The organism is Actinokineospora bangkokensis (genome assembly GCF_001940455.1).
Taxonomy (GTDB): Bacteria; Actinomycetota; Actinomycetes; order Mycobacteriales; family Pseudonocardiaceae; genus Actinokineospora; species Actinokineospora bangkokensis.
In genome coordinates, this window is sequence record NZ_MKQR01000009.1 from 240,097 (window position 1) to 297,767 (window position 57,671).

General features: G+C 75.2%; 38 protein-coding genes and 1 pseudogene (2 of these 39 only partly in view). 24 read left to right on the forward strand and 15 right to left on the reverse strand.

The features are described from left to right. From BJP25_RS35280 to BJP25_RS09465, 9 genes and pseudogenes are all read left to right on the forward strand, one after another. A protein-coding gene (locus tag BJP25_RS35280) for a type I polyketide synthase (protein WP_084793822.1) crosses the window boundary here: on the forward strand, positions 1–7,852 show its final stretch. The gene continues 15,206 nt to the left of window position 1, outside the view; 7,852 of the gene's 23,058 nt are visible here — the last part of the coding sequence; its start codon lies beyond the left edge, outside the window; it ends in the stop codon at positions 7,850–7,852. Between the two features lie 73 nt (positions 7,853–7,925). Then, positions 7,926–17,837 (forward strand): annotated as a pseudogene (locus BJP25_RS36105) (type I polyketide synthase); the annotation flags it as partial. Positions 17,838–17,978: 141 nt separating this feature from the next. Beyond that, a complete protein-coding gene (locus BJP25_RS09435; RefSeq protein ID WP_084793823.1) occupies positions 17,979–18,734 on the forward strand; it encodes an alcohol dehydrogenase catalytic domain-containing protein in 756 nt (251 codons plus the stop codon). Further along, positions 18,722–19,948: a cytochrome P450 gene (locus tag BJP25_RS09440; protein WP_075974455.1), complete on the forward strand. Its 1,227-nt coding sequence runs from the start codon at positions 18,722–18,724 to the stop codon at positions 19,946–19,948. The genes BJP25_RS09435 and BJP25_RS09440 overlap by 13 nt, the downstream gene beginning before the upstream one ends. Positions 19,949–20,033: 85 nt before the next feature. Beyond that, positions 20,034–20,921 carry a phosphatase PAP2 family protein gene (locus BJP25_RS09445; RefSeq protein ID WP_075974456.1) on the forward strand — a complete coding sequence of 296 codons (888 nt, stop codon included), beginning with the start codon at positions 20,034–20,036 and terminating at the stop codon, positions 20,919–20,921. A 128-nt stretch (positions 20,922–21,049) separates the two neighbouring features. Beyond that, entirely contained in the window at positions 21,050–21,943 is an 894-nt protein-coding gene (locus BJP25_RS09450; protein ID WP_075974457.1) for a 3'-5' exonuclease, read from the forward strand. Positions 21,944–22,075: 132 nt separating this feature from the next. Next, entirely contained in the window at positions 22,076–22,612 is a 537-nt protein-coding gene (locus BJP25_RS35305; RefSeq protein WP_075974458.1) for an Lsr2 family DNA-binding protein, read from the forward strand. Between the two features lie 163 nt (positions 22,613–22,775). Continuing rightward, positions 22,776–24,119 (forward strand): DUF4041 domain-containing protein, encoded by a 1,344-nt coding sequence (locus BJP25_RS09460; protein ID WP_075974459.1) that lies wholly within the window; start codon positions 22,776–22,778, stop codon positions 24,117–24,119. After that, a complete protein-coding gene (locus BJP25_RS09465) occupies positions 24,116–24,700 on the forward strand; it encodes a DUF2510 domain-containing protein (protein ID WP_075974460.1) in 585 nt (194 codons plus the stop codon). Before BJP25_RS09460 ends, BJP25_RS09465 begins: the two co-directional genes overlap by 4 nt. A gap of 4 nt (positions 24,701–24,704) precedes the next feature. On the opposite strand, the gene BJP25_RS09470 is transcribed toward BJP25_RS09465, so the two are convergent. Further along, a complete protein-coding gene (locus BJP25_RS09470) occupies positions 24,705–25,652 on the reverse strand; it encodes a prenyltransferase/squalene oxidase repeat-containing protein (RefSeq protein WP_075974783.1) in 948 nt (315 codons plus the stop codon). A 178-nt stretch (positions 25,653–25,830) separates the two neighbouring features. Then, a complete protein-coding gene (locus tag BJP25_RS09475; protein WP_198943405.1) occupies positions 25,831–26,685 on the reverse strand; it encodes an SDR family NAD(P)-dependent oxidoreductase in 855 nt (284 codons plus the stop codon). Positions 26,686–26,748: 63 nt separating this feature from the next. Here BJP25_RS09475 and BJP25_RS09480 point away from each other — a divergent pair, with 63 nt between their 5' ends. Next, entirely contained in the window at positions 26,749–27,669 is a 921-nt protein-coding gene (locus BJP25_RS09480; RefSeq protein ID WP_233158012.1) for a helix-turn-helix transcriptional regulator, read from the forward strand. A gap of 144 nt (positions 27,670–27,813) precedes the next feature. Further along, positions 27,814–28,716 carry a cutinase family protein gene (locus BJP25_RS09485; protein WP_075974463.1) on the forward strand — a complete coding sequence of 301 codons (903 nt, stop codon included), beginning with the start codon at positions 27,814–27,816 and terminating at the stop codon, positions 28,714–28,716. A 127-nt stretch (positions 28,717–28,843) separates the two neighbouring features. Here the strand turns inward: BJP25_RS09485 and BJP25_RS09490 are convergent, their stop codons facing one another. Beyond that, positions 28,844–30,433 (reverse strand): S8 family peptidase, encoded by a 1,590-nt coding sequence (locus BJP25_RS09490; protein WP_075974464.1) that lies wholly within the window; start codon positions 30,431–30,433, stop codon positions 28,844–28,846. Between the two features lie 341 nt (positions 30,434–30,774). On the opposite strand from BJP25_RS09490, the gene BJP25_RS09495 reads away from it, so the two are divergent. Further along, a complete protein-coding gene (locus tag BJP25_RS09495; RefSeq protein WP_233157979.1) occupies positions 30,775–33,702 on the forward strand; it encodes an ATP-binding protein in 2,928 nt (975 codons plus the stop codon). Between the two features lie 135 nt (positions 33,703–33,837). Here the strand turns inward: BJP25_RS09495 and BJP25_RS09500 are convergent, their stop codons facing one another. Continuing rightward, complete coding sequence (locus tag BJP25_RS09500) at positions 33,838–34,722, reverse strand: LysR family transcriptional regulator (protein WP_075974785.1); 885 nt, start codon at positions 34,720–34,722, stop codon at positions 33,838–33,840. A gap of 84 nt (positions 34,723–34,806) precedes the next feature. Here BJP25_RS09500 and BJP25_RS09505 point away from each other — a divergent pair, with 84 nt between their 5' ends. The 3 genes from BJP25_RS09505 to BJP25_RS09515 all read left to right on the forward strand — a co-directional run bounded on the left by BJP25_RS09505 (position 34,807) and on the right by BJP25_RS09515 (position 37,307). Next, the gene (locus BJP25_RS09505; RefSeq protein WP_075974786.1) at positions 34,807–36,024 is read left to right on the forward strand and encodes an MFS transporter; all 1,218 of its coding nucleotides are present in this window, start codon (positions 34,807–34,809) and stop codon (positions 36,022–36,024) included. Positions 36,025–36,096: 72 nt separating this feature from the next. Beyond that, positions 36,097–36,465 (forward strand): hypothetical protein, encoded by a 369-nt coding sequence (locus BJP25_RS09510; protein ID WP_075974465.1) that lies wholly within the window; start codon positions 36,097–36,099, stop codon positions 36,463–36,465. Continuing rightward, a complete protein-coding gene (locus tag BJP25_RS09515; RefSeq protein WP_075974466.1) occupies positions 36,462–37,307 on the forward strand; it encodes a hypothetical protein in 846 nt (281 codons plus the stop codon). Before BJP25_RS09510 ends, BJP25_RS09515 begins: the two co-directional genes overlap by 4 nt. Positions 37,308–37,391: 84 nt before the next feature. On the opposite strand, the gene BJP25_RS09520 is transcribed toward BJP25_RS09515, so the two are convergent. Then, a complete protein-coding gene (locus tag BJP25_RS09520) occupies positions 37,392–37,958 on the reverse strand; it encodes a DUF998 domain-containing protein (RefSeq protein WP_075974467.1) in 567 nt (188 codons plus the stop codon). A gap of 136 nt (positions 37,959–38,094) precedes the next feature. On the opposite strand from BJP25_RS09520, the gene BJP25_RS09525 reads away from it, so the two are divergent. The 3 genes from BJP25_RS09525 to BJP25_RS09535 are packed head-to-tail and all read left to right on the forward strand — an operon-like array spanning position 38,095 to position 41,526. Then, positions 38,095–38,415 (forward strand): YciI family protein, encoded by a 321-nt coding sequence (locus BJP25_RS09525; protein WP_075974468.1) that lies wholly within the window; start codon positions 38,095–38,097, stop codon positions 38,413–38,415. A gap of 13 nt (positions 38,416–38,428) precedes the next feature. Further along, on the forward strand, positions 38,429–40,378 hold the full coding sequence (locus BJP25_RS09530; RefSeq protein ID WP_075974469.1) for an RNA polymerase sigma factor: 1,950 nt from the start codon (positions 38,429–38,431) through the stop codon (positions 40,376–40,378). Then, positions 40,375–41,526, forward strand: a complete 1,152-nt coding sequence (locus tag BJP25_RS09535; protein ID WP_075974470.1) for an alpha/beta hydrolase family protein — start codon at positions 40,375–40,377, stop codon at positions 41,524–41,526. The genes BJP25_RS09530 and BJP25_RS09535 overlap by 4 nt, the downstream gene beginning before the upstream one ends. A gap of 12 nt (positions 41,527–41,538) precedes the next feature. Here the strand turns inward: BJP25_RS09535 and BJP25_RS09540 are convergent, their stop codons facing one another. Further along, a complete protein-coding gene (locus BJP25_RS09540) occupies positions 41,539–42,693 on the reverse strand; it encodes a hypothetical protein (RefSeq protein ID WP_075974471.1) in 1,155 nt (384 codons plus the stop codon). Positions 42,694–42,898: 205 nt separating this feature from the next. Here BJP25_RS09540 and BJP25_RS09545 point away from each other — a divergent pair, with 205 nt between their 5' ends. Further along, on the forward strand, positions 42,899–44,098 hold the full coding sequence (locus BJP25_RS09545) for a serine/threonine-protein kinase (protein WP_233157980.1): 1,200 nt from the start codon (positions 42,899–42,901) through the stop codon (positions 44,096–44,098). Here the strand turns inward: BJP25_RS09545 and BJP25_RS09550 are convergent, their stop codons facing one another. Further along, on the reverse strand, positions 44,099–44,917 hold the full coding sequence (locus BJP25_RS09550; protein ID WP_075974473.1) for a helix-turn-helix transcriptional regulator: 819 nt from the start codon (positions 44,915–44,917) through the stop codon (positions 44,099–44,101). A gap of 122 nt (positions 44,918–45,039) precedes the next feature. Here BJP25_RS09550 and BJP25_RS09555 point away from each other — a divergent pair, with 122 nt between their 5' ends. From BJP25_RS09555 to BJP25_RS09565, 3 genes are all read left to right on the forward strand, one after another. Further along, a complete protein-coding gene (locus BJP25_RS09555; RefSeq protein WP_075974474.1) occupies positions 45,040–46,101 on the forward strand; it encodes an NAD(P)-dependent alcohol dehydrogenase in 1,062 nt (353 codons plus the stop codon). Positions 46,102–46,142: 41 nt separating this feature from the next. After that, entirely contained in the window at positions 46,143–49,292 is a 3,150-nt protein-coding gene (locus BJP25_RS09560) for an acetyl-CoA carboxylase family protein (RefSeq protein ID WP_075974475.1), read from the forward strand. Between the two features lie 92 nt (positions 49,293–49,384). Then, positions 49,385–49,810 (forward strand): OsmC family peroxiredoxin, encoded by a 426-nt coding sequence (locus BJP25_RS09565; RefSeq protein ID WP_075974476.1) that lies wholly within the window; start codon positions 49,385–49,387, stop codon positions 49,808–49,810. A 43-nt stretch (positions 49,811–49,853) separates the two neighbouring features. Here BJP25_RS09565 and BJP25_RS09570 read toward each other — a convergent pair whose 3' ends face one another. After that, positions 49,854–50,777, reverse strand: coding sequence for an SDR family oxidoreductase (locus BJP25_RS09570; RefSeq protein ID WP_075974477.1), 924 nt, complete (start codon positions 50,775–50,777; stop codon positions 49,854–49,856). Between the two features lie 105 nt (positions 50,778–50,882). Here BJP25_RS09570 and BJP25_RS09575 point away from each other — a divergent pair, with 105 nt between their 5' ends. Next, complete coding sequence (locus BJP25_RS09575) at positions 50,883–51,554, forward strand: TetR/AcrR family transcriptional regulator (RefSeq protein ID WP_075974478.1); 672 nt, start codon at positions 50,883–50,885, stop codon at positions 51,552–51,554. A gap of 21 nt (positions 51,555–51,575) precedes the next feature. Here the strand turns inward: BJP25_RS09575 and BJP25_RS36110 are convergent, their stop codons facing one another. Beyond that, positions 51,576–52,202: a class I SAM-dependent methyltransferase gene (locus BJP25_RS36110; protein WP_075974479.1), complete on the reverse strand. Its 627-nt coding sequence runs from the start codon at positions 52,200–52,202 to the stop codon at positions 51,576–51,578. A 69-nt stretch (positions 52,203–52,271) separates the two neighbouring features. Then, entirely contained in the window at positions 52,272–53,258 is a 987-nt protein-coding gene (locus tag BJP25_RS09585) for a DUF4268 domain-containing protein (RefSeq protein ID WP_084793826.1), read from the reverse strand. Positions 53,259–53,421: 163 nt separating this feature from the next. Here BJP25_RS09585 and BJP25_RS09590 point away from each other — a divergent pair, with 163 nt between their 5' ends. After that, positions 53,422–53,853 carry a nitroreductase family deazaflavin-dependent oxidoreductase gene (locus BJP25_RS09590; protein WP_075974480.1) on the forward strand — a complete coding sequence of 144 codons (432 nt, stop codon included), beginning with the start codon at positions 53,422–53,424 and terminating at the stop codon, positions 53,851–53,853. A 74-nt stretch (positions 53,854–53,927) separates the two neighbouring features. On the opposite strand, the gene BJP25_RS09595 is transcribed toward BJP25_RS09590, so the two are convergent. From BJP25_RS09595 to BJP25_RS09615, 5 genes are all read right to left on the reverse strand, one after another. Next, positions 53,928–54,443: a pyridoxamine 5'-phosphate oxidase family protein gene (locus BJP25_RS09595; protein WP_084793889.1), complete on the reverse strand. Its 516-nt coding sequence runs from the start codon at positions 54,441–54,443 to the stop codon at positions 53,928–53,930. A 72-nt stretch (positions 54,444–54,515) separates the two neighbouring features. Then, the gene (locus BJP25_RS09600; protein WP_075974481.1) at positions 54,516–54,941 is read right to left on the reverse strand and encodes a PPOX class F420-dependent oxidoreductase; all 426 of its coding nucleotides are present in this window, start codon (positions 54,939–54,941) and stop codon (positions 54,516–54,518) included. Between the two features lie 80 nt (positions 54,942–55,021). Further along, on the reverse strand, positions 55,022–56,020 hold the full coding sequence (locus tag BJP25_RS09605) for an aspartyl/asparaginyl beta-hydroxylase domain-containing protein (RefSeq protein ID WP_084793827.1): 999 nt from the start codon (positions 56,018–56,020) through the stop codon (positions 55,022–55,024). Positions 56,021–56,050: 30 nt separating this feature from the next. Beyond that, positions 56,051–57,343 carry an ATP-grasp domain-containing protein gene (locus tag BJP25_RS09610; RefSeq protein WP_075974482.1) on the reverse strand — a complete coding sequence of 431 codons (1,293 nt, stop codon included), beginning with the start codon at positions 57,341–57,343 and terminating at the stop codon, positions 56,051–56,053. Beyond that, positions 57,340–57,671 carry the end of an ATP-grasp domain-containing protein gene (locus BJP25_RS09615; RefSeq protein ID WP_075974483.1) on the reverse strand. The gene runs 907 nt beyond the window's last position, so only the last 332 of its 1,239 coding nucleotides appear in the window; its start codon lies beyond the right edge, outside the window; the stop codon is at positions 57,340–57,342. Before BJP25_RS09615 ends, BJP25_RS09610 begins: the two co-directional genes overlap by 4 nt.

Genomic DNA, 57,671 nt, shown 5'->3' on the forward strand with positions numbered 1-57,671 from the left:
CGACCGGCCGCGCCGCGCGGGCATCTCCTCCTTCGGCGTGAGCGGCACCAACGCCCACGTCATCCTGGAGCAGCCGCCCGCCGCCACCGAGGCCGAGACCACCCCGGTGCCCGACGGCACGCCGCTGGTGTGGGCGCTGTCGGCCAAGACCCCGGCCGCGCTGCGCGACACCGCGGCGAACCTGCTCGACGTCACCGCCGAGCCCGCCGACCTCGCCCGCACCCTGGCGGTCGGCCGGACCACCCTGGCCCACCGCGCCGCCGTGGTCGGCAGCACCGCCGCCGACCTGCGCGCCGGGCTGGCCGCCATCGCCGCGGGCCGGGCGCCCTTGTCGGGCACGGGCGACCCGGGCGGTGTCGGGTTCCTGTTCTCCGGGCAGGGTTCGCAGCGGGCCGGGATGGGGCGCGAGCTGTACGCGGCGTTCCCGGTGTTCGCCGAGGCGTTCGACGCGGTGTGCGCCCACGCCGACGCGCACCTGGAGAAGCCGCTGCGGGAGGTGGTGTTCGACGTCGAGTCGGACCTGCTGACCCAGACCGGCTGGACCCAGCCCGCGCTGTTCGCCATCGAGGTCGCCCTCTACCGGCTGGTCGAGTCCTGGGGCATGACCCCGGACTTCGTGTCCGGGCACTCCATCGGTGAGATCGCCGCCGCGCACGTCGCCGGGGTCCTGTCCCTCGCGGACGCCACCACCCTGGTGTGCGAGCGGGCTCGGCTCATGCAGGCGCTCCCGACCGGTGGTGCCATGGTGGCGGTGCAGGCGACCGAGGATGAGGTGCTGCCGCTGCTGACCGAGACCGTGGGCATTGCGGCGATCAACGGGCCGCAGTCCATTGTGGTCGCGGGTGATGAGGTGGAGGCGGAGCGGATTGGTGCTCACTTCAAGGAGTTGGGTCGCAAGACCTCGCGGTTGAAGGTGTCGCACGCGTTCCACTCGCCGCTGATGGACCCGATGTTGGACGAGTTCCGCGCGGTGGTGGAGGCGCTGACCTTCGCCCAGCCGGCAACCCCGGTCGTCGCCGCGGGCGACGTCACCAGCCCCGACTACTGGGTCGAGCACGTCCGCGGTGCCGTGCGCTTCGCCGACACCGTGCGCTCCCTGCACGAGCGCGGGGTGCGGACCGTCGTGGAGATCGGCCCGGGCGGCACCCTGACCGCGCTGGCCCAGCAGAACGCCGACGACCTCACCGCCATCCCGGTGCTGCGCGCCGACCGGGCCGAGCCGGAGACCGCGCTCGCCGCCTTGGCCGCCGCGCACTGCGCCGGGGTCCCGGTCGACCGCGCGGCCTTCCACGCGGGCGGCGGGCGGCGGGTCCCCGTGCCCGCCTACCCCTTCCAGCACGAGCGGTTCTGGCTGGAGGGCGACCCCTACGCCCAGCACACCGCCGCCGCCGACCCGGTGGACGCGGAGTTCTGGGCCGCGGTCGACGGCGACGCGGCGGCCCTGGCGGCCACGCTGGGCCTCAGCGCCGACGAGGCGGGCGCGCTCCAGCCCAAGCTCGCCACCTGGCGGCGCTCGCGCCGCGAGGACACCACCGTGGACGGCTGGCGCTACCGGGCCACCTGGACCCCGGTGGCCACCGACCGCGCGGCCCTGGACGGCACCTGGCTCCTGCTCGGCGCCGCCGGGGAACTGGCCGCCGCCCTGACCGCCGCGGGCGCGGCGGTCGTCACCGACGACGCCGACGACCGCGCGGGCACCGCGGCGGCGATCGCGGCGGGCACCTTCGCCGGGGTCATCGCCGCCCCCGGCGACGGCGCCGCCGCGCTCGCCACCGCCCAGGGCTGGGCGGACGTGGACACCGACGCCCCGCTGTGGTTCGCCACCCGGGACGCGGTGACCACCGGCCGCTCGGACAACCCGGTCGTGCCCGAGCGCACCCAGGTCTGGGGTGTCGCCAGGGTCGCGGCCCTGGAGTACCCGCGCCGCTTCGGCGGCGTGCTCGACCTGCCCGCCACCCTCGACGAGCGCACCGGCACCCGCGTCGCCGCGGTGCTGTCCGGCGCCACCGGCGAGGACCAGGTGGCCGTGCGCGCCTCCGGCGTGCTGGGCCGCAGGCTCAGCCGGGTCCCCGCCAAGGCCGTCCCGCACCGCTGGGCGCCCTCCGGCACCGTGCTCGTCACCGGGGGCACCGGTGCCCTCGGTGGGCACGTGGCGCGCTGGGCCGCTGAGCAGGGTGCTGAGCACCTGGTGCTGACCAGTCGCCGGGGCATCGAGGCCCCGGGTGCCGCTGAGCTGAAGGCGGAGCTGGAATCGCTGGGTGCCCGGGTCACCGTCGCGGCCTGCGACGTGTCCGACCGGGCGGCCGTGGCCGACCTGCTGGCCGGGCTCGACGACCTGACCGGTGTCGTGCACACCGCGGGCGTCGACCAGCTCCAGCCGCTCGCGGACATGCCCGCCGAGGAGTTCGCCCGCGTCCTGTCGGCCAAGGTCGACGGCGCGGCGCACCTCGACGCGCTGCTCGGCGAGCGGGAGCTGGACGCGTTCGTGCTGTTCTCCTCCATCGCGGGCGTCTGGGGCTCCGGCCACCAGGCCGCCTACGCGGCGGGCAACGCCTACCTCGACGGGCTCGCGGAGTCCCGCCGGGCGCGCGGCCTGACCGCCACCGCGGTCGCCTGGGGCCCGTGGGCCGAGGGCGGCATGGCCGAGGGCGAGGCCGAGGACCAGCTGCGCCGCCGCGGCCTGACCAGGATGGCCCCGGCCCGCGCGCTGGCCGCGCTGCGCCGGGCGCTGGACGAGCGGGCCCCCGCCACCACCGTCGTCGATGTCGACTGGGCGCGCTTCGCCGCCCCGTTCACCGCGGCCAGGCCGAGCCCGCTGCTGTCCGAGCTGCCCGAGGTCGTCGCCGCCCGGCAGGTCGACCCGGCCGCCGACGAGGGCGGGTCGGCGCTGGTCGCCCGGCTGACCGCGCTGCCCGCAGGCGAGCGCTCCGCCGCGCTCGTCGACCTCGTGCGCGGTGCCGCCGCCGCCGTCCTCGGCCACGCCGGGGGCGACGCGGTGGACCCGGCGCGGGCGTTCTCCGAGCTGGGCTTCGACTCGCTGACCGCGGTCGAGCTGCGCAACGCGCTGGGCGCGGAGACGGGGCTGGCGCTGCCCGCCACCCTCGTGTTCGACCACCCCAACGCCCTCGCCCTGGCCGAGTTCCTGCGCGCCGGGCTGCTCGGCGCCGAGACCGCCGCCGAGGCGGGCCCGGCCGCGGTGGCGGGCACCGCCGAGGACGACCCGATCGTCATCGTCGGCATGAACTGCCGCTACCCCGGCGGGATCGCCTCGCCGGAGGACCTGTGGCGGCTGGTGTCGGAGGGCCGCGACGCGGTGGGCGGCTTCCCCGCCGACCGCGGCTGGGACCTCGACGCGCTCTACCACCCGGACCCCGACCACACCGGCACCACCTACACGCGCTCCGGCGGGTTCCTCTACGAGGCGGGCCGGTTCGACCCGGCCTTCTTCGGGATCTCCCCGCGCGAGGCGGTGGCGATGGACCCCCAGCAGCGGCTGCTGCTGGAGACCTCGTGGGAGCTGTTCGAGCGCTCGGGCATCGACGCCGATTCCCTGCGCGGCAGCCGCACCGGCGTGTTCATCGGCTCCGGCTACCAGGACTACGCCGCGCAGCTGCTCAACGCCGCCGACGACGGCGAGGGCTACCTGGGCACGGGCAACTCGGCCAGCGTCATCTCCGGGCGCCTGTCCTACACCTACGGGCTGGAGGGGCCGTCGGTCACCGTCGACACTGCGTGCTCGTCCTCCCTGGTCGCCCTGCACTGGGCGGCGAGCGCGCTGCGGGCGGGGGAGTGCTCCCTGGCCGTGGTCGGCGGCGTGATGGTGATGTCCACCCCGACCGCGTTCGTCGAGTTCTCCCGGCAGCGCGGCCTGGCCACCGACGGGCGCTGCAAGGCCTACGCCGACGCCGCGGACGGCACCGGCTGGGCCGAGGGCGTGGGCCTGCTGCTGGTCGAGCGCCTGTCCGACGCCCGCCGCAACGGCCACGACGTGCTCGCCGTGGTGCGCGGCTCGGCGGTGAACTCCGACGGCGCGTCCAACGGTCTCACCGCCCCGAACGGCCCGGCGCAGCAGCGGGTGATCCGGCAGGCGCTGGCCGCCGCGGGCCTGACCACGTCCGAGGTTGACGCGGTCGAGGGCCACGGCACCGGCACCACGCTGGGCGACCCGATCGAGGCCCAGGCGCTGCTGGCGACCTACGGCCAGGACCGGGAGACCCCGCTGTGGCTCGGGTCGTTCAAGTCCAACATCGGCCACTCGCAGGCCGCGGCGGGTGTCGGCGGGGTCATCAAGATGGTCATGGCGATGCGCCACGGCGTGCTGCCCAAGACCCTGCACGTCGACCAGCCGAGCACGCACGTGGACTGGACCGCGGGCGCGGTGCGGCTGCTCACCGAGCAGGTCGAGTGGCCGGGGACCGGCCGCCCGCGCCGGGCTGGCGTGTCCTCCTTCGGCGTGAGCGGCACCAACGCCCACGCCGTCATCGAGGAGCCGCCCGCACCGGTCGGCGCCGAGGCGCCCGAGCGCACCGACGCGCCCGTGCTCACCTGGGCGCTGTCGGCCAAGTCGGCCAAGGCCCTGCGCGAGCAGGCCGCCGCGCTGGCCGAGGCGGCCCCGGGCACCGACGCCCGGGACGTCGCGCACACCCTGGCCACCGCCAGGGCGGGCCACGAGCACCGCGCCGCGGTCGTCGCCACCGACGTCGACGACCTCATCGCGGGGCTGCGCGCCGTGGCCGAGGGCACCCCGGCCGCCCAGGCGGTCACCGGCCGCACCGGCGCGGCGGGCAAGCTGGCCCTGCTGTTCTCGGGCCAGGGTTCGCAGCGGGCCGGGATGGGGCGCGAGCTGTACGCGGCGTTCCCGGTGTTCGCCGAGGCGTTCGACGCGGTCTGCGCCCACGTGGACGCGTTCGTCGAGCGGCCGCTGCGGGGCGTGGTCTTCGACGTCGAGTCGGACCTGCTGACCCAGACCGGCTGGACCCAGCCCGCGCTGTTCGCGATCGAGGTCGCCCTCTACCGGCTGGTCGAGTCGTGGGGCGTGCGGCCGGAGGCGGTCGCGGGCCACTCCATCGGTGAGATCGCGGCGGCGCACGTGGCCGGTGTGCTCTCGCTGGCGGACGCGGCGAAGCTCGTGTCCGAGCGGGCTCGCCTGATGCAGGCGCTCCCGACCGGCGGGGCGATGGTGGCGGTGCAGGCGACCGAGGACGAGGTGCTGCCGCTGCTGACCGGCACCGTGGGCATCGCGGCGATCAACGGCCCTGAGTCCATTGTGGTCGCCGGTGATGAGGTGGAGGCGGAGCGGATCGGTGCGCACTTCAAGGAGTTGGGTCGCAAGACTTCGCGGTTGAAGGTGTCGCACGCGTTCCACTCGCCGCTGATGGAGCCGATGCTGGCCGAGTTCCGGACCGTGGTCGCGGCGCTGGACTTCGCCCAGCCCACGATCCCGGTCGTGTCGGCGGGCGACGTGACGAGCCCGGACTACTGGGTGGAGCACGTCCGCCAGGCGGTCCGCTTCGCCGAGGTGGTCGGGGCCCTGCACGAGCGGGGCGTGCGCACGGTCCTGGAGATCGGGCCCGGCGGCACCCTGACCGCGCTCGCGCAGCAGAACGCCGACGACCTCACCGCCGTCCCGGTGCTGCGCGCCGACCGGCCCGAGCCGGTGGCCGCCGCCACCGCCCTGGCCCGCCTGCACGTCACCGGCGTGCGCGTGGACAAGGGCGCCTTCGCGGGCGACCCGGGCGCGCGGCGGGTGGACCTGCCCACCTACGCCTTCCAGCGCAAGCACTACTGGCTCACCCCCGCCCCGGTGGAGCGCATCGCCGCCGACGCGGTGGAGGCCGAGTTCTGGCGCACCGTCGAGCGCGAGGACCTGGACTCGCTGGCCCTGCAGCTCGACATCGACGCTGGCGACAGCTTCGGCGACGTCCTGCCCCGCCTGTCGGCGTGGCGCCGGGCCCGCCGCGAGCAGTCCGCGCTCGACGAGCTGCGCTACCGGGAGAAGTGGGTGCCCTGCACCGGCGCCCCCGAGGGCACCCCGGCGGGCGACTGGCTCGCCGTGCTGCCCGAGGGCGACGCGGGCGCGCTGGCCTGGGCCGACGCGCTCGGCGTCACCCGCAGGGTGGTCGTGGACGCGGCCGCCGACCGGGCCGGGCTCACCGCCGACCTGGTCGCCGCCGGGCCCGCCGACGGCGTGGTGTCCTTCCTGCCGCTGGCCCAGGGCGCGACCGCCTCGGTGCAGCTGGTGCAGGCGCTCGGCGACGCCGGGCTCGACGCCCCGCTGTGGGTGGTCACCTCCGGCGCGGTCAGCACCGGCGGCGGCGACCCGCTGACCCACCCCGAGCAGGCCCAGACCTGGGGCCTGGGCCGGGTGGCCGCGCTGGAGCACTCGGCGCGCTGGGGCGGGCTCGTCGACGTGCCCGCCACCCCGGACGCCGCGGCCGCCGCCCGCCTGGGCGGGCTGCTGGCGGGCACCACGGGCGAGGACCAGCTGGCGGTGCGGGGCAACGGCGCCTTCGCCCGCAGGCTCGACCACGCCCCGGCCGGGCCGTCGACGGCGACGGCCTGGACCCCGCGCGGCACCGTGCTCATCACCGGGGGCACCGGCGCCCTCGGTGGGCACGTGGCCCGTTGGGCCGCTGAGCAGGGTGCTGAGCACCTGGTGCTGACCAGTCGCCGGGGCATTGACGCTCCGGGTGCCGCTGAGCTGAAGGCGGAGCTGGAATCGCTGGGGGCCCGGGTCACCGTCGCCGCCTGCGACGTGGGCGACCGGGACGCGCTGGCCGCGCTGCTGGCCACCGCCGACGTGGACGCCGTGGTCCACGCCGCGGGCACGGCGGAGGCGGCCATGCTCGGGGACACCACCGACGCCGAGTTCAGCGCCACCCTGCACGCCAAGGCCGCGGGCGCCGCGCACCTGCACGAGCTGCTCGGTGACCGGGAGCTGGACGCGTTCGTGCTGTTCTCCTCCATCGCGGGCGTCTGGGGCTCGGGCGGGCAGGCCGCGTACGCGGCGGGCAACGCCTACCTCGACGCGCTCGCCCGGCACCGGCGCGGCGCGGGCCTCGCGGCCACCGCCGTGTCCTGGGGCCCGTGGGGCGGCGGCGGCATGGTCGCCGACAGCGACGACCCCGAGCGGCTGCGCAAGCGCGGCCTGACCGTGCTGGACCCGGCGACCGCGGTCGCGGCGCTGGCCAGGGTCGTCGGGGAGGGCGCGGTGGCCGACACCGTCGCGGACGTGGACTGGGCGCTGTTCGCGGCCCCGTTCACCGCCGTGCGGCCCAGCCCGCTGCTGGGCGAGCTGCCGGAGCTGGCGGCGCCGCAGGCCGACGAGCAGGCGGCGGTCACCGACGCGGGCTTCGCCGCCGCGCTGGCGGCGCTGCCCGGGCACGAGCGCGAGGCCGCGGCCGTGGACCTGGTCCGCGAGCGGGCCGCGGCCGTGCTCGGCCACGACGCCGAGTCGGTGGAGGCCGACCGCGCGTTCCGGGAGCTGGGCTTCGACTCGCTCACCGCGGTGGAGCTGCGCAACGCCCTCACCGCCGAGACGGGCCTGGCCCTGCCCGCCACGCTGGTCTTCGACCACCCCAGCCCGGCCGTGCTGGGCCGGTTCCTGGTGGCCGAGCTGACCGGCGCGGCCACCGACGCCGACGGGTCGGTGTTCGGGGACCTGGAGCGGCTGGAGGCCTCGGTCTCCGGGGCCGCCGACGGCGCCGTGCGCGACCGGGTGCGGGCCCGGCTGCGGGAGCTGTTGACCCGACTGGACGAATCCCTGGACAGCGGGGTCGACGCCTCCTCCGGGGACCTGGAGTCGGCGACGATGGACACCATCTTCGACCTGATCGACAACGACCTCGCCTGACCCGCCGGTCCACAGGGGACGGTGGCGGCCTACCGCGGACGGGTGAATCGCCTTGACCAAGCCAGCCGAGAACAACGAGCAGAAGCTCCTGGAGTACCTCAAGCGCGTCACCGGTGACCTGCGCCAGACCAAGGCGCGGCTCGCCGAGCACGAGGAGCGCGCCGCGGAGCCCATCGCCATCGTGGGGATGAGCTGCCGGTTCCCCGGTGGGGTGTCCTCGCCGGAGGAGCTGTGGGAGCTGGTCGCGGCCGGGCGCGACGCGGTCGGGGACTTCCCCGCCGACCGCGGCTGGGACACCGAGGCGCTCTACGACCCCGACCCCGACCACCAGGGCACCTCCACCACCCGCTCGGGCGGCTTCCTCTACCAGGCCGCGGAGTTCGACCCGAGCCCGTTCGGGATCTCCCCGCGGGAGGCCACCGCGATGGACCCCCAGCAGCGGCTGCTGCTGGAGGCCACCTGGGAGGTCTTCGAGCGGGCCGGGCTCGACCCCCGCTCGACCGCCGGGTCCGACACCGCGGTGTTCATGGGCTCGGGCTACCAGGACTACGCCACCCGCATCTTCAGCGCGGGCGGGGAGTCAGACGGGCACCTGGGCACCGGCAACGCCGCCAGCGTCATCTCCGGCAGGCTCTCCTACGCCTTCGGGTTGCAGGGGCCCGCGGTGACGGTCGACACCGCGTGCTCGTCCTCGCTGGTGGCCCTGCACCTGGCCGCCCAGTCGCTGCGCCGGGGCGAGTGCTCGCTCGCCCTGGCGGGCGGGGTGATGGTCATGTCGACGCCGACGGCGTTCGTGGAGTTCTCCCGGCAGCGCGGCCTGGCCGCCGACGGCCGGTGCAAGGCCTACTCCGACGACGCCGACGGCACCGGCTGGGGCGAGGGCATCGGCGTGCTGCTCGTGGAGCGGCTGTCGGACGCGCGGCGCAATGGGCACCGGGTGCTCGCGGTGGTGCGCGGCACGGCGGTCAACCAGGACGGCGCGTCCAACGGCCTGACCGCCCCCAACGGCCCGGCCCAGCGCCGGGTCATCCGCCAGGCCCTGCTCGACGCGGGCATCTCCGCCGCCCAGGTCGACGCCGTGGAGGGCCACGGCACCGGCACCACCCTCGGTGACCCCATCGAGGCGCAGGCCCTGCTCGCGACCTACGGCCAGGAGCGGGACACCCCCCTCTGGCTCGGGTCGTTCAAGTCCAACGTCGGCCACACCCAGGCCGCCGCGGGCGTGGGCGGGGTCATCAAGATGGTGATGGCGCTGCGCAACGAACTGCTGCCGCGCACACTGCACGCGGGCACCCCGTCGTCCAAGGTGGACTGGACGGCGGGGGCCGTGCGGCTGCTCACCGAGCCGGTCGCCTGGCCCGCGGGGCAGCGCCCGCGCCGGGCGGGCGTGTCGTCCTTCGGCGTGAGCGGCACCAACGCGCACGTGATCGTCGAGGAGGCGCCCCCGGCGGAGCCGGAGCCCGCCGAGCAGGCCACCCCGGCCACCCCGCCCGCGCACGTGTGGGTGGTCTCGGGCACCAGCGCCGAGGCCGTGCGCGGCCAGGCCGCCCGCCTGCTCCCGCTGGCCGCGGCGGGCACCGACCTCGCGGGCGTCGGCCGCGCGCTGCTCACCACCCGCGCCGCCCTCGACCACCGCGCCGCCGTCGTCGCCACCGACGCCGAGGGCCTGCGCGCCGGGCTCGCCGCCGCGGCCGACGGCTTCGCCGCGATCGCGGGCGAGGGCAAGCCCGGCAAGCTGGCGTTCCTGTTCTCCGGCCAGGGCTCGCAGAAGGCGGGCATGGGCCGCGAGCTGTACGGTGCCTTCCCGGTGTTCGCGGAGGCGTTCGACGCCGCGTGCGCCGTGCTCCCCGCGGGCATCAAGGACGTCGTCTTCGACCCCGAGTCGGACCTGCTGACCCAGACCGGCTGGACCCAGCCCGCCCTGTTCGCCGTCGAGGTGGCCCTGTTCCGGCTGCTGGAGTCCTGGGGCGCCACCCCGGACTTCGTCGCGGGCCACTCGATCGGTGAGGTCGCCGCCGCGCACGTGGCAGGCGTCCTGTCGCTGGCGGACGCGGGCACGCTCATCAGCGAGCGCGCCCGGCTGATGCAGGCGCTGCCCACCGGCGGGGCCATGGTGGCGGTGCAGGCGTCCGAGGAGGAGGTGCTGCCGCTGCTGTCGGACACCGTCGGCATCGCCGCCCTCAACGGCCCCGAGTCCACTGTGGTCGCCGGGGCCGAGGACGAGGCGCTGCGTGTCGGCGCCCACTTCGCGGCGCTGGGCCGCAAGACCACCCGGCTCACGGTCAGCCACGCCTTCCACTCCCCGCTGATGGAGCCGGTGCTTGAGGAGTTCCGCGCGGTCGCGCGGTCGCTGACCTACCACCAGCCCAGCATCCCGGTCATCTCCGCCGGGGACATCACCTCCGCCGACCACTGGGTCGAGCACGTCCGCTCGGCCGTCCGGTTCACCGACCAGCTCGCCGCCCTGCGCGAGCGCGGTGTCCGCACCGCCGTGGAGGTCGGCCCCGGCGCGGTGCTCACCGCGCTCGCCGGGCACGACGCCTACGGCATCAACGCCGTCCCCGCCCTGCGCACCGACCGCCCCGAGGTGGTGGCCGCCGTCAGCGCGCTCGCGGGCCTGCACGTCGCGGGCGTGGCCGTCGACCTGACCGGCTACCTGGGCGAGCAGCACCCGGTCGAGCTGCCCACCTACGCCTTCCAGCGCAAGCGGTTCTGGTACGAGCTGCCCGAGCGCGACACGACCGCCGACCCGGTGGACGCGGAGTTCTGGGCCGCGGTCGAGGCCGAGGACCTGGGCTCGCTGGGCCTGTCGGCCGACCCGGCCCTGGCCGCGGTGCTGCCGCGGCTGTCGGCGTGGCGCCGCGCCCGCCGCGAGCGCGCCGAGTCCCGCGACTGGCGCTACGACACCACCTGGACCCCGGTGCCCACCGGCGGCGCCCCCGACGGCACCTGGCTGGTGCTCGGCGGCGACGAGCGCGCCGGGGTGCTGGCGAGCCTGGCCGCCGTCGGCGTGGACGCCGTGGCCGCCGAGGTCGACACCCTCGACCGGCACCCCGGTGCCGCGGGCGTGCTGGCCGTGCAGCCCGCGGCCGCCGAGCTGGTCACCCTGCTGGCGCGGATGGCCGAGGCGCTGCCCGACGCCCGGCTGTGGGCGCTGACCTCCGGCGCGGTCTCCACCGGCGCCGACGACCCGCTGACCCACCCCGAGCGCGCCCAGGTCTGGGGCCTGGGCCGGGTCGCCGGGCTGGAGCTGCCGCGCCGCTGGGGCGGTCTGGCCGACCTGCCCGAGGGGTTCCCGGCCGAGGCCGTCGCCCGGCTGGCCGGGGCCCTGACCGGCGGCGAGGACCAGCTGGCGATCCGCGACACCGCGTTCGCCCGCCGCCTGACGCCCGTCACCGCGCCCGGCGCCGCCACGCCGTGGACCGCGCGCGGCACCGTCCTGGTCACCGGCGGCACCGGCGCCCTGGGCGGGCACGTGGCACGCTGGCTGGCGGGCGCGGGCGCCGAGCACCTGGTGCTCACCAGCCGCCGCGGGCCCGACGCGCCCGGCGCCGCCGCGCTGGTGGCCGAGCTGGCCGACCTGGGCGCCCGGGCGAGCGTCGTGGCCTGCGACGTCTCCGACCGCGACGCCGTCGCCGCCCTGCTCGACGGCCTCGACGACCTCACCGCCGTCGTGCACACCGCGGGCGTCGCGGACGCGGGGATGCTGGCCGACACCACCCCCGAGGAGTTCACCCGCGCCACCGCGGGCAAGGCCGCGGGCGCCACCCACCTGCACGAGCTGCTCGGCGACCGGGAGCTGGACGCGTTCGTGCTGTTCTCCTCCATCGCGGGCGTCTGGGGCTCCGGTGGCCAGGCCGCCTACGCCGCGGGCAACGCCCACCTCGACGCCCTCGCCCTGCACCGCCGCGCCCGCGGCCTGGCCGCCACGGCGGTCGCGTGGGGCCCGTGGGGCGGTGGGGGCATGGTGGCCGACGGCGACGACGAGGAGCGCCTGCGCCGCCGCGGCCTGCGCCCGTTCACCCCCACCGCCGCCGTCGCCGCGCTGGCCGAGGCGCTGGCCGACGGCGCGACCACCCGGGTCGTGGCCGACGTCGACTGGCCGGTGTTCGCCCCGCCGTTCACCGCCGCCCGCCCCAGCCCGCTGCTGTCCGCGCTGCCCGCGCTCACCGAGGACGACCCCGCGCCCGCCGCGCACTCCTCGGAGCTGGCCAGGGAGCTGTACGCGCTGGCCCCCGACCGCAGGCACAAGCGCCTGGTCGACCTCGTCCGCGGCCACGCCGCCCGGGTGCTCGGCCACGACGACGTCTCCGGCGTCGCCGCGGGCAAGCCGTTCGCGGAGCTGGGCATCGACTCGCTCACCGCCGTGGAGCTGCGCAACGCCCTGGTCACCGAGACCGGCCTGGCGCTGCCCTCGACGCTGGTGTTCGACTACCCGACCGCCGACGCCATCGCGCTGCTGCTGGCCGCGGAGTTCACCGGCGCCACCGCCACCGCCGAGCAGGCCGAGGCGGGCACCGCCGACGACGACCCGATCGTCGTGGTGGGCATGGCCTGCCGCTACCCCGGCGGGGTGCGCTCGCCGCAGGAGCTGTGGGAGCTGGTCAGCACCGGCACCGACGCCATCACCGGCTTCCCCACCGACCGCGGCTGGGACCTCGAAGCCCTCTACGACCCCGACCCCGAGCGTTCCGGCACCTGCTACACCCGCGAGGGCGGCTTCCTGCACGACGCCGGGTACTTCGACGCGGCGTTCTTCGGCATCAGCCCGCGCGAGGCCATCGCCATGGACCCGCAGCAGCGCGTCCTGCTGGAGACCTCCTGGGAGCTGTTCGAGCGCGCGGGCCTCGACCCGGTCTCGCTGCGCGGCAGCCGCACCGGCGTCTACGTCGGCTCGGGCTACCAGGACTACATCGGCCGCCCGCTGGAGCTGCCCGAGGGCGTCGACACCTACCTGTCCACCGGCAACTCCGCCAGCGTCGTCTCCGGCAGGCTCTCCTACACCTTCGGCTTGCGCGGTCCGTCGGTCACCATCGACACCGCCTGCTCGTCCTCGCTGGTCGCCATGCACACCGCCGCCCGCGCCCTGCGCGCCGGGGAGTGCACGCTGGCGCTGGCGGGCGGTGTCATGGTCATGTCCGGCACCAACGCCTTCGTCCAGTCCGCCCGCAACCGCGCGCTGTCGGCCGACGCGCGCTGCAAGGCCTTCGGCGCGGGCGCGGACGGCACCGGCTTCGCCGAGGGCGTGGGCCTGGTGCTGCTGGAGCGGCTGTCGGCGGCACGGGCCAACGGGCACCGGGTGCTCGCCGTGCTGCGCGGGTCCGCGATCAACTCCGACGGTGCCTCCAACGGCCTGACCGCTCCCTCCGGCCCGGCCCAGCAGGAGGTCATCCGCGCCGCGCTGGCCGACGCCGGGCTCACCGGCGCCGACGTCGACGTGGTGGAGGCGCACGGCACCGGCACGCCGCTGGGCGACCCGATCGAGGCGCACGCCCTGCTCGCCACCTACGGCCGCGAGCGCACCCCCGAGCAGCCGCTGCACCTGGGCTCGCTCAAGTCCAACATCGGCCACGCCCAGGCCGCGGCGGGCGTCGGCGGTGTGATCAAGATGATCGAGGCGATGCACCGCGGCGTGCTGCCGGTGACGCTGCACGCCGACGAGCCGTCCCCGCACATCGACTGGTCGCCGGGCACGGTCAAGGTGCTCACCGAGAACACCCCGTGGCCCGAGCTCGACCGCCCCCGCCGGTTCGCGGTGTCGTCCTTCGGGCTCAGCGGCACGAACGCGCACGTGGTGTTCGAGATGCCCGAGGTGCCCGAGGAGTCCGAACAGTCCGAAGAGGACACTGTGGCCCCGGCGCCGTTCGACGGCCCGGTCGCATGGCCGCTGTCGGCGCGCTCGCAGGCCGCGCTGCGCGAGCAGGCCGCCCGCCTGCTGGCCGAGCTGCCCGCGGGCGCCGCGCCCGCCGAGGTCTCCCACGCCCTGCTCACCACCCGCACCCAGCACCCGCACCGGGCCGTCGTCGTCGGCACCACCACCGACGAGCTGACCGCCGCCCTGCGCGCGCTGGCCGACGGGCAGCCCGCCGACGCACTCGTCGAGGGCCACGCCGACGCCGAGGGCCGCACGGTGTTCGTCTTCCCCGGCGCGGGCTCGCACTGGCACGCCATGGCCCACGAGCTGCTCGCGACCTCGCCGGTGTTCGCCGAGGCGCTGCTGACCGCGGCCGAGGCGGTGCAGCGCCACGCCGACTTCGACGTGCTCGCCACCCTGCGCGGCGAGCCGGGCGGTCTCGACATCGACCGCCTCGACGTCAACCAGCCCGTCCTGTTCGTGGTGATGGTCGCCCTGGCCGCGCTGTGGCGCTCGCTGGGGGTGGAGCCCGACGCGGTCGTCGGCCACTCCCAGGGCGAGGTCGCCGCCGCCCACGTCGCCGGGGTGCTCACGCTCGACGACGCCGCCAGGGTGGTCGTGCACCGCGCCCGCGCCTGGGCCCGGTTGCAGGGCACCGGCGCCATGATGGCCGTCGCGCTGCCCGCCGACGACGTGCTCGCCCGGCTCGCCGCGTGGGGCGGGCGGATCTCGCTGGCGGGGGTCAACGCCCCCACCGCCGTCACCGTCTCCGGCGACACCGACGCCGTGCTGGAACTGCGCGACCAGCTCAAGGCCGAGGGCGTGCGGGTGCGGGTCCTGCCCGGCGCCGACGCCGCGGGCCACTCCGCCCAGGTCGAGAAGCTGCGCGACGACGTCCTGGCCGCCTTCGCCGCGGTGCGCCCGGTGGCCGGGTCCGTGCCGTTCTACTCCACCGTCACCGCCGGGCTGGTGCCCGGCGAGCAGCTGGACGCGGACTACTGGTACGCGAACATGCGCCAGACCGTGCGCTTCGAGCCCGCGCTGCGCGCGCTGGCCGAGGACGGCCACGGCGTGTTCGTCGAGGTCAGCCCGCACCCCATCCTCACCGGCGCCGTGGAGGGCACGCTGCCGGACGTCACCACCGGCGGCCTGCTGCGCCGCGACGACGGCGGCCTGGACCGCGTGCTGCTCTCCGCCGCCGCCTTCGCCGTGCGCGGGGTCGCGGTGGACCTGGGCGCGCTGCTGCCCGAGGGGGTCGGCCGCACCCCGGTCGACCTGCCCACCTACGCCTTCCAGCGCAAGCACTTCTGGCTGGCCAACGCCGCGGTGCCCACCGGCGCCACCGACGAGGCGTTCTGGCGCGTGGTCGAGGACGGCGACGCCGACGCCCTGGCCAAGGAGCTGGAGCTGGCCGACGGCAGCGCGCTGACCGGCCTGCTGCCCGCCCTGGCCGACTGGCACCGCGGCCGCCGCGAGCGCGACGCGCTCGACGCGCTGCGCTACCGCCTCGCCTGGCAGCCGGTGCCCGAGCCCGCCCAGGGCACCGCGCCCACTGGGCACTGGCTCGTCGTGCGGCCCGCCACCGACCGCCCGGCCTGGGCGGACGCGGCGCTGGCCGCCCTGGAGGCCGCCACCCCGGTGTCCGTCGTGGACGTCGCCGTCGGGGAGGACCGCGCGGTGCTGGCCGAGCGGCTGGCCGTCGCGGCGGGGGAGTCGGCCCCGGCGGGCGTGCTGTCGCTGCTAGCCGCCCTGCCGGGGACGCTGCCCGACGCCCCCGCGGTGTCGGCGTCGCTGCACGGCACCACCGTCCTCGTGCAGGCCATGGGCAACATCGAGCTGCGCACCCCCGTCTGGGCGGTCACCTCCGGCGCCGTCCCCGCCGGTGGCGCCCCCGTCACCGACGCCGACGCCGCGCAGGTGTGGGGCCTGGGCAAGGTCGTCGCCCTGGAGCGGCCGCACAGCTGGGGCGGCCTGGTCGACGTGCCGCCCGTCCTCGACGAGCGCGCCGCCGCCCGGCTGCTGGCCGTGCTCACCGGCCTCACCGGGCAGGACGGGCCGGAGGACCAGCTCGCCGTCCGCGACGGCGGGGTGCTCGCCGCCCGCCTGCGCCGCGCCCCCGCCTCGGCCACCCGCCCGATCCGCGAGTACCGCCCGCGCGGCACCGTCCTGGTCACCGGCGGCACCGGCGGCATCGGCGGTCACCTCGCCGCGGCGCTGGCCGAGCGCGGCGCCGAGCACCTGGTGCTCACCGGCCGCCGCGGCCTGGCCACGCCCGGCGCCGCGGAGCTGGCCGCGCGGCTGGGGGAGCGGGGCGTGCGGGTCACCGTCGCCGCCTGCGACGTCGCCGACCGCGACGCGGTGGCCGCGCTGCTGGCCGAGCACGGCACCGACCTCACCGCCGTCTTCCACGCCGCGGGCACCGCCGAGTCCTCCATGCTGGCCGACGTCACCACCGCCGAGCTGGCCGCGCTCGCCGGGGGCAAGGTCGACGGCGCCCGCCACCTCGACGCCCTGCTGGGCGACCGCGACCTGGACGCGTTCGTGCTGTTCTCCTCCGGCGCCGGGATCTGGGGCTCCGGCGGGCAGGCGGGCTACGCCGCCACCAACGCCGCCCTCGACGGCCTCGCCGAGCACCGCCGCACCCGCGGCCTGCGCGCCACCGCGGTCGCCTGGGGCGGCTGGGACGGCGGCGGCATGGCCGACGAGGCGGTCGCGCAGCGCTTCGCCGCGCGCGGCCTGCCGCTGATGCCCGTCGAGCGCGCGCTCGCCTGCCTGTGGAGCGCGCTGGACCGCGACGAGACCACCCTGGTCGCCGCCGACCTGGACTGGACGCGCTTCCTGCCCACCTTCACCATCGGCCGCCCCAGCCCGCTCATCTCCGCGATCCCGGAGGTGCGCGCGCTGGCCGCGGCGCCCAAGCGCGAGGCGGCCCCGGCCGACGGCGACGGCGCCCTGGCCGACCGGCTGCGCGCCCTGCCCCCGGCCGAGCGCGAGGCGGAGCTGGTGGAGTTCCTGCGCGCCCAGGCCGCGGCCGTGCTCGGCCACGACGGCACCGACGAGGTCGGGCCCCGCACGCCGTTCCTGGAGCTGGGCTTCGACTCGCTGTCCGCTGTGGACCTGCGCAACCGGGTCGGCTCGGCGGTGGGCATCAAGCTGCCCGCGGGCCTGGCGTTCGACCACCCCACCGCCGCGGCGCTGGCCGCCCACCTCAGCGGGCAGCTCGGCGGCGCCGCGGCCCCCGCCGAGCAGGCCGCCGCCCCCGCCGGCCTGTCCGACTCGCTGGTCGCGCTGTACGCCAACGCCACCCGCACCGGCCGGGTCACCGAGGCCATGTCCATGCTCGCCACCGCGTCGCAGTTCCGCGACGCGTTCACCGAGCCCGAGGCGGCCACCGGCCGCACCACCCCGGTGCGCCTCGGTGCCGCCGCCGCGCCCGCCGAGGGTGCCCCGCCCGCGCCCACCGTGGTGTGCTTCGCCCCCTACATCGCCCCGGCGGGCATCCAGCAGTACGCCCGCTTCGCCGCCCACCTGCGCGGCGAGCACGACGTGTGGGCGCTGCCCGCGCCCGGCTTCGGCGCGGGGGAGCGGCTGCCCGCCGACATCGCCGCGCTCGGCGCCGCGCACGCCGAGTCGGTGCGCGCGGTCCGCAGCGCGGGCCCGCTGGTGCTCGTCGGCTACTCCTCCGGCGGCTGGGTGGCGCACGCCGTCGCCGCCAGGATGGAGGCCGAGGGCTGCCCGCCCGACGCGGTGGTCATGGTCGACAGCTTCTCCCGGGTGGTGCCGTTCGACCCGGAGTTCCTGCGGTCCATGGGCCACCAGCAGGCCGAGCGGTTCGAGTTCATGACCGCCGCGGGCGACCAGCTCACCGCCATGGGCGGCTACCTGCGCCTGTTCGACTCCTGGGAGACCCCGGAGGTCAGCGTCCCGACCATGCTCGTCCGCGCCCTGGAGCCGATGCCGGGCACCACGCCCGGGGTCGACAGCAGGCCCGCCCCGCCCGAGCACATCAGCACCGTGTTCGAGGTCCCCGGCAACCACTACTCGATGATGGAGGACCACGCCGAGACCACCGCCGGTGCGCTGCGCGCCTGGCTCGCCACCGTCGCCCTGCCGGTCTCCGCCCGGTCCTGAAACCCCCGACGTCGGTCCCGGGGCTCGTCCCCGCCCCGGGACCGACCCTCCCCCCGGGCGCCGCGGCCACCCGCCGCGGCCCGCCCACCGCGCCCACTCGGCGCACCCACCCCGCCCAACCCGACCCTTGCAGGAGCCACCATGTCCAAGTCGCTCTACGAGATCGGTGAGATCCCCGCGCTGGGGGAGGTCCCCGACGAGATGTACGCCACCGTCATCCGCCCGGACCGGTTCGGCGAGCCGGTCAAGGCGATGCAGACCGAGGTCATCGGCATCCCCGAGGTCAAGCCGGGCCAGGTGCTGGTGATGGTGATGGCCGCGGGCATCAACTACAACAACGTCTGGGCTTCGCTGGGCAAGCCGGTCGACGTCATCGCCGCCCGCCAGCGCGCGGGCAGGCAGATGGAGGACTTCCACATCGGCGGCTCGGAGGGCTCCGGGGTGGTGTGGGCCGTCGGCGAGGGCGTCACGAGCGTCAAGGTCGGGGATCACATCGTGCTGTCGGGCTGCGTGTGGGACGAGCACGCCGAGGACATCCGCCTGGGCGCCGAGCCGATGACCTCGTCGTCGCAGTTCGTCTGGGGCTACGAGAACAACTGGGGCAGCTTCGCCCAGTTCACCGTGGTCGAGGACTACCAGTGCCACCCCAAGCCCGCCAACCTGACCTGGGAGGCGGCCGCCTGCTACATGCTCACCGGCGCCACCGCCTACCGGCAGCTGCGCGGGTGGATGCCGAACGTGGTCAACCCCGGCGACCCGGTGCTGATCTGGGGCGGCGCGGGCGGCCTGGGCTCGATGGCGATCCAGATCACCCGGCACTACGGCGGCCGCCCGATCGCGGTCGTCTCCAGCCTGACGCCCCGACCGAGAAGGAGAACCCGACCATGTCCACCCTGACGTCTGGAGGCGCTGTGGCCCCCGGCACCGAGGCGCCCGCCTACCCCACGGACCGGGGCGGCTGCCCGTTCCGCCAGCCCGCCGGGCTGGCCGAGTTCCGCGACCGGGCGCCGGTGGCCCGCGCGACGTTCGCCAGCGGCCGGGAGGGGTGGTTGGCCACCGGGCACGCGGAGGTGCGCGCGATCCTGCGCGACCCGCGGTTCAGCGTCCGCATCCCCGGGTCGCTGCACGAGTCCGCCGACGTGGTCAAGCACCTCCCCGGCCGCGGCAGCCTGCTCTGGCAGGACGGCGAGGAGCACGACAGCGACCGCCGCCTGCTCGCCCGCGAGTTCACCGTGCGCCGGATGAACCTGCTGCGCCCCAACATCCAGCGCATCGTCGACGAGCACATCGACCGGATGCTGGCCGCGCGGGCCCCGGTCGACCTGGTCAAGATGTTCGCCGTGCCGGTGCCCTCCGCGGTGATCTCCGACCTGTTCGGGGTCCCCGAGGACGTCCGCGAGGACTTCCAGTCCGGCGCCGAGGCGATGATGGCCCTCAACACCGACCCCGAGGCGCTGGCGGCGGCGGGCATGCGGGTCAGCATGATCGTCTACCAGGTCATCCAGCGCAAGCGCGCCGAACCGGGCGACGACCTCATCTCCGGCCTGCTCGCCCTGCCCGACCCCGAGGGCGTGCTGACCGACGAGTTCCTGGTCACCATGGCCTCCACGCTGCTCATCGCCGCGCACGACACCACCGCCTGCATGATCGGCCTGGGCACCGCCCTGCTGCTGGACAACCCCGACCAGCTCGCCCTGCTGCGCGAGCGCCCCGACCTCGTCCCCGGCGCGGTGGAGGAGATGCTGCGCTACCTCAGCATCGCCCAGCGCGGCGCCGAGCGCGTGGCCGTCGAGGACGTCGAGATCGCGGGCGTCACCATCAAGGCGGGCGACCAGGTGGCGGTGCACATCCCGGGCGCCAACCTCGACCCGGCCATCTCCGAGGGCGCCGAGGACTTCGACGTCACCCGCCGCCCCACCCCGCACGTGGCGTTCGGGTTCGGCTCGCACCAGTGCATCGGCCAGCAGCTGGCCCGCATCGAGCTCCAGGTGGTCTTCGAGACCCTGCTGCGCCGCCTGCCCGGACTGGCCCTGGCCAAGCCCATCGACCAGATCCCCTTCCGGGACGAGATGGTCTTCTACGGCGTGCACGAGCTGCCCGTGACGTTCTGACCCCGGCCTGCGCGGGGAGGTCGCCCGACCTCCCCGCGCACCGTCCTCTGTGGCGGGTTCGGCCCCGCCGTGGTGCAGTGGAGGGGTGCACCAGCTGACCACACCGGACACCTCCACCGTCGACCGCGCCGCCCGCCGCTGGCTGGGCGTCGCGGTGGGCAGCGCCCTCGCGCTCGTCGCGGTGTACCTGCTGGCGGTGTGGACCAGAGCGGGCCAGCGCTTCGAGAACGCCGCACTGCGCGGTGCCGACGAGGCCGGTTCCCCCGCCCTGACCCAGGCCGACGAGGGACTGGGCGACATCACGGTCACCTCGCTCGCGGTGGCCATCGCCCTGGTGCTGCTCATCGGGTTGCTGCGCAAGCGCGGTGACCTCGCCCTGGCCGCCGCGGGCGTGATCGTCGCGGGCCAGGTCGTCACCCAGGTCCTCAAGCGCTTCGTGCTGCCCCGCCCCGCGCTCGTCCCGGTCGACGGCGATTACGGTCACAACAGCCTCCCCAGCGGCCACACCACGATCGCCATGACGGTGCTCTTCGCCGTGCTGATCGTCGTCCCGCACCGGTGGCGCGGGGTGGCCCTGTTCTTCCTGCTGTCCTGGGCGGTGGCCATCGGCGCCTACACCGTGACGGCCAAGTGGCACCGCCTGTCCGACACCCTCGCCGCCGACGCCATCGCCCTCGGCCTCGCCTGCGCCGCGTCCTGGTGGCTGGCCCGCCGCGGCGCCGTCGCCCCGCACACCGGGCCGCGCCGGGTCCCGCGCGTGCTGATCATCGGCTTCACCGCGGGGGTCGGCGTGCTGTCCCTCGTCCTGGGCGTGCTGCTGTTCGCCCTGGCCGTCGCGAACGAGGGCGTGCGGGCGACCCTCGACGGCAACCCCTACGTCGTCTACCTCGCCGCCAACTCCTTCGCGTCCGCGGGCTCGATCGCCGCCGCCCTGGTGTTCCTGTGGACCTGGCGCCGCCTGGAAGTGCCCTGACCAGGCCCGACCCGATCACCGCCCAGCCCGGTCGGGTGAACCCTGAAACGATCTCCGGAGCCCGAGCGACGATGCCGGCGACCGGGCCGGGCACCGCCCGCGCCACCGAGCCGAACCGATGAGGGCGCATGGGCTTCTTCGACATCTTCCGGCGCAAGGCCACGCCCGCGCCCCCGCGGGCGCCGCACCGCGGACCCACCCCCGAGGGCCCCGGCTTCGCCGTGGTGGACGTCGAGACCACCGGCCTGTCCCCGAACACCCACCGCGTCGTTGAACTGGCCATCCTCCGCACCGACGCCGCGGGTCGCGTGGTGGACGAGTGGGTCAGCCGGTTCAACCCCGACGGCCCCGTGGGCGCCACGCACGTCCACGGCATCACCGCCGCCGACGTCGCGGGCGCCCCCCGCTTCGCCGAGGTGCTGCCGGAGATCACGACCCGGCTGTCCGGCGCGGCGGTCGCGGGCCACAACGTCCGCTTCGACCTCGGCTTCCTGCGCGCGGAGTTCGCGCGGGCCGGGTGGGCGCTGCCCCACCTGCCCGCCGCGTGCACGCTGGAGCACAGCTGGGACCACCTCCCGCACCTGGACCGCAGGCGCCTGGCGGACTGCTGCGCCGCCACCGGTGTCCGGCACGCGGGCGCGCACTCCGCCCTCGGGGACGCCCGCGCCACCGCCGCCCTGCTCGCCCACTACCTCGACCCGCGCTCGGGCAGGCCGCCGGCCCGGGAGCTGACCGACCTGCCCCAGCAGGGTGCGCTCATCACCTGGCCCACCAAGCCCCGCGGCCCCCGCCCGCAACCGTCCACCCAGGACCACGTCCAGCGCAGGATCGCCGCCGCCCAGGCCAAGCCGCCCGCCGAGCCGCTGATGGCCCTGCTCCGGAACGCGCCGCTGGCCGACGCGCTCGACGACGGCGCCCCGCCGGGATCCCTCCCGTACCTGGAACTGCTGGCCGACGTGCTCGAAGACGGCGTGATCACCGACGCCGAGCGCACCGCCCTGGCCGAACTCGCCGCGCTCTAGGACCTGGACGCGGACGGGCTCGCCGCCGCCCACCGCGGCTTCCTGCTCGCCCTCGCGCACCTCGCCCTCGACGACGGTCGCGTCACCAAGGCGGAGAAGGCCGAGCTGACCACCACCGCCGCCCTGCTCGACGTGCCCGCCACGGCGCTCACGGCCCTGCTCGACGCCGCCGAGACCGCCCGCACCGCCCGCCTTTCCGCAGGCCTGAAGCCCCTGCCCGCCCAGTGGGCGCACGGCGAACCACTGCGCGTCGGCGACAAGGTCGCCTTCACCGGCGACAGCGAGCTGCGCGACGAACTGGAGCAGCGCGCCGAACGGCTGGGCGTCCGGGTGATGGGCAACGTCTCCCGCCGCACCGCGCTGCTCGTCACCTGCGGCGACTTCACCGGCACCAAGGCCAAGAGCGCGGCCTCGCTCGGCACCCGGTGCGTGCCCCCGGAGGACTTCGCCGTCCTCTTGGAGCACCTGCAACCCGCCGCCCGCCCGACCCCCGCCCCGCAGCGCACCCCCAAGCTGGCCCCGACCCCGCCCGCGGTCAACGCCGTGGCGGTCCCCACCGTCTCGCCTGCGGAGATGCGCGCGTGGGCGCGCACCAACGGGTACGAGGTGAGCGACCGAGGCCGAGTACCCGCCGACGTTGTCGCGGCCTACAAGGAGGCGCACCCCTGACCGCGCCGCGATCGACGCCCTGGCAGGAGGATTGGGTTTGACTGGATTTGCCATCCTTCGGAGGGCGATGCACTCCTGTGATCGGTGTAACGCCGTACGGGATGCGGCGATGGTCCAGTCCGAGTGGCCCGCAGGCCACGCGGAGCGCTGGGGAGGACGTGCGGTGGGGTTGTTCGGGAACCGGGAGAACCCGGAGGTCGTGGCGCTGCGCCAGCAGGTCGGTTCGGCCGAGGCGACGATCGCCGAGCTGCGCGGGTGGGTGGGCCAGTTGCGCGGCGTGGACGCCTCGGCGCGGGAAGCGGAGCTGCGCGCGCTGCGCTCCGCGGTGGATGCGACGCGGCGGGAGCACGCCGAGGTCGAGCAGCGGACCAGAGACGCTCAGGCCGAGCTGGTCGCAGTGCGCTCCGAGGTCGTCGAGACGCGTGAACTGGCCTTGCTGCAGCAGGTCGGCGTCTACGACTACGCTCACCCGCTTGAGGACGCGCTGGCCTACAAGAACACCCTTGCGGCGCTGCGCAAGCGGGTCAAGGAGATGGCGCGCACCGACGCTGTGTCCTGCCACGTGGACTGGTCTGTCAACGGGTCCGCCAGGGAGGGGCAGAAGCTCGGACGTGACATGGCCAAGCTGATGCTGCGGGCCTACAACGCCGAGGCGGACAACGCCGTCCGCGCGGTCAAGCCGCACACCCGCGAGGCGGTCAAGGAACGCCTGTCCAAGACCCGGGAGACCATCGGCAAGCTCGGGAAGCTGATGTCCATCAGCGTCTCACCCGCCTATCACCGGCTCCGGTTGCAGGAGATCGACCTGACCGCCGACTACCTGGTCAAGGCCGACGAGGAGAAGGAACAGGCCAGGGCCGAGCGGGAGCGGCTGCGGGAGGAGGCCAAGGTGATGAAGGAGATCGAGCGCGAGCGCGCCAAGTTGGCCAAGGAGCGGGCGCACTTCGCCACCGTCGTCACCCGCTTGGAGGCCAGCGGTGACGCCGAGGCGCTGGTGAGGGCTCGTGAGCAGTTGGCGGCGGTGGACGACGCTCTCAGCGGGGTCGACCACCGGGCGGCCAACGTGCGAGCGGGCTACGTGTACGTCATCTCCAACATCGGGGCCTTCGGCCCGGACATGGTGAAGATCGGCATGACCCGTCGGCTGGAGCCGATGGACCGGGTGCGCGAACTCGGTGACGCCTCGGTGCCGTTCCGCTTCGACACGCACGCCCTGTTCTTCTCCGAGGACGCCGTCGCGCTGGAGAACGCGCTGCACCACCGCTTGGCCGACCGGCGCGTCAACGTGGTGAACCACCGGCGCGAGTTCTTCTACGCCACCCCGGCCGAGGTCCGCGACCTGCTGGTGACGCTGGGGGACGACCACGTGCTCGAGTACACCGAGACCGCTGAGGCCCTGGAGTGGCGAGCCTCGTCCCCGGACCGGCGCGCGGCAGGCGCCCCCGCGCTCGTCGGCGCGGGTGTCGATGCCGGTGGCGACGGCGACCTTTCGGACGACGGCGAATGACCGGGGCGGCAGCGGGGGGCAACGGCACGGTCGACCGACCCGCGGGCTGGCTACCCGATCCGCTGGATGACTCACTGATCCGCTATTGGGACGGTCATCGGTGGACCTTCGAGACTGCGGCGCGACACAGTCCCGCACCCCCGCCGCTGCCTGTTGCGCCAGCGGCCGCTGCGCCGGTCCTGCGGGCGGACATCGCCGGAGCGGTGGCTCGCGTGCGCGGTGGCCTGCTGGGCGCCATGAAGGAGGTCAAGCTCCTGGCTGAACACCTCATGCCTGATGAGCAGGTGCTCGCGCTCACGGGCGCGCACGGCGACGGCAGCGGGGTGCTGGTTTGCACCAACCGCAGGCTGCTCTTCTTGTTCATCGGCATAGTTCGGCGCCAGTTCCTCGCCGTCGAGTGGAACGCTGCGAAGGCTGTGGTCTACACCCGGTCGGCCAGGACGTTGCAGGTGTTCACCACGCGGCCGTCCAAGCGGGCTGTCCCCGCGCTGTCCGTGCGGGTCTACGACATCACCGATGCCGAGGCGATCATCAATGCGGCCCAGGCCGCCTCTGCCGCGCCCCGCTTGGACGTTGCCTGACCTGTCAGGTGTTGTCGTCCCACCAGTTCAGGACGCGCTGGGCGTGGAGGGTGAGCCACTTGGAGGGGTGGCCGTCCTCGACGTCGACGTCGAACCAGACGGCGCCGGGGAGCTTGCCCTTCTGCGCCCAGGTGCCGTCTGGTCGGCGCAGGGAGCGGACGTGGGCGATGGCCTCGGCGGCGCGCGGGTCGGGTGGCGTGCCGTCGAGCTGGGAGGCCTGGCGGAAGTAGTCGGTGGCGTTGAGGGTGGTGTAGAGCCAGCGCATGGGGTAGGGGCAGGCGAAGACCCAGTCCCCGACCGGTTCGCCGGTGGACCTGCGGTGGAGGAGGTGGCGCTCCAGCAGGTACTCCTCGCCCGCGTGGCGGGCGGCGCGGGTGTCCGGGGTGCCGCCGGTGGCCTGGTCGTGGGCGAGCAGGCCCTTGAGGGAGTTCAGCGTGGAGTGGAAGGACGAGCGGGTCGAGCCCTCCACCCACTCGCAGTTCCAGCCGCCGTCCGGCAGCCGGTGCTCCACCAGCCAGTCCACGACGCCCCGCACGTCCGCGCCCAGCCACAGCCCGTTGGCGACCGTCATCGCGTTGATGCAGCAGTCGACCTCACCGTCCCAGTAGGGCAGGTCGTCGTACTCCCAGCGGGCGTTCTCGGCCAGCAGGTCCGCGGTGCCGCGCAGCGCGGCCGGGTCCAGTCCCCACTCGCGCAGGGTCACCAGCGACCACGTGGTCGCCGTCCACGGCTGACCCTCCACCTCGGGCTTCTCGGCGGGGAAGTACGCACCGCCCGCCCACTGGCCGTCGGGGTCCTGGTGGGACAGCAGGCGCGCGCCGAAGCCGGTCGTCGCGACCTGGGCGCGCGTCGCCTGCCACACCTCGGGCGGCGCGCCCAGCAGGTCGCGCTGCACCTGCCAGCGCAGCGCGGGGTCGGAATCCAGCAGCCAGGCCGTCAGTCCCTCGTCCACCGGCCGCACACTAGGCGGTGCTCGACGGACCTGCCACCCGCTCCGTTCCCCTACCCGCCACCCGCCCCGGTCCCCCTACCCGCCCCCGCGTCCCCACCCGGCACCGTCCCCGACCTGACACCACGGCCGCCTGCCCCGCGAGGGGTGCCTCCGGCCGCGCGCCACGGTCGGGGGCGGGTCAGAGCGGCCGGTCCGCGGCCGGCTGCGGCGTGGTGAACTCGACGTCCTCGGTGGTGGCGGCCTCGACGCCCGCCTGGACGCGCGCGGACGGCAGCACCTTGGCCAGGAGCAGTTGCAGCGGCATGCGCGCGTGGGCCACGGCCACCGCCCAGCGCGGCGTCCAGATCCGGCTGGTGCGCCGGGCGATCCCGCGGTCGAGCGCGTCGATCGCCGTGGCCAGCTCCGTGGTCGGGGTGAGCGTGCCGCGCGGGCCGAAGAACCGGCGCGCGGCCTCGGTGTCGAAGCCGCGGCTGGTCATCTCGGTGCGCAGCTCCGCGAAGTAGGCCACGCCCACCCGGGCCCCGGTCGGGGCCAGCTCGATGCGCAGGGTGTCGCCCAGCGCCTCGACGGCGGCCTTGGACGTGCTGTAGGCGCCGAGCAGGGGCAGGTGGATAGCGGCCGCCATCGATGAGACGAGCAGGGCGTACCCGCCGGGGTGGGCGATGTGGGGGCCCGCCGCGCGCAGCGTGTGCACGGTGCCGAGCAGGTTCACCCGCAGGGTGGTCTCCAGCACCGATAGGTCGCCGTGCAGCACCGACCACTGCCGGGCGATGCCCGCGTTGGCGACCACGACGTCGAGCCCGCCCAGCTCCTCGACCAGTTCAGCGACGGCCGTGGAGACCGCCGCGGCGTCGGACACGTCGCACTCGCGCCAGGGCGCGGCGCAGTCGCGGGCCACCCCCGCCAGCAGCTCCGGCTCCAGGCCGAGCAGCGCGACCTGGTGGCCCGCGGCGTGCAGCCTGCGCGCCAGGGCCGCGCCGATGCCGCGGGCGGCGCCGGTGATGAGGGTTCGGGTTCCAGGTGACCTCCGCACGCCGACAACGCTAGCATCTACGTACACCAGTGTTCGCAAAGCGGGGGTGGGACGTTGTACGAGGTGTTGGAGCCGGACACCGCGCACGGGCGGGTGTACCGCGCCCTGGTCGCGGCCGGGTCGGCTGACCTCGACGAACTCGCGGGCTGCGCGCGGATGGACCCGGACGCCGTCCGCGCCGTGCTGGACGAGCTGTGCGCCGCCGACGTCGCCAGGGCCGCGGGCGGCACCTGGACGGCGACCTCGCCCGAGCGCACTGTCGCGGCCGTGCTGGTCGCCGAGGAGCGCAGGCGCTCGCGGATGTGGGAGCTGGCCGGGGCGCTCGACGCCCTGCACGGGCGCAGCGCCCGGTCCTGCGCGGCGGCGGTCGAGGTGGGCACCGACGCCGAGCTGGTCGAGTGGGTCGACCGGGTGCAGCGCCACGCCGAGCGGGAGGTGCGCTGGCTCGACCGGCCCCCGCACCCCGGCGGCGCGGCCCGGCTCGCTGACCAGGAGCGGTTGCAGGTGGCGCGGATGAGCGCGGGCGTGCGCTACCGGGTCGTGCACGACCAGCGGGTGACCACCGACCCGGACCGGCTCGCCGCCACCGGCAGGCTGGTGGACTGGGGCGAGCAGGCCAGGGTGCTCGCCGCGCTGCCGGTCGGGCTGCTGCTGGCCGACGACCGGATGGGCCTGCTGGTGCCCGAGCCGGGCCACGGCGGTGCGCTGCTGCTGCACCCGTCCAGCATGCTCACCGCGTTCACCGGGGTGTTCGAGTCGCTGTGGCGGCTGGCGGTGCCGCTCTCGCCAGCGGGCGCGGTCACCGCCGAGGACCGGTCGATCCTGTCGCTGATGGCCAGCGGCGTGCCCGACGAGGCGATCGCGCGGCGGCTGGCGCTGTCGCGGCGCACGGTGGTGCGCCGCGTCGCCGCGCTGTTCGAGCGCCTGGGCGCCACCTCCCGCTTCCAAGCAGGGGTCCAAGCGGCGCACCGGGGGTGGTTGTAGTGGCGCGTCCGGGCGCCCACCCGTGAAGCGGTGCCCACCCGTGAAGCAGTACTGAGCGCGCCACCCCTGGCGCACCTGTGACCGAGCACGACGACGCGGAGCACCCCGGGTGGATGGTGGTGCTCCGAGGACCACGGAGGACCCATGAAATTCACAGCACTGGCCGCGGTGGTGGTGGCGGTCGCGGCGACCGTCACCGCCACCGCGCAGGCGAGCGCCGCGGGCTGCGCGCAGGTCGCGGTCTTCGAGGCCGACGGCTACCGCGGCGGTGAGACCCTGCCGAACTGGCGGGCGTCGGCGTTCAACCGGAACCCGCCCGCGGGGTACCAGATCATCGAGGTGCCCTACTTCGCGGGCGTGTTCCCGGTCGTCGACCGCATGGCGCTCGACGAGTCGGTGGCCGGGGGCGCGGCGAAGATGGAGGCCGCGGTCCGCGCCCACCACGCCGCCTGCCCCGGCACGCACCTGCGGCTCGCAGGCTACTCCGAGGGCGCGCTGGTGGCCGGTGACGCGCTGGAGAAGTTCGCCAGGACCAACGACATCCCGCACAACCAGATCTCCGGCACCCTCTACGGCAACCCGCGCCGGTCCTTCGGCGACGGCGGCCTCGGCGGGGTCGCGGGCGGCATCGAGACCAACCTGCCGACCATCCTGCCGGGGGTGACCATGCGCGGCGGCCGCGACTTCCGCGACGTGGCGGTGCGCGACGTGTGCAACGAGAACGACGGCATCTGCAACTCCACCAACCTGATCACCAACTTCGCCGCGTTCGCCAACGGCCTCTACGGCTACGCCACCGGCGACCACGGCTACGACCTCAACCCCGCCCGCGACACCGGCTCAGGCCAGACGCTGAACCGGCAGGCGCCCAGGCTCCCCTACGGCCCGCCGCTGCCGCTGCCGATCGGCACCCCGTGGCAGATCCAGCAGCTGCTCGGCGTGGGGCCGCGCGCGGCGTCGCAGGGCCTGCTGCCGCCCGCGCTGCCCGCGCAGGTCACCCAGGCGCTCCAGGGCGACCCGTGGTTGCAGCTGATGCTCTCCGCCTGACCAACACCGCCTGATCGCGGACGAGCGCTGAGGGGGCTGCCCACGCGGCAGCCCCCTCAGCGCTTCCCTGGGCAGGGGCGAGACGCCCCACCCGTGCTCAGCGGTGCCAGGTCAGTCAGCGGTCAGGTCAGAACGCCAGCGACCAGCTGTCGATGGTGCCGGTGTCGTAGGTCCACACGTCGGTCACCCGCAGCTTCCACGCCCCGTTCCGGGCCTCGGACGAGGCGTCGACGGTGAACGTCTGGTGCACGCCGGTGCTGCTGTTGGCGCCCCCGGCCTGCTTCAGCGCGTACACCCGACCGGACGGGCCCACCAGGTCGATGGCGAGGTCGGCGGTGTAGGTGTGGCTGATGTCGACCTTCACCGCGGTGGCGGTGGAGGCGTTGCCGGTGCAGTTCGACAGGGTGATCGTCGAGGTGACCGGGGTGTTGTTGTCCGGGATGGACGTGGCGGTGGTGTTCGCGCCACCGGTGCAGGTGGGCGTCGGGGTGTCGCCGCCGCCACCGATGAAACCGGTGTAGAGCAGCTTGTTCGGCGAGCCGGAGCCCGGGTTCTTCACCACGCCGGAGGTCGCGCCGTTGACCAGGGCGTCGCGCACCTGCTGGGGGGTGGCCGACGGGTTGGCCGAAGCGTAGAGCGCGGCCGCGCCGGTCACGTGCGGGGTGGCCATGGACGTGCCGGACATCGACGTCGTGCCACCGCCGTTGCGGGTGGAGGTGATGCCGGTGCCGGGGGCGAAGATGTCCGTGCACGTCCCGTAGTTGGAGAACGACGAGCGGTTGTCCGAGGAGTCGGTGGCGTTCACCGTGATCGCCTCGGGCAGGCGCGCCGGGGAGGTGCCGCAGGCGTTGGTGTTGTCGTTGCCCGCGGCCACGGCGAAGGTGACGCCGGACTGGATGGCGGCCTTGACCGCGTTGTCCACCGAGGTGTCCGCGCCGCCGCCCAGGCTCATGTTCGCCACCGCGGGCTTGACGGCGTTGCGCGCCACCCAGTCGATGCCGCTGATGATCTGGGAGTACTGCCCGGAGCCCTGGCAGTTGAGCACCCGGACGCTGACCAGCTTGACCTTCTTGGCCACGCCGTAGGTGGCCGACCCGACCGTGCCCGCCACGTGCGTCCCGTGGCCCTGGCAGTCCGAGGCGTCGGCGTCGCCGTCGATGAAGTCGTAGCCGTCCTTGGCCCGGCCGCCGAACTCGGGGTGCGCCTTGTAGATGCCGGTGTCCAGGATGTACGCGGTCACGTTGGACGCCCCGGTGGTGGGGTAGGTGTACTTGCCGTCGAGCGGCAGGTTCTTCTGGTCCACCCGGTCCAGGCCCCAGGTCGCGCCGGTCTGGGTGTCGCTCGCCCTGGCGATGCCGTCCTGCTGGACGTAGGCCACGGCCGGGTCGGCGGCGAGCCTGCGCGCGCCCGCCTCGTCCAGCCGCACCGCGAAGCCGCGCAGCGTCGCGGTGTAGGTGGCGCGCACGGTGCCGCCGTACTTGCCCGCCAGCGCCTGCGCCGCCCCGGTCGTCGCCGCGGCGGTGGCCGCGCCGTCCTTGAGGACCACCACGTAGCTGCCCGCCACCGGGTTCGCCGCGGCCAGCACGGTCCCGGTCGGCGCGGGTGCGGTCGGCGCCGTCGGCTGCGCGGTCGCCGGGGCGGCCAGGCCCGCCACCGCGGCCAGCGCGCCGCAGACCACGGCGGTGGCCCTGGCGCGGGTGTCGCGATCGTGTCGCATCGTCGGTATCTCCACTTCGGCAGCGCCGGTGGTGCTCGACCCCGGCGGAGGGCCGCCGGGCAGGGAGGCGAAGGCTGGCGGCCACTCGGGATTCACCCTCCGTTGAGCGTCCGCGGCGGACAATCCGGGTTTCGGTAGGTAGGGCTACGCGACTTTCACCCCGCCCTGGTCAAGGGCCCGCCACCCACCCTGTGTCCTCTCCCGCCACCCACCCTGCGTCCTCTCCCGCCCCCGCGCCACGGCTGCCCGGCACGACGACGGACGAGCTGGCGCCACCCTCCGGGGGGGCTGGCCCTAGGATCGAATCCCTGGTTCGCCACCGCGCCGCGCCGGGAGGTGCCTTGACACGACCGCAGCGCCCGCTGCCCGCCCACGCCAGACCCGGTCCGCCGGTGCCCGCCCACCCCCGGGTCCGCACCAGCTCCCCGGTGCTGGTCGGCCGCGACGAGCAGTTCGGCGTGCTGCGCTCGGTCGCCGCCCTGCACCCGGCGGTGGTGCTGGTCGAGGGCGAGGCGGGCATCGGCAAGAGCAGGCTGCTGGCCGAGCTGCTGGCCGGTGACCTCGGGCCGGTGCTGCCGCTGGTCGGCACCTGCGCCCAGGTCGGGGAGCCGTTCCCGTACGGGGCGGTGCTGGAGGCGCTGCGCGGGGCCGGGCCGCGGCTGGCCAGGCTCTCGGCACCCAACCCGGTCACCGGCGCGCTCGCGCCGCTGCTGCCGGAGATCGCCGAGCACCTGCCGCCGCTGCCGGTGCCCATCGGCGACCCGCGCGCCGAGCGGCACCGGCTGTTCCGCGCGGTGCGCGAGCTGCTGCGGGCGGTGGGCCCGGTGCTGCTGGTCGTGGAGGACCTGCAGTGGGCCGACGACGGCACCCGCCAGCTGCTGCGGTTCCTCATGAGCGACCCGCCCCCCAGCCTGTCCACGGTGGTGACCTACCGCCGCGAGGACCTGCCCGGCGGGCTGCCGCTCGGTGCGGCGTACCGGCCGCCGACCGGGGTGGTCAGCGTGCTGCTGGAGGTCGCGCCGCTGGGCGTGGCGGACGTGCGGGCGCTGGCCGAGGCCATCCTGGGCGCGCAGACGGTGTCGGCGGACTTCGCCGCCCGCCTGCACGAGCGCACCGCGGGCATCCCGTTCGTCATCGAGGAGACGCTGCGGACCCTGCGCAACCCCACCGGCTCCGTGCGCGCCGACGGCGCCACCGCGCGCAGGCTGCTCGACTCGGTGGAGGCGCCGGTGCTGCTGCGCGACGCCATGGCCGAGCGGCTGGGCAGGCTGCCCGCCGACGCGACCAGGGTCGTGCACGCCGCGGCGGTGCTGGGCGCCCCGGCGACCGCCGAGCTGCTGCGGGAGGTCTCCGGCATCCCCGAGCAGCGGCTGCGCCCGGCGCTGACGCACGCGCTGAGCGGGCACGTGCTGCACGAGGTCGGCGCCGACCGCTACGGCTTCCGGCACACCCTGGCCCGCCAGGCGGTCTACGACACCCTGCCCGCCCCGGACCGCACGCACCTGCACGGCAGGGCGGTCGACGCGCTCGACGCGCTGCGCCCGCGGCCGCTGGTGCAGCTGGTGGAGCACAGCGAGCGGGCGGGCCGGTTCACCGAGTGGCTGCACTACGGCGAGTCCGCCGCCGACCGGTCCACCGAGATCGGGGACGCCGCCACCGCCACCTCGCTGCTGCAACGGCTGCTGCGCGCACCCGCCCTGCCCGCCGAGCACGTCGACCGGCTCGCCACGAAGCTCGGCGCCAACGCCTACACCGGCCTGGACCAGCGCGACCCGGCCGAGCTGCTCGAACGCCTGCTGGACGACCCGCGCCTGTCGCTGTCGGCGCGCGGGGAGGTGCGCCTCTACCGCGGGTTGTTGCTGCTGCGCTCGGCAGGGGAGCTGGGCTCGGCGCGCGCGGAGATCGAGCGGGCCGTCACCGACCTCATGCCCGACCGGCCCGACCTCGCCGCGCGCGGCACCGCCGTGCTCGCCCAGCCCTACATCGGCACGGTGCCGCTGTCGGAGGTCGAGCCGTGGCTGGACGAGGCGGACAAGTACCGGGCGGCCACCGACAACCGGGAGCTGTGGCTGTCGCTGATGGCCAACGAGCTCGGCTCCAAGCTGCACACCGGCGCCCCCGGGGTCACCGACCGGCTGGCCGAGCTGCCCGAGGTGGTCGACACCGTGGGCGAGCAGCGCCAGCTCGCCCGCTGCCGCTGCAACGTCGGCGACGCCGCCGCCTACACCGGGCACCTGCGCCTGGCCGACGAGCAGCTGCGCGCGGGCCTGCGGCTGGCCGCGGACTGCAAGGCCACCTTCGTCATGTCCACCGCCCGCGCCACCCGGGCCCGGCTGGACTGGCTGGTGGGGGAGTGGGACGGGCTGGCCGAGCGCACCGCCCGCAGGCTCGACGAGTACCGCGACCTCTACCCGGTGGCCAGCGAGCTGGCGCTGGTCCTGGGCTCGCTGGCGGTGGCGCGCGGGGAGTGGGCGGAGGCGACCAGCTGGTTCACCGAGACCGGCGCGTTCGCCCCGGAGGAGGCCATCACCCAGGTCGCCGTCGCAGGCTGCGCGGGGCTGGCGTGGAACGCGCTGCACCAGGACGACGCCGAGCGCGCCTGCGTGGACGCCGACCGCGGGCTGGCGGTGCTGCGGGTCAAGGGGATCTGGGCGTGGGCCGGGGAGATCGCGCCGGTCGGGGTCGCCGCGCTGCTGGCCGCGGGCCGGGTCGAGGACGCGGCGGCGGTCGTGGTGGAGGTGGCCGACGGCATCGCCGGGCGCGACACCCCGCTCGCCGCCGCCGCGCTCGCCCAGTGCCGGGGCCGGGTGGCCGAGCACGCGGGCGACCTGGTGGCCGCTGCCGCGCACTACGCCGACGCCATCGACCGCTACACCGCCCTGCCCGCCCCGCACCACGCCGCCACCGTCGCCGAGCGCCGCGCGGTCTGCCTGCTGCCCACCGACCCCGAGGAGGGCACGCGGCTGCTGTCGGCGCAGGTCGACGTGTTCGACGGCCTCGGCGCCACCCGGGACGCCGCCCGCTGCCGCCACCTGCTGCGCGAAGCGGGCGGCGGCAAGCCCTCCCGCCGCGGCAGGCGCGGGTATGGCAACGAGCTGTCGCCGCGGGAGTTGGAGGTCGCGCGGTTGCTGGCCGCGGGGCACACCAACCGGGAGATCGCGGAGGTGCTGTTCCTGTCCCCGCGCACGGTGGAGCAGCACGCCGCCCGCGTCCTGCGCAAGCTGGGCGTCGGCTCGCGCGCGCACTTGCAGGCGGAGGACCTGCGCTGACCCACCCCGCTCGTAGTGGTCACCCCACAACGGGGGATCGGCTGCTCACGGGGGGTAGGTCAACCGTCCGAAGAGGACGAACACCACGGCTGTGATTCCCTGCTCCACAGCGACGGCGTGAGGACGGCTTGGGCGTCAGCGGCTCAGCTCGTGGGGTGGCAGGGTGCGGACGAAGTCCAGGAAGCGCGCCGCCGCTGGTGTCAGGTCACCGCCGGTGCGCCACGTCAGGCCGACCGTGCGGCGCGCCGCCGCCGTGGTGAGGGGGATGCCGACCGTCCCGGACAGGCCCGCGAACGGCTCCGGCAGCAGGGCCACGCCCAGCCCGGCGGCCACCAGGCCCTCGATCGTGGCCAGGTCGGCGCTCTCGAACGAGATCGCGGGGGCGATGCCCGCCTCGGCGAACAGGCCCTCCAGCAGCGCCCGGAACCCGAAGCCCTGCGGGGTGGTGATGAACTCCTCCGCCGCCAGCTCCGCCAGCGCCACCCGATCGCGGTCGCGCAGCGGGTGCACCGGCGGCACCACCAGCAGCAGCCGCTCGTCCTGGAGCGGGATCCACCCGTGCCCACCCGGCGGGCGCGGGGAGGTGATGGCGAACTCCGCGGCCCCCGAGCGCAGGTCGTCGAGGATGACGTGGCCGGGCTCCTGGCGCAGCACCACCCGCAGCCGGGGCGCGTGGGCGTGGAAGGCCCGCAGCAGGGCGGGCACCAGCGAGGTCGCCATGGAGTCGAGGAAGGCCAGCCGCACCACACCGGTGTCCGGGTCGAGCCTGCCCGCCAGCTCGGTGCGCAGCTGCTCGTAGCGGGCGGTCAGCTCGCGGGCGGCGGTCACCACGAGCGCGCCGTGCGGGTTGGGCACGACGCCGGTGGGCAGCCGCTCGAACAGCCGGGTGCCCAGCTCCGCCTCGACCCGCGCCAGCGCCCGCGACAGCGTCGGCTGCGCCACACCCAGCGTGGCCGCGGTGTCGGTGAGGTGGCCGAGGTCGGCCAGCGCGGTGATCCAGGCCAGGTCGCGGAGCAGCACGCCGCGCATCATACGTGGCGTGCATGCAGATCCGCCGGTTCCCACATTGGACGCATGACCGCTGATGGGGGGAGGGTGTTCGGCGTGACAGCGCTCCTGGAGTCCCCCGCAGACCTCGGGCACAAGCCCGGCAGCCGCCCCTACCGCCGCGTGCTCGGCGCGCTGTTCGCCGCCGGGGTGGCCACCTTCGCCCTGATGTACAGCACGCAGGCGCTGCTGCCCGAGTTCGCCGCCGCGTTCGGCGTCTCCAGCGCGCAGAGCACCCTCGCCCAGTCGCTGACCACCGTCGGCCTCGGCGTCGCGCTGCTGGTCGCGGGCCCGGTGTCGGACGTCGTCGGCCGGACCCGGCTGATCCACCTGTCGCTGGCCGCCTCCGCCGCCGTGGCCGCCGCGTGCGCGATCGCCCCGAACTGGGGGACGCTGCTGGTGCTGCGGCTGCTGCAAGGGGTGGCGCTCGCGGGGCTGCCCGCGGTGGCCACCGCCTACCTGCGCGAGGAACTGCACCCGGACAGCCACGCCAGGGCGGCGGGGCTCTACGTCGGCGGCACCGCGCTCGGCGGCATGGCGGGCAGGCTCGTCACCGGCTACTTCGGCGAGGTCGCGGGCTGGCGGTGGGCGCTCGGCGCCGCGGCGGCCCTCGGGGTGGCGTGCGCGGTGGTGGTGGCCGTCCTGCTGCCCGCGTCGCGCCGCTTCGTCCCCGCTCCGACCGCGCCGCGCTCGCTGGCGCGGATGGCCCGCCTCGCCCTCACCGACCGGCGCCTGCTGGCCCTCTACGGCATCGGGATGGGCGCCTCGGGGGCGTTCGTCGGGGTGTTCAACGCGCTCGGCTTCCGGCTCACCAGCGCCCCCTTCGACCTCGGGCTGGGCGCGACCAGCCTGGTGTTCCTCGTCTACGTCCTGGGCAGCTTCGCCAGCACCGGCGCGGGCCGCCTCGCGGACGCCCTCGGCCGCCGCCGCGTCCTGCCGCCCGCCGCGCTGCTGGCCGTCGCTGGGGTGGCGCTGACGCTGAGCTCGTCGCTGCCGCTGACCATCGCGGGCGTCGCCGTGCTGACGGCGGGCTTCTTCGGCGTGCACTCGGTGGCGAGCGGCTGGGTGCCCGCCCGCGCGCACGCCGCGGGCACCACCACGGCGCAGGCCGCCTCGCTCTACCTGTTCGCCTACTACGCGGGCTCGTCGGTGTTCGGCAGCCTCGCGGGCCAGGTGTGGACGACCTGGGCGTGGCCCGGTGTGGTGGTCATGTCCGCGGCCCTGCTGCTCGTCGTCGGCGGCCTCGGCCTGGGGTTGCGCCGCCCGGCAAGGTGAAACGACCTCCCCTTCCCCGGTCGCGGCGGTATCTTCGCGATCGGCTTCTCGACCACCGGAGGAGGGGGACGGGTGGAGGCACCCAACGCCGAGCAGCGCGCCCTCGCGGCGTTCTGCGGATCGCTGCCGCGGCTGCGCGAGCAGGCCGCGGCCGGGTACTGGGCGGACCGGCTGGACATGCACGTCGAGGAGGTCGAGGCGGGTGGCTCCGCGCTGGCCGCCTGCGCCGAGCTGGGCCTGGTCACCGACGAGCGCGGCTACACCATGCGCGGCGACGGCAACCTCGCCGCCGCCTCCGTCGACTGGTTGCGCGCGGCCAGCGTCGTCGGCGACTACGGCTGCCCGCTGGGCCGCTGCGCCCGCCGCGCGACCCGCGACGACGCGGGCAGGCCGCCCCGCTGCGACCTCACCGGCGAGCGGATGCGGTTCCGCTCGGCATGACCACCCTGATCAGCGAGCTGACCAAGCGGCTGCCGGACCGCTGGCTCGCGGGCGCGCTGGGCCCCGGCCTGCTCTGGCTGGTGCTCGCCGTCGTCGCGGGCGCCCTCGGCCACGGCCGCCCCTTCGACACCCGGCGGGTGGCGGACCTGGCCCAGCGGGCGGGCGAGCTGATCAACCGCAGGCCCGCGGAGGCCGTCGTCCTCGGCGCGCTGGGGATCGCCGCGGCCCTGCTGATGAGCGCGCTCGCCCGGGTGTTCGGCTCGGCCGCCCGAGCCGTCTGGCACGGCCGGTGGCGCGGTCCGGCCGCCCCGGCCGGTCGGTGGTGGGCGGGGGTCCGGGCCCGGCGCGCGGCCCGGTCGCTGACCCGCGCGGGCACCACCCTGCCGAAGGCGTACCTGCCCACCACGCCGACGTGGATCGGTGACCGCCTCCAGCTCGCGGACACCCGGGTGGACGCCCAGTACGGGCTGTCCCTGGCCCTGGTGTGGCCGCGGCTGTGGCAGGTGCTCGACGCCGACACCCGCGCGCTGGTGCAGCAGGCCAGGGCCCGCGTCGACCTCGCGAGCACGCTCGCGGGCTGGTCGGTGTGCGTGCTGGCGCTGTCCGCGCTCTGGTGGCCCGCGGCCGTCGCCGGGGTGGTGCTGCTGGTGGCTTCCTGGCAGCGCGCCCGCACAGCCGCGGACGTGTTCGCCGCGACCGTGGAGTCCACTGTGGATGTCCATCACCGGGCGCTCGCCACCGCACTGGGCTTCTCCCTGGTCGAGGGAGAACCGCTGTCCCCGGAGGCCGCCGACGCCATCAACGACCAGTTGGACAAGGGTGCCACACCGCAGCCGCGCTAACGCGTGTTCCACAAGCCCGCCACCCAACAGGCACGAAGACGAACGAGCTGATCCCGTCCCCTCCGGTGGGGCAGGCCCCAGTGCTCAGACCCGCGCCGCGACGGTGGAAACCCACAGCATCGAGGCCGCCGCGCCGACGGCGATGGTGACCGACCCCCACGCGCCACCGGACATCGCCCACAGGTCACCCAACGCCATCGCCGCCCCGGCCACGACCGACAGCGCCGCGCTCCCACGCGCACCCGCCCGGCGGAACCGCCGCGCCAGGATGAAGCACGTGGCCGCCAGCGAGGCGAAAGACGCCGTCCCGGCCGCCATGTGCAGGTAGCTGTGCCAGGTCAGCACGGTGCCCGCGTCCATCGGGAACACCCCCGCGGCCGCCAACCCGACCCCGTTGACGCGCATCAGCCGCACCGGCCACACCCCGGGCAGGGCGGACGCTCCCAGGAACGTCAACACCCCCGCGACCAGGAAGTTCAGCACCTGCACCCACCCCGCGGGGCCGAGGCTGAGCATGCTCAGCGGTGCGGTGCCCAGGTCGAACCCGTCGCGCGTCGCCGCCTGGGCGAACGACACCGCCACCCAGAGCGGTCCCGCGGCCGTCAGCAGGTGGGCCGGGGTGAGGCGAGCGGGGGAGAGGGTGGCGGTCATCGTCTGCTCCTTCGGGGGTCTGGACTGCTTGCACCCCACGTCGGTGCCGAGCTGCGACAGGGAATCACTCCATTCCCTGTCGGATAGGCTGCGCGACGTCTGGGCGAGAGCAGTTCCGATCCACCGAGGAGCGACCATGCAGTTCCTGATGACGATGAAGCCCACCGACGCCGCCCCGGACGAGGACCTGATCGTCCGGATGGGCGAGTTCATCGCGGAGGTCACCGCGGCGGGCGTGCTCATCGCCACCGGTGGGCTGGAGCCCGGCGGCACGGTGGTCACCTCCGCGGGCGACGAGGTGACCGTCACCGACGGGCCGTTCACCGAGGCCAAGGAGGCCATCGCCGGGTTCGCGCTGGTCGAGTGCGCCGACCGGGAGCAGGCCATCGAGCTGACCACGCGGTTCCGCAGGATCGTGGGCGACGGCGAGAGCCGCGTCCAGCAGGTCTTCGCCTGAGCCGAGCCGACCGGTGACCGACCCCGCGCGCGTCCTCCAGGCGGTCTGGGCGCAGGAGTCCGCCCGGGTCGTCGGCGCGCTCGTGCGGGTGGTGCGCGACGTCGGGCTGGCCGAGGAGCTGGCCCAGGACGCGCTGGAGTCCGCCCTGCGCCAGTGGCCGGAGGGGGGCGTGCCGGACAACCCCGGCGCCTGGCTCGTCGCGGTGGCCAAGCGCCGGGCGGTCGACCACCTGCGCCGCGCAGGCCGCGACGAGCGGGCCGCCGCGCGCGTGGCCGAGCGGCCGGAGCACGTCGACACCTCCGACGACGTGCTCCGGCTGGTGTTCCTGACCTGCCACCCCGCCCTGCCCGCCGCCGCCCGCGTGGCGCTGACCCTGCGGCTGGTCGCGGGCTTGACCACCGCCGAGATCGCCCGCGCGCACCTGGTCCCCGAACCCCTGGTCACCCAGCGCGTCGCCGACGCCAAGCGCACCCTGGCGGGCGTCGGCGTCGAGCTGCCCGAGGGCGACGAGCTGCGCACCCGGCTGGCGTCGGTGCTGGAGGTCGTCTACCTCGTGTTCAACGAGGGCTACTCCGCCACGGCGGGCGACGACCTGCTGCGGCCTGCGCTCTGCGCCCAAGCCCTGCGCCTGGGCGGGCTGCTCGCGGAACTCGCGCCGCACGAGGCGGAGGTGCACGGCCTCGTCGCCCTCATGCACGTCCAGCAGTCCCGGGCCGCCGCCCGCACCGGCCCGCGCGGCGAACCCGTGCGCCTGCACGAGCAGGACCGGGCGCTGTGGGACCCGCTGTCGATCCGCGCGGGCTTCGCCGCGATGCTGCGGGCGCGCGCGGCGGGCGGCGCCCCCGGGCCGTACGTGCTGCAAGCGGCGATCGCGGTGTGCCACGCCCAGGCCGCGTCGGCCGAAACGACCGACTGGGCCCGCATCGCCGCCCTCTACGAGGCGTTGGCGGTGCTGCTGCCGACACCGGTGGTGCGGCTCAACCACGCGGTCGCGGTGAGCCGCGCGGTGGGGCCGGAGGCGGCGCTGGCCCTGGTCGACCCGCTCACCCGCGACCCGGGTCTGCGGGACTACCACCTGCTGCCCAGCGTGCGCGGCGACCTGCTGCTCTCGCTCGGGCGCGGAGCCGAGGCCAGGGTGGAGCTGGAGCGCGCGGCCGGTCTGACCCGCAACCAGGCGGAGCGCGCCTTCCTGCTGCGCCGCGCCGCCGACCTGCCCGCCTCCGGTGCCCGCACGTTCGGTGCGGCGTGCGCGGAGTTCCTGGCGCAGGCGGGCGTGCGGCCGTCCACTGTGCGCTCGTACCGGCAGACCTTGGACCGCCTCCGGCGCGCGCTCGGGGACGGGGTGGCTCTGTCCGATGTGGATGCCGCACGGGTCGCGGCGGCCTTCGCGGCGTGGGACTCGGCCGCTGCGAGGACGTGGAACCGCCACCGCGCGGCACTGCGCTCGTTCGCGGTGTGGGCCGGGGTGGACTGGCACGAGGTCGTGCCGTTCCGCGACGAGCCACCGGTGGTGGTCCGGGAGGTGGACCTCGCCGCGCTGTGGGCGCTGGACGTCCCGGTGCGGGAGAAGGCGTTGTGGCGCTTGCTGCACGAGTCGGGCGCACCCGTTTCCGCGGTGCTGGGGTTGAACGTGCAGGACCTGGACCAGGACGACCGCCGCGCCCACTCCGGCGACCGGTGGATCAGTTGGCGCGCAGGCACCGCCGCCCTGCTCCCCGAGCTGATCGGTGACCGCGTCCACGGCCCGCTGTTCCTGACCGATCGCCGCGCCACCCGTCCCGGGCCCCTTGAGGACGTGTGCCCGGTGTCCGGTCGCCACCGGTTGTCCTACGAACGCGCCGAATACCTGTTCAAGCAAGCCACGCGGCCCCTGGACCCGGATGGGCGCGGCTATACCCTGACAAACCTCAAACCGAAGTCTTACAGAAAAGCATCCGGACCCGTGGCACAGTCGAAGGCATGAACGTCTGCACCGAACGCCGGGTGGGGGCCGCGGTCGGGGCGTTGCTCGCCGCGCTCCTGCTCGTCTCCTGCGCCAACACCACGTCCGCCACATCCACCACGCCTGCCGCGTCCGCTACGTCCGCCACCGCGCCGACCAGCCACCCCAGCGGCGCGGAGGTGCTCATCAGCGCCGCGACGGTGCCGACCCCGGCAGGGCTCCCGGAGGGCACACGGGTCGACCGCATCACCTACCGCTCGACCTCGCCCACAGGCCAACCGATCACCGTCAGCGGCGTGACCCTCGTCCCCGCCCGACCCGCGCCGGGCAGGCCCGTCCTGGCCTGGGCGCACGGCACGACCGGCATCGGGGACGCCTGCGCCCCCTCCGCGGACCCGCGGCTCGCCGGGTACGAGGACCTGTTCAGCGCGTTCCTGGGGCAGGGCTACGCCATCACCGCCACCGACTACGAGGGCCTGGGCACCCCGGGCGACCACCCGTACCTGATCACCGCGTCGGCCGGGCGTTCCGTGGTGGACTCCGTGCAGGCCCTGCGGGACCTGCGCCCGGAGCTCGGTGACCGGTGGGTCGCCATCGGCCACTCCCAGGGCGGGCACGCCGCGCTGGCCGCCGCCGAGATCGGTGGTCCGGGGCTCGTCGGCGCCGTCGCTTACGCGCCCGCCCCGAACATGACCGACAACGTCGACTCCCTCGCGCAGGCGGTCCCCGCTGAGCAGGCGCTCTACACGATGATGCTGGTCGGCCTGCGCAGCCAGCACCCCGACCTCGACTACGGCGACTACCTGGGGTCGCGGGCGCAGCAGTTGGTCGAGCCCGCCCGGACGGAGTGCATCGACGCCTTGGTGGGGACGTTCAGCAAGGCCAACCTGCCCGGCAGCGAGTACCAGCCGCGCAGCGCGGAGGCGGCCGAGCGGTTGCGCGGCTGGTTCGCCGCCAACGAGCTCGCCCGCCGCCCCACCGCGGTGCCGGTCCTGGTCGCCCAGGGCGACGCGGACGAGGTGGTGCTGCCGGAGTACACCGACGCGCTGGTCAAGCAGGCCAGGGCCCAGGGCTCGGCGGTCGACCTGCGCACCTACCCCGGCGCCAGCCACGGCGGGGTGCTCCAGGCCTCGGCCCGGGACGTGGCGCAGTGGCTGGGCGAGCGGTGACCCCGGTGCCGGTCAGAGCCTGCCTGCGGGGAGTCGACCGGCCTCGAACGCGGCGACCTGCTCCGGGGTGAACGGCGGGGTGAACAGGGTCTCGGCCACCGCGTAGCAGCGGAACATGTCCGCGATGTAGTGCATCCGGTCCGGCAGGTCCGCCCAGTCGGCCGCCGCCGTGCCGACCAGGCTGTCCGGCGTGGGGTCGACCTGGCCGAGCAGGGCCAGCAGGTCGGGGTTGGTCAGCTCGCGCAGCTCCGCCGGGTAGGCGGCCGTGAGGTCGTCGCTGAGGTCCAGGGCGGAGTCGTCCGGCAGGGCCAGCGCCATCAGCACCGTGGTGATCGCGCGCCGGGTGACCAGCCTGGCGACCTCGGCCACGGCGCCGACCACCACGCCCAGCAGGGGCGTCCTGTCGAGCACCGGGCGCAGCAGCGGCAGGCGCTCCAGCAGGTCGCGCTCGACCTCGCGCGGGTCGAGCACGGGGGCGTTGAGGGCGTCGGCGATCTCCGGCTGCAAGCGGGTCTGCTCGTGCAGGCCGATCAGCACGTTGCCCAGCAGCAGGAGCTCGGCGCGGTCCTTCGGGTCGGCGGTGAAGCGGGCGCGGTAGTAGGCGGCGAACGCCCGGCGCAGGTACTCCTGCCCCGATGGCGGCGGGCCCGCCCGCAGGGTCGCGAGGAAGGCGCCGATCCGCTGCTCGTCGAACTCCTCCTCGTCGGTGAAGGCGTCGAGGAACTGGGCCACCTCGTGCGCGATCTCCGCGAAGACCTTCAGGTTGCCGCGCGCCCCCGCCTCGCTGGCCGCGTCGAGGCGGGCCAGCGTGGCGATGGAGCGGTGCACGAGCCGCTCGACGCCCGTGCGCGCCTCGGCGGGCAGCGCCCGCCGAGCCAGCCCCGCGACCGCCCTGGCCAGCGCGGGGGAGGTGGCGAGCACCCGCTCGACGAACCGGCGCGCGTCCTCCTGCCGGATCGTCTGGCCGACCTGCTTGGACGCCCACACCGCGAAGGTGCACCAGTTGGCCGCGGCCCCGGTGAACCGGGACAGCGCCGTGGACAGCTCGTGGTAGCAGTGCGTGATCGCGAGGTTGCGCAGCACCGGGTCCGCGACGGCCGCGATGCGCGCCACCTGGGCCGGGGACGGCACCGGGCGGGTGGTGACCTGCTCGGCCGTGAGCGCCATCGGGCGTGCTCCCTTCGATTCGGAAATCCGCTGGTGGAATCGTGGATTACCGGGCCGGTGTCAGGGGTAACCGCCGATTCGGCGGGCGCGCCCGGGCCCCGCTACCACCGAGGCAGGACGAGGACCCCTTGACATCCCCCACTGGGATGTCACCCGAGCGGGTACTGTGGACGGGCCTTGGCGACATCGCGAGGAGGCGGTGGGTGTGGAACTGGTGGCGGGGCGGTACCGGTTGGTCGAACCGCTGGGCGTCGGCTCGACCGCCGACGTCCACCTCGCGCACGACACCCTGCTGGACCGGCCGGTGGCGTTGAAGCTGCTCACCGGCACCGCGGAGATCGCCGACCCGCGCCGGTTCGCCAACGAGGTGCGGGCGCTGTCGGGGCTGTCGCACCCGAACCTGGTGCAGGTGCTCGACGCGGGCACCGACGGGCGCACCCCGTACGTCGTGCTCAGCCTGGTGCGCGGTCGCACCCTGTCCTCCCGCCTGGTCGAGGAGGGGCGGCTGGAGGTGGCCGAGGTCCGCCACCTCGGCGCGCTGCTGGCGGACGTGCTCGCCCACGTGCACGAGCGCGGGGTGGTCCACCGCGACGTCAAGCCGTCGAACATCCTGCTCGACCACGACGAGCAGCCGCACCTGGCCGACTTCGGGCTGGCCCTGCTCACCGGCGGCACCCGCTTCACGCGCAGTGACCGGATGGTGGGCACCGCCGCCTACCTCTCGCCCGAGCAGGTGCGCGGCGACCAGGTCGGGCCGGTCGCCGACGTCTACGCCCTGGGCCTGGTGCTGCTGGAGTGCCTGACCGGCAAGCGCGAGTACCCGGGCAGCGAGGTCGAGACCGCGGTCGCCCGCCTGCACCGCCCGCCCCAGGTGCCCGACGACCTCCCGCCCGACCTCGTCCGGCTGCTGACCCTGATGACCTCGCTGACCCCGCGCCGCCGGCCGTCGGCGGCCGACTGCGCCCGGGCCCTGCGCACCCCGACGGCCATCCTCGTCGTCCCGCAGCGCGAGCGCCGCAAGCGCACCCCCCTCGTCGCCGCGGGCCTCGGCCTCGTCGCGGCGGTCGCGACCACGGCCGCGGTCCTGGGCAGCACCACCTCCCAGGGCACCGCACCACCCGCCGCGGAGACCCCCGCCACCTCCGTCCCCGCGGGCACCGACTCCGCCGCCCCGACCGCGACGACGGGTCAGGTCGAGCAGGCCGCGGTCGTCCCCACCCAGACCACCACCGACGACCAGCGCGGCCGCGGTGGGCCCGGCGCCGACCCCAAGGTCAAGCAGGCGGGTCCGGGCCCCGCTGCGGCGGGCCCGGCCGCGGACAACCCCAACAAGGGCAAGGGCGTCAACAGCGGCAAGCCCGCCGAGAAGAAGCCCGAGAAGGTCCCCGCCCCCGGCAAGGGCTGATCAGCGCCTGCGGGCGGTGGTGGCCAGCAGGGCCAGGGACTGCTCGTCGCGGCTGCCCGGCTTGGCGTGCAGGACGGTCAGCACCTGGCCGTCGGCCAGCGGCATCGCGTGGAAGCGCAGGCTCAGCACGCCGACCTCCGGGTGGCGCATCCGCTTGGACCCGGCGGTGGTGGTGTGCACGTCGTGGCGCGCCCAGAGGTCGCGGAACTCCTGGCTGTGCAGGGACAGGTCCCCGATGAGGGTGGTCAACTCCGGGTCGTGGGTGTCGGTGCCGATGCGGGCCCGGAAGTTGGCGACCGTCTCCGCCGCCGCGTGCTCCCGGTCGACGTGGTGGTCCTCAGCGGCGCCGTCGAGGAACAGCGAGCGCAGCAGGTTGGTGCCCGGGGTGTAGCAGGGGGCCAGCTCGCAGGCCAGGGCGTTCGCCCCGACGACGGTCATCCGCCGGTTCGTCACCGTCGCGGGGGTCATCGTCCAGGCGTCCAGCATCTCCTGCACCAGGTCGGTGACGCGCTCGGTGGTGCGCGCCGCGCCGCCGGGGGCCGGGCGGGCGAGCGCGTACAGGTGCTCGACCAGCTCACCCTCCAGCCGCAGGGCGCGGGCCAGCGAGTCCAGCACGCTGTCGGAGGGCCGGTGGCCGCGCCCCTGCTCCAGGCGGACGTAGTAGTCGGCGCTGACCCCGGCGAGCATCGCCAGCTCCTCGCGGCGCAGGCCCTCCACCCGGCGGCGGGTGTCGGAGGTCGCCTCGGGCAGACCCACGTCCTGCGGCCGGACCAAGGCCCGGCGGGCGCGGAGGAACTCGGCGAGCGCGGCGTTGTCCACGTCCCGACCGTACGCGGGCGGTGCCGGGCGAGGGTGGCCCTGCGGTTCCCAGGCTCGCGCCACCGATGGTGCGCCATCCGGCCCGGCGGCAGGGTCGGTCGTGTTCGGACGGACCGACCGGGATGGAGTTGGACGTGCAGCAGGGCCGGATGACGACGGGGTGGGCGGCGCAGGCACCGGGTGAGCCGCTGCGGCCGTGGCGGTTCGCCCGCCGCGAGCTGCGGCCGACGGACGTGGCGGTACGGGTGACCCACGCGGGGGTGTGCTTCACCGACCTCGACCACGTGCGCCCCGAGCCGGGGCAGGAGCGCCCGGAGCTGTTCCCCCTGGTGCCGGGGCACGAGATCGTCGGGGAGGTCACCGAGGTGGGGTCCGCGGTGGACCGCTTCGCCGCGGGCGACGCCGTGTGCGTGGGCAACATCGTCGACTCCTGCGGGCGCTGTCCGGCCTGCCTCGGCGGTGACCAGGAGTTCTGCCGCGAGTTCCCCACCCTCACCTACGGCGGCCACGACCGGGTGGACGGGTCGATGACCCAGGGCGGGTTCGCCGACGAGTACGTCGTCGACCAGGCGTTCGCCTACCACCGCCCGGCCGCGCTCGACCCCGCCGCCGTGGCGCCGCTGATGTGCGCCGGGGTCACCTGCTGGGTGCCGCTGCGCACCTGGGGCGTCGAGGCGGGGCAGACCGTGGGCGTGATCGGCATCGGCGGCCTCGGCCACCTCGCTGTCAAGCTGGCCAAGGGGCTGGGCGCCGAGGTCGTGGCGTTCACGTCGTCGCCCGGCAAGGCCGCCGCGGCCCTGGAGCTGGGCGCGGACGAGGTGGTGGTGTCCTCCGACGAAGAGGCCGTGGCGGCCCAGCGGGAGCGGTTCGACCTCATCCTCGACACCGTGCCGCGCCCGCACGACCTCTCCCCGTACCTGACCGCGCTGCGCTTCGACCGCACGCTCTGCTCGCTGGGCATCCAGTCACCCATGCTGTTCGACCCGCAGGCGCTGCGGTTCGGCCGCAAGCGGCTCGCGGGCGCGGGGTCCGGCGGCATCGCCGCGACCCGGGAGCTGCTGGACTTCTGCGGTGAGCGGGGCATCGGCGCCGAGGTGGAGGTGCTGCCCGCGGCCGAGGTGGGCACCGCGCTCGACCGGCTCGCCGCCAACGACGTGCGGTACAGGTTCGTGCTGCGGATGTGAGCCGCGGCGCCCGGCGGGCGCGCTGTGCGACGATCGCCCGCATGGGTGAGAGCCGGGCGAGGGTGCTGGTGGCCAACCGCGGGGAGATCGCCGTCCGGGTCGCCCGGGCCGCCGCGTCGATCGGGGTGGGCAGCGTCGCGGTCTTCACCGGCGACGACCGCGACGCCCGGCACACCCGCGTCGCCGACGAGGCGCACCCGGTGCCCGACTACCTCGACGTGGACGCCCTGCTGGCGGTGGCCGAGCGGTCCGGGGCGGGGCTGGTCCACCCCGGGTACGGCTTCCTTAGCGAGAGCGCGGAGTTCGCCCAGCGCTGCGCCGACGCCGGGCTGGTGTTCGCGGGCCCGGCGCCGCGGGTGCTGCGGCTGCTCGGGGACAAGGCGCGGGCCCGGGAGCTGGCGGCCGGGCTCGGCGTCCCCGTCCTGCCCGCCACCCCGGGCGGTGTCGACCCGCGGGAGGCCGCCGGGTTCGCCGCGGGCGGCAGCGTCGTCGTCAAGGCCGTGGCCGGGGGCGGCGGGCGCGGGATGCGGGTCGTCCACCCCGGGGAGGACCTGGCCTTCGCCATGGACCGGTGCCGCTCGGAGGCCGAGCGGGCCTTCGGCGGCGGTGAGCTGTACCTGGAGCGCTACCTGCCCGACGCCCGACACGTCGAGGTGCAGGTGGTGGGCGACGGGCGCGACGTGGTGCACGTGGGGGACCGGGAGTGCTCGGTGCAGCGGCGGCACCAGAAGCTCATCGAGGTCGCGCCGTGCACCACCGTCCCCGACGACGTGCGCGAGCAGCTGTTCGACGCCGCCCTGCGCATCGCCGGCGAGACCGCCTACTCGGGCCTGGGCACGGTGGAGTTCCTGGTGGCGGGCCGGGAATGGTACTTCCTGGAGGTCAACCCGCGCGTGCAGGTCGAGCACACCGTGACCGAGGCGGTGACCGGGCTGGACCTGGTGGCCGCGCAGCTCGGGATCGCGCTCGGCGGCTCGCTCGCCGACGTCGGCGTCACCCCGGTGCCGCCGCCGCGGGGGCTGGCGGTGCAGTGCCGGGTGAACCTGGAGGAACCGCAGGCGGACGGCTCCGCGCGCGCCACCAGCGGCGTCCTGGACGAGTTCGAGGTGCCCACCGGCCCCGGGGTGCGGGTCGACACCGGTGCCCACCGCGGCGCCCGGACGACCGCGCGCTACGACTCCCTGCTGGCCAAGGTGGTCACGCACGTGCCGCACACCGACCTGGCGCGGGCGGCGGACGCGGCGGGCGCCGCGCTCGCGGACTTCCGCGTCGCCGGGCCGGGCACGAACCTGGGGTTCCTGCGCGCGGTGCTGCGCCACCCGGTCTTTTGCGCGGGGCAGTGGACCACCACCACGCTCGACGCGCTCGCCGCCGAGCTGGTGCCGCACGGTGCGAGCGCCGCCTCGGCGGACCTGGTGGCGCCGTTCGCGGGCAGCGTCGTGGACGTGCCCGCCCGGGTCGGCGCGCACGTGGCGGCGGGGCAACCGCTGGTGGTGGTCGAGGCGATGAAGATGGAGCACGTCCTAGTCGCCGGGGTGTCCGGCACGGTGGTGGAGGTGCGGCCCGCGGCGGGGACCGCGGTGGCCGACGGGGACCTGCTCGTCCGCCTCGACGCCGACGACGAGCAGGCCGAGGCCGTCGCCACCGAGGAGGCCGTGGACGTGGCCGCGGTGCGCGCCGACCTCGCGGAGGTGCTGGAGCGGCACCGGGTCGGGTTGGACGAGGCGCGCGGGGAGGCGGTGGCCAGGCGCCACGCCACCGGGCACCGCACGGCCCGGGAGAACGTCGCGGACCTGTGCGACGACGGCACGTTCGTCGAGTACGGGGCGCTGGCCGTCGCCGCGCAGCGGCAGCGCCGCACGGTCGAGGAGCTGATCGCCAAGAGCCCCGCGGACGGCATGGTGACCGGCGTCGGGGAGGTCGGGGGAGTGCGCTGCGCTGTCCTCGCCTACGACTACACCGTCTTCGCGGGCACGCAGGGCGTGATGAACCACCGCAAGACCGATCGGCTGCTCGACCTCGCCGCCGCGCAGCGCTTGCCGGTGGTGCTGTTCGCGGAGGGCGGTGGCGGGCGCCCCGGCGACACCGACACCACGTCGGTGTCCGCGTTGGACGTCCCCACGTTCGCCACGATGGCGCGCCTCAACGGCGTGGTGCCCTCGGTCGGCATCGCCTCCGGGCGCTGCTTCGCGGGCAACGCCGCCCTGCTCGGCTGCTGCGACGTGGTGGTCGCGACCGCCGACGCCACCATCGGCATGGGGGGACCCGCCATGATCGAGGGCGGTGGGCTGGGCGTGTTCGCCCCGGAGGAGGTCGGCCCGGTGGCGGTCCAGGTGCCGAACGGGGTGGTGGACGTGCTGGTCGAGGACGAGGCGGCGGCGGTCGCCGTCGCGAAGCGGTACCTGTCGTACTTCCGCGGCCCCGACCCCACCTGGGAGTGCGCCGACCAGCGCGAGCTGCGCCACGTCGTGCCGGAGAACCGGGTGCGGGCCTACGACGTGCGGCGCGTGCTGCACCTGCTCGCGGACACCGGTTCCGTGCTGGAGCTGCGCCCGTCCTACGGCGTGGGCGTCCTGACGGCGCTGGCCCGCGTGGAGGGGCGCCCGGTGGGGGTCATCGCCAACAACCCCGGGCACCTCGGTGGCGCCATCGACGCGCCCGCGGCGGACAAGGCGGCCCGCTTCCTCCAGCTCTGCGACGCCCACGGCCTGCCCGTGCTGTCGCTGTGCGACACCCCGGGGTTCATGGTCGGCCCCGACGCCGAGCGCACCGCGACCGTCCGGCGCTTCAGCCGCTTGTTCGTCACCGGCGCCAACCTGTCCGTGCCGGTGCTGGGGGTGGTGCTGCGCAAGGCCTACGGCTTGGGCGCGATGGCGATGCTGGGCGGCAGCGTCCACGTCCCCGTCGCGACCCTGGCCTGGCCCACCGGTGAGGTCGGCGGCATGGGCCTGGAAGGCGCGGTGCGCTTGGCGTTCCGGCGCGAGCTGGCGGCCATCGAGGACCCGGCGGCGCGCCAAGAGGCCTACGACGCGATCCTGGCCGAGGCCTACCGGCGCGGGAAGGCGGTGAACGCCGCCTCCGTGCTGGAGCTCGACGACGTCATCGACCCGGCGGACACCCGCCGCTGGATCACCCGGGCGCTCCCGCCCACCGACCGCCCGGCGGCGCCCCGGCGCGTCGACCCGTGGTGAGGTCACCCGATCAGCGCACGCGGCGCGCACCGGTCGCGGGATGACGGTCCACGGTGGATAGTGGCCGCACCCCGACCGAGAGGAGACCGAGCGTGGCCACGACCCGCACCGCGACGACCACCTGGCAGGGCGAGCTGCTCAAGGGCAGCGGGACGGTGACCTTCGACAGCAGCGGCACCGGGACCTTCCCCGTGTCCTGGCCCTCGCGCGCCGAGCAGGCCAACGGCAGGACCAGCCCCGAGGAGCTGATCGCCGCGGCCCACTCGTCCTGCTTCTCCATGGCGCTCGCCCACGGCCTGACCGGCGCCGGGACGCCGCCGACCGAGCTGCGGGTGAGCGCGGAGGTGGCGTTCCAGCCGGGGACCGGCATCACGGGGATCCACCTCACCGCGCGCGGGTCCGTCCCCGGGGTGGACGCGGACGGCTTCGCCAAGGCCGTGGACGAGGCGAAGGCCCACTGCCCGGTCAGCGTGGCGCTCGCCGGGACGACGATCACCGCCTCGGCCGAGCTGGTGTGACCACCGACCCCCGGCCTCCCCCCGGAGGGCCGGGGGGCGGTGGTCACACCAGCTCGCTGAGGCGGGTGCCCGTCAGGTCCTCCGACACCGCCCACAGCCGCGCGTTCGCCTCGGTGTCGCGGGCCTTGGGGGTGGGCTTCTCCAGGGTCGTCTCACCGACGAGGCGGAAGCGGCCGCCGGGGCCGTAGTACCCGCCCTGCACCACGCCGGGGTCCGCGGTGGCGAACAGCAGCGGCTCCGCGCCGGTCTCGACCTCCTGCGACGGGAGCAGCCCGACGCGGGTGAACCAGCTCTCGGTGGTCTTGTCGCGGCCGAGGCTCGCGCCCGCGGTCTGCAGGTTCGTCCTGGTGTAGCCGGGGTGGGCGGCGAGGCTGAGCAGGGACCAGCCGCGGGTCTCGGCGAGGGCGGCGAGGTGCTGGGCGAAGGCGAGGTTTGCCAGCTTGGACTGGGCGTAGGTGGCCATGCCGCGGTAGCGGCGGCGCTCGTGCTGGAGGTCGTCGAAGCGCAGCCTGCCGAAGGCGGCCATCCCGCTGCTCATGGTGACGACCCGGGGGGCGGGGGCGGCCAGCAGCAGGGGCAGCAGGTCGACGGTGAGGGCGAAGTGGCCCAGGTGGTTGCCGCCGAACTGGAGCTCGAAGCCGTCGGCGGTGGTCATCCGCCGGGGCGGGGCCATCACGCCCGCGTTGTTGACCAGCGCGTCGAGCGGGGTGCCCTCGGCGGTCAGCGCCGCGGCGAAGGCGTGCACCGAGGCGAGGTCGGCCAGGTCGACCCGGCGCACGCGCAGGTCGGCGCCCGGGTGCTGGGCCAGGATCTCGGCCTTGGCCGCCTCGCCCTTCTCCGGGGTGCGCACGGCCAGCACCACCCTGGCCCCGGCCCCGGCGAGCCGCCGCGCGGCCTCCTTGCCGGTGCCGCTGTTGGCGCCGGTCACCACGATGAGCTTGCCGGTCTGGTCGGGCACGGCGTACATGCTTCCTCCTGGGTCCGAGCGGTTAAAAGACCGCTGGTCTGTTGAACCCAAGCTAACAGACCACCGGTCTGATGACAAGAGACCGGCGGTCTGTAGACTCTGCCCATGACGTCGTTCAAGCGGGCGCGCAGCGAGGAGCAGCGGGCCAAGCGCAGGCAGGCCATCCTCGACACCGCGGCGGCGATGGTCGAGCAGGTCCCGGTCGCCGACGTCACCCTCAACGAGCTGAGCAGGCGGGTGTGCCTGGCCAAGTCGAACGTGCTGCGCTACTTCGAGTCGCGCGAGGCGATCCTGCTCGAACTGCTCGACGCCGGGACCCGCGAGTGGGTCGAGGCGATCGGGCCCGGGCTGCGCGCAGTGGACGTCGAGGCGTCACCCGACGCGCGGGTGGACCTCGTCGCGCAGGTGCTCGCCGGGTCCCTGGCCGAGCGGCCGGTGCTGTGCGACCTGTTCGGCAACCAGGCGGCGGTGCTGGAGCGCAACGTCTCCACCGAGGTCGCCATCACCTACAAGCGCACCACGATCGCCAACCTCGGCGCCCTGGCCGACCTCGTCACCACCGCGCTGCCGGAGCTGGCGCCGGAGCCCGCGCGCGAGTTCAGCGCGGCACTGCTGCTCATGGCGGGTGGGTTGTGGGCGCACTCCCGCCCGACCCCGGCCATGCTGGCCGCGTACGAGGCCCACCCCGAGCTCCAGGTGATGCGCGTGGAGTTCGCCGCCACCGCCCGCCGGGCCTTCGAGGTCATGCTGAGCGGCTTCCTCGCCCGCCAGCCCTGAACCCTCGTCACCCGAGCCTCGTCACCCGAGCCGCCGCGCGACCACCACGTTGTCGGTGACCACGGCCGTCTGCCCGCTCACGTGCCGGGCCTCCCGCCGCGGCGCCGCGCACCGCAGCACCTCCCACCCGTCCCCGACCCCCAGCGAGGCCACCAGTTCCTCCGGCGCCGGGAACCGCACGTCCTCGCCCGCCCGCCACGACCACGGCGCGAGCGAGGCGTGGTCGACCACGACCAGCACCCCGCCCGCCGCCACCGCGCCTGCCGCCAGTCGCAGCGCCGCGTCCCGGTCCACCTCGACCGGCGTGTGGAAGTAGCTGGCGCAGACCAGGTCGAACTCCCCGTCCGGGAACGTCTCCGGCAGGTCGTGCTGCTCGGTCCGCACCAGCCCGCCCAGCCCCGCGGCCGCCGCCCGCTCGGCGACCCGGCCCAACGCCACGCTCGAAGCGTCGACCGCCACCACGTCCCACCCCCGACCGGCCAGCCACAGGGCGTCCCCGCCGTGGCCGCACCCCAACTCCAGCGCCCGTCCCGCCACGGGCGCGAACCGCTCCACCAGCTCCGCCAACACCACGTTGACCCGCGTGCCCCACTCCGGGTCAGCGCCCCGGTAGTGCTCCTCCCAGAACTCCACATTGGCCGAACCCACCGCAGACCCCTCTCGCTCGAAGACCCTTCGATGGTCCGGCGCACTGCCCGCTAACGGCAAGGAAGTTGCTCATTCGGCAAGTCCGACCCCGCGCTTGAGGAGCGCCGCCTGCTCGCGCAGGGTGCCGTCGAGGTGCCGGTGCAGCCCGATCGCCCGCTCCGCGCTCCACTCGACCGCCTCGTCGCGGGTGGCCTCGTCCGCCTGGAGCAGGTCGAACCCCGGCAGTGAGGCCCAGATCCGGCTGCTGCGGTTCTCGTCGGTGCGGTCCCACTCCAGGGCGAACCCGACGGCGGCCTCGATCTCCTCCCGCCGGGCGCGCAGCCCGTCGTAGAGGGCCTTCGTCGTCCGCCGCTCCTGCGTGTCCAGGAAGACCTCCACCCGGTACCCGGCCCGGCTGAAGGTGAGGCAGTAGTAGCCGAACGGGCCCGAGGCGAAGCTGATCCAGTTTCCGGGCTGGGTCTTGGGCGGCTGGATCGCGGGGTACCTGGTCGTCACCAGGCCGAACACGTCGTCGTAGAACGCCATCCTGGCCTGCTGGAGGTCCGAGGTCGCGGCGTTCGCCGTCTTCTTCGTCGCCCGCGCCCACTCGTTCGGCTCGACCACCACGTCGAGCACGGGCGCGGGCACCGAGTCGCCGATGCGCGCCAGCGACAGCTCGACCCCGAAGGCCCGCACGCCCGCGTCGGTGCGCTCGTTGAGCCAGGTCAGCGCGCTGCGGTGGTCCTCGCGCAGCCGGGTGGTGATCCACACCGCGGTCGCGGCCTCCAGCCCGCTGGCGTAGACCAGCAGCTGCCCCAGGTGGCTGTGGTCGCTGGGGCCCAACTGGTTCTCGATGACGACCGCCTGGCCGTCGGCGTCGACGGCGTGGATGTCGAGCCGGAACTCCCCGACGGCGACCTCCTGCGCCACGACGGTCAGCGGCAGCCCGATGGCGTCGCTGAGCACGTCGATGTTCTCGGCCAGCCACGGCGTGAAGTCCACCGCCTCGTCGGGCCACACCTCGCGCACCCCGCCGAGCCGCTCCAGCCTGCCCAACCCGTACCCGTCCGTGCTCACGATCAACGTCTAGCACACCCCCCGACGGGCGGCGCGACGCCCGGTGGCGGGGGTACCGGGGGAGGGGAGTCGTGGGTGGGGAAGAACCTGCGGGCCGCGGTGGTCACCCGGAGTGGTGAACCGGGGCGGGAACAGCCACCACCGCCGCGGTGTTGCACGCGGCATGACCGACAACAACGCGGAGTTCAGCCCCGAGGACTGGGTGCGCGAGCAGACCAAGCGCGTCCTGGAGACCGGCACCACCGAGGGCATCGAGATCCAGGGCTCGCCCATCGTCCTGATGACCCTGCGCGGGGCGAAGTCGGGCAAGTTGCGCTACACCCCGGTCATGCGGGTGGAGCACGACGGCCGGTACGCCGTGGTCGCCTCCAAGGGGGGCGCCCCCGAGCACCCGAACTGGTACCACAACATCGTGGCCCACCCGGAGTTCCCGCTCCAGGACGGCACGGTGACCAAGACCTACCGCGCCCGCCAGGTCGAGGGGGACGAGCGCGCCGAGTGGTGGGAGCGCGCCGTGGCCGCCTACCCCGCCTACGCCGAGTACCAGGAGAAGACCGACCGCACGATCCCGGTCTTCGTGCTCGACCCGGCCTGATCACCGGGACCCCCACCCCACCCGCGTGCGAGCACCGCGCCCCCGGCCACCCGCGACCGGGGGCGCGGTCGCGTTCAGGAGAAGTCGCCGGTGAGCCAGCGGTCGGGGCGGACCTCGACGACCTCCGGGGTGCCGTTGGCGTTCTGGCCGCCCGCCTCCCAGGCCACCCAGCCGTCCAGGTCCGCCGCGGGCAGGTAGCGGGCGCCGATGCGGCGCAGGTCGGCCTCGGTGGCCGGTTCCTGGCGCACGACGGTGCCCTCCACGGTGACGTACCGGTAGGGCACCTCGGGGCGCTGGACGGACAGCGACAGCACCCCCGCCCGCCGGATCAACCGGGACTTGCGGCGGCCCTGCCTGGTCACCACCGTCAGGGTGCCGCCGGGTTCGTAGGCGTACCAGGTGGGCAGGGTCGACGGCGGGCGGTCGCCCTCGCTGACCACGCTGAGCACCGCCACGCGCGGTTCGGCCAGGAAGGCCTCGCGCTCCGCCCTGCCCAGCTTGCCCGGCTTGCCGGTGTCGTCCCGCGTGTCCTGCTGCTCGGTGTCCTGCTGCTTGATGTCCTGCTGCTCGGTGTCTTGCTGCTTGCCCATGTGGTCCTCCCAGTCCCAGGACACCAGTGAACCGCAGCGGACCGACAAGACGGCCCGCGTCCCACGTCCCGGTCAGTCGGCGATGCCGGTGAAGCCGACCACGGAGTCGATGCGGGCCCGCACCAGGTACTCGCCGGGCACGGAGTTGCGGGCCCCGTACTCCTCGGCCCGGTCGGCGCCCATGTAGCGGGCGCCGATGCGGGTGGCCCACTCGCGCACGACGGCGAGGTCGTCGACGAAGGTGGGCGTCGCGGTGATCGTCACGTAGGAGTACGGGGGTTCCTGGTCGTCGACGCAGACGCTGAGCCGGTTCTCCCGGCGCAGCGCGCGGTACTTCACCGAGTCCGACCACGTGGTGAACACGAGGTCGTCGCCGTCGACGAGGAACCAGATCGGCGTGACGTGCGGGGAGCCGTCGCGGCGCACCACGGCGAGCTTGCCGGTGCGGGTCCCCGCGCCCGCGAACGGGCGCCACTGCTCGTCGGTCATCCTGGGCATGTCGTCCTCCGGGACGCGGCTGTGCGGCGGACCCCCGCGCCCGGGGGCCCGCCACACTGTCGCACGGGTCGAGGCGCGGGTTACAGCGCCCGCGCCGGGACGGTCAGCTCGCGCACGGCGGTGCCCACGCGGGTCCGCAGGGTCACGGTGGGGGAGTCGCCCGCGGGGTCGATGGTGATGGTGCGCTCGTCGGTCCAGCCCGCGAAGCGGAACTCGCCGCCGCCGGTGTGGATGAGCTTGGCCGTCGGCTTGCCCGCCACGGTCAGCACCAGCGCGCCGTCGACGACCGAGGCGGTGGCGGGCGCCTGCTCCTGCGGCTGGAGGAACTGACCGTCCTCCTCCTCCCAGGAGGGGAACGACACCGGGATGTCGAACGCCACCGAGTGCGCCGCCAACCCCTCGGCCGACAGCGGGACCCGCCGCTTGTTGACCAGCACGTCGTCGCGGTCGAGGTCGGCCAGGTACTCGTCGGGGAACAGCTCCAGCAGCTCCTCCGACACCAGCGCGTCGATCACCATGTGCACGCGCGGCACGGTGTCGGTGTTCTCCACCTGGTGCATTCGGGAGAAGTCGCCGAACCAGAACTCCCCGGGCTGCCACTGGTGCAGCGTGCCCTCCATGAACAGCTTGGCGCCGGGACAGGTGGTGACCGGCACGTGCAGCCGGGCGTTGCCCCAGGCCGGGCCGTACTTGGTGTCGTTGTGCAGCCAGCTCTTCGCGCCGGGGCCCAGCGAGAGCAGCCGCACCGCGCGCAGCTCGGCCGGGATGTCGGCCAGCAGCGCGGAGAAGTAGGGCGCCTTCTCCCGCCACACGGTGTCCTCGTGCTCCAGCAGGCCGGGGCCGCCGGGGTCGGTGCGCTCCAGGTTGGCGCCCGCGCTGCGCAGCGACAGGCAGCGCCAGTCGATCTCGGCCTCGGTGACGGTGCCGTCGTCGGCGTAGCTGCGCTGCAGGCTCCACACGTGCTCGCTGAGCGTGCGCAGGTCGTCCTGCAGGCGGGCGGCGTCGTACTCGCGCTTGAGCTTGGCCGCGGGCGGCACGGTGGTGGTCGCGGTGGGCGGGAGCGGGTTGTCGATGGACACGTCAGGCCTCTCGGTGGTGGTGGTCGGTGATCAGGGGGTGGGCGCCAGCGCCGCGCGGTCGGCGCCGCGCACGCCCGCCAGCGCCACGTCGACGTCGGCCCGCACCCGCGGGGTGAGGAAGCCGTGCCGCGCGGTCAGCTCGTCCAGCACGGCGCCCAGCCGGGGCACGTCGGCGTACTCGCAGGTGATGACCATGTTGGCGTAGCGGACGCCGTCGACGGTGAAGCTGCTGGAGCGCACCACGTCCAGGGCGGCCCTGGCGTCGGCGTCGGCGGCCGGGCTCATCGGGGCGGTGGGCACCTGCAGGGCCACCCGGCGCGCGGCGCCGGAACCCCGGTCGTGGCGGGTGCCCCACTCGCCGAAGAGGATGTCCACCATGGACACGTAGGTGTTGAGCCCGGAGGCCGCGATCGACAGCGAGGTCGACCCGGACACCCGGGGGTTGATCTCGATGACCTCGAAGCGGTCGCCGTGGTGGATCATCTCCACCTCGACCGACCCGGACAGCTCCAGCGCCGCGCACAGCCCGCGCAGCTTCTCGGCCACCGGGGCGAACAGCGCGTCGGCGTCGGGGCGGGGCGCGGTGTAGCGCACGGTGCTGAAGGCGAAGGTCGGCTCGCCGCCGGTGGGCCCCTTCCACAGCAGCGGCTGGACCACGTAGTCGCCCGCCGAGCCCACCAGCTCCACCGAGCACAGCTCCCCGGTGAGGCAGCGCTCCAGCACCACGTTGCCGTCGTAGGGCTCGTCCAGGTAGCGGTCGAGCTCGGCGGGGCCCGCGATGAGCCGGATGCCGTTGCCCAGGCAGTCCCACAGCGGCTTGCTCAGCAGCGGGTAGCCCAGCTCGGCGGCGCGCTCACCCAGGTAGTTGCGGTAGGCGGGCACCGGGACGGTGCGGTCGTTGAGCAGGTCGCCGTCGACCAGGATGCCCTCGGGGGTGTCCAGGCCGTGCGCGCGGACCAGCTGCTTGGTCTCCCACTTGTTCGCCATGAGCCCGGTCGCGGCGGCGCTGTGCATCACGGTCGGGATGCCGTCGGCGGCCAGCCGCTCGCACACCAGCGCGTCGCGCAGCGCGTTCTCGTCCGGGATGGACAGCGACACCACGCCGTCGGCGCCCCAGGCGCGGATGCGGTCCAGGGTCTGCGCCACCGACACACCCGCGGGCAGCTTCTCCGACTCGCCGGGGAACTCGTCCGGGCCGCACTCGCCGTCGGTGTAGAACAGCTTGCCGACCACGCCCCGCGCGCGCAGCGCCGCGCCCAGCTCCACCAGGTAGGGGACCGTCTGCTGGATCTCGATGGACCGCAGGAAGGCGATCTTCCTCATCTCGGGTCGACCTCGACGGTGATGGCCCCGACGACGTCGTTGGCCAGCTCGTTGGCCTCGGTGGTCGACCCGCCGGTGACGATGACGTAGCCGACCCTGGCGACGTTGTCGGTGGCCGCGCCCAGCTCCTTGCCCGGCTCGGCGTAGACCTCGGCCTCGACGACCTGCTCGCTGTCCGGGATGCCGCGCACGCCGCGGAACACCCCGGCCCGCGGCGGGGTCAGGAAGCGGATCGCGGCGGCGCGCTGCTCGGTGCGCTCCAGGTCGGGGGTGCGGCCCAGGGCGATCTGGATGTAGGCGGCGGCCTCGCTGACCCCGGTGGCCAGGC

Coding starts and splice junctions, on each gene's coding strand:
- BJP25_RS09435 (WP_084793823.1), top strand. CDS start 17,979: ATGTCCAAGTCGCTCTACGAGATCGGTGAGATCCCCGCGCTGGGGGAG.
- BJP25_RS09440 (WP_075974455.1), top strand. CDS start 18,722: ATGTCCACCCTGACGTCTGGAGGCGCTGTGGCCCCCGGCACCGAGGCG.
- BJP25_RS09450 (WP_075974457.1), top strand. CDS start 21,050: ATGGGCTTCTTCGACATCTTCCGGCGCAAGGCCACGCCCGCGCCCCCG.
- BJP25_RS09465 (WP_075974460.1), top strand. CDS start 24,116: ATGACCGGGGCGGCAGCGGGGGGCAACGGCACGGTCGACCGACCCGCG.
- BJP25_RS09485 (WP_075974463.1), top strand. CDS start 27,814: ATGAAATTCACAGCACTGGCCGCGGTGGTGGTGGCGGTCGCGGCGACC.
- BJP25_RS09490 (WP_075974464.1), bottom strand. CDS start 30,433: ATGCGACACGATCGCGACACCCGCGCCAGGGCCACCGCCGTGGTCTGC.
- BJP25_RS09515 (WP_075974466.1), top strand. CDS start 36,462: ATGACCACCCTGATCAGCGAGCTGACCAAGCGGCTGCCGGACCGCTGG.
- BJP25_RS09520 (WP_075974467.1), bottom strand. CDS start 37,958: ATGACCGCCACCCTCTCCCCCGCTCGCCTCACCCCGGCCCACCTGCTG.
- BJP25_RS09525 (WP_075974468.1), top strand. CDS start 38,095: ATGCAGTTCCTGATGACGATGAAGCCCACCGACGCCGCCCCGGACGAG.
- BJP25_RS09535 (WP_075974470.1), top strand. CDS start 40,375: ATGAACGTCTGCACCGAACGCCGGGTGGGGGCCGCGGTCGGGGCGTTG.
- BJP25_RS09540 (WP_075974471.1), bottom strand. CDS start 42,693: ATGGCGCTCACGGCCGAGCAGGTCACCACCCGCCCGGTGCCGTCCCCG.
- BJP25_RS09555 (WP_075974474.1), top strand. CDS start 45,040: ATGGAGTTGGACGTGCAGCAGGGCCGGATGACGACGGGGTGGGCGGCG.
- BJP25_RS09560 (WP_075974475.1), top strand. CDS start 46,143: ATGGGTGAGAGCCGGGCGAGGGTGCTGGTGGCCAACCGCGGGGAGATC.
- BJP25_RS09570 (WP_075974477.1), bottom strand. CDS start 50,777: ATGTACGCCGTGCCCGACCAGACCGGCAAGCTCATCGTGGTGACCGGC.
- BJP25_RS09575 (WP_075974478.1), top strand. CDS start 50,883: ATGACGTCGTTCAAGCGGGCGCGCAGCGAGGAGCAGCGGGCCAAGCGC.
- BJP25_RS09590 (WP_075974480.1), top strand. CDS start 53,422: ATGACCGACAACAACGCGGAGTTCAGCCCCGAGGACTGGGTGCGCGAG.
- BJP25_RS09595 (WP_084793889.1), bottom strand. CDS start 54,443: ATGGGCAAGCAGCAAGACACCGAGCAGCAGGACATCAAGCAGCAGGAC.
- BJP25_RS09600 (WP_075974481.1), bottom strand. CDS start 54,941: ATGCCCAGGATGACCGACGAGCAGTGGCGCCCGTTCGCGGGCGCGGGG.
- BJP25_RS09610 (WP_075974482.1), bottom strand. CDS start 57,343: ATGAGGAAGATCGCCTTCCTGCGGTCCATCGAGATCCAGCAGACGGTC.